Consider the following 57,671-nt stretch of genomic DNA (forward strand, 5'->3'; position numbering starts at 1 on the left):
GCGCTTCCTTCAGGTCGCTCTCGACCATTTCCTTGACGAGCTGCGCGAACGAGGTGCGGGGCGTCCAGCCGAGCTTCTCGCGGGCCTTGGTGGGATCGCCCAGCAGGGTTTCGACCTCGGTCGGACGGAAGTAGCGCGGATCGACGCGCACGATCACCTGGCCCGCCTTGACGTCGTGCACCGGCGAGAACAGCACGGTCGCCGTCTCTTCCAGGCCTTCGCCTTCCCACGCCAGCAGGATGCCCAGCTCGCGCGCCGCGGTGTTGATGAACTCGCGCACGCTGTATTGCATGCCGGTCGCGATGACGTAGTCCTCGGGCGTGTCCTGCTGCAGCATCAGCCACTGCATTTCGACGTAGTCGCGGGCGTGGCCCCAGTCGCGCAGCGCGGACAGGTTGCCCAGGTACAGGCATTCCTGCAGCCCCAGCACGATGCGCGCCAGGCCGCGGGTGATCTTGCGGGTCACAAACGTTTCGCCGCGCTTGGGCGATTCGTGGTTGAACAGGATGCCGTTGCAGGCGTACATGCCATACGCTTCCCGGTAGTTGACGCTGATCCAGTAGGCGTACAGCTTGGCGGCGGCGTAGGGGCTGCGCGGATAGAAGGGGGTGGTTTCCTTCTGCGGCGTTTCCTGCACCAGGCCGTAGAGCTCGGACGTGGACGCCTGGTAGAAGCGCGTCTTGTTTTCCAGCTTCAGGATGCGGATCGCTTCCAGGAGGCGCAGGGTGCCCAGGCCGTCGGCGTTGGCCGTGTATTCCGGTTCCTCGAACGAGACGCCCACGTGGCTTTGCGCGGCCAGGTTGTAGATCTCGTCGGGCTGCACCGACTGGACGATGCGGATGAGGCTGCACGAATCCGTCATGTCGCCGTGGTGCAGCACGAAATTACGGGGCTGGTCGTGCGGATCCTGGTACAGGTGGTCGATCCGCGCGGTATTGAACAGCGAAGCGCGCCGCTTTATGCCGTGGACCTCATAGCCCTTGGCCAGCAGAAGCTCCGCCAGATAGGCCCCGTCTTGGCCAGTTACGCCGGTAATCAGTGCCCGTTTTGGCATGGTTGTGTCCTTAAGACTTAGTGACTGCACGAAAGGAGCCGATGGCTGCGTTACCAATGTGCAAAGAGATTACTGTTGCACCAGCCGCTGAGATATCGGCCAAAAGGTCTAAGAGATCCGCCTGCCGGTAGGGAAAAAAGGATTGGATTGATTCATCCAGCGCGCCCAACGCGGTAACCGCCAGCATCGCCACGAGCGCGGGACGCCGGTTCACCGACAGGTAGATCAGCGCGGTCAGGCAGGCGTAGGCGGCCAGGTGCAGCCGCTTGTCGCCAAAGGCATCGGACATGTCCGCCGCCAGCCCAGGCAGGTTGCCCACCGTGACCAGCACGATGAAAAAGAGGGCCGCCGCGGGCAGGCAAATCCTTGCCACGCCCGGGCGCCAGAAGGGAACTGAAACCTGCTCAGACACGACCGTACATATCCTGGAATCGCACGATGTCGTCTTCGCCCAGGTAAGCGCCCGATTGCACCTCGATGATCTCCAGCGGAATCTTCCCGGGGTTCTCCAGGCTGTGGATCTCGCCCAGCGGGATGTAGGTCGACTGGTTCTCGGTCAGCAGGTACTGCTTGTCGCCGTTGTAGATGCGGGCGGTTCCGGACACCACGATCCAGTGCTCGGCACGGTGATGGTGCATCTGCGACGACAGGCGCGCGCCGGGTTTCACGGTGATGCGCTTGACCTGGTAGCGCGGCCCCTGGCCAACGGAGTCGTACGACCCCCAGGGCCGCTGGACCTCGCGGTGGTGGTTGAGCTCGCTGCGGTGCTGCGCCTTGAACACCTCGACCAGGCGCTTGACGTCCTGCGAGCGCGACTTGTGCGCGACCAGGACCGCGTCGGCCGTCTCGATGACGACGATGTCGTCCAGGCCCACCGAGGCGACCAGCCGGCTGGTCGAATGGATGAGGCAGTTGCGCGAATCCTCCACCATGACGTCGCCCGTGGTGGAGTTGCCTTCCACCGACTTCTGGGCGATGCCCCAGACGGCGTCCCACGCGCCCACGTCGCTCCACGAGGCCGCCAGCGGGATGACCACCGCGCTGTCGGTGCGCTCCATGATGGCGTAGTCCATCGAATCGCTGGGGCAGGCCTCGAACGCCGGGCCGTCCAGGTGAAAGAGCCCGTTGTCGCCATGTCCGGTGAGCACGGCGGCCTCGGCCTGCTCCAGGATCTTGGGCGCCAGCCGCCCCAGTTCGGCCAGGAAGACCGAAGCCTGGAAGGCGAACATGCCGCTGTTCCAGTAATAGCCGCCGTCGTCGATGAACCGCTGGGCGACCTCGGGCGACGGTTTCTCCACGAACCGGCGCACGCGGCGCGCGGGCGCCATGGCGCCGGGCTCGTCGGCCTGGATGTAGCCGTATCCGCTGAGCGGCGCGGTGGGCTTGATGCCGAATGTCACCAACGCGCCCTGACGGGCGGCGTCGTACGCCTGGGCGAAGGCCGCGCTCAGCACTTCGCCATCCTCCAGCACGTGGTCCGACGGCATGATGAGCATGATCGGGTCCTCGCCATCCTGCATCGCCCTCAGCGTGGCGGCGGCGATGGCCGGCGCGGTGTTGCGCGCGAACGGCTCCAGGATGACCTCGGCGTCCTTGATGCCCAGCTCCTCGGCCTGTTCCGCCGCAATGTAGCGGTGCGCCTCGTTGCAGACCAGGATGGGACGGGCCTGCGCGCCGGCCGAGTCCAGCCGCCGCAGGGTGTTCTGCAACAGGCTGCGGTCATCGGTCAAACGGATGAACTGCTTCGGCAGCAGCTCGCGCGACAGCGGCCACAGGCGCGAGCCTGAACCGCCGCAAAGAATCACAGCCCGGTACGGGGGACGGGGGTTGGTCATGGCTCTCACTCCTTGAAGTAGGCCTGGGTGTACGGATGCACGCCGGGATCGGCGGCGATCACTTCCCCGGGCAGCCAGCGGTAGCCGCTGTGCTGCGCCAAGGGAAGGCTTGCGGTATCCAGAGAAAGCTCGGCCTCGTAGGCGAGGACGACGTAGTGGGTGGAGCGTCCCGCCTCACCCGCGAAATTCGTGCCATAGAAGTGCTCGTACACGCCGCGCGGCGTCCAGGCGAGATCGGGCAGCGAGAGGCCCAGCTCGTCCTGGACGATGCGGCGCAGCGCGCGCTGCAGGGATTCGTTCTTGCGGATCCGGCCGCCGGGCACGAACCACGCGCCCTGCGCGGGCGGATTGGCGCGCAGCCCGGTCAGGTAGTTGCCGGCGCCGTCGCGCAGCAGCAGGTCGATCGACACCAGCGGCAGCATCTCCACCGCCTGGCGGAAGTCCGCGCGGGCCAGCACTCCACCCCGCGGCGCAGGCGCTTCGCGCACAGGCCATCCCAACGGTTTAGTAGACATTGCGGCCCGTCCAACCCGATACCGCCGTGCGCGCGATGATCAGCAGATCCATCCGGAACGTCCAATGCTGGATGTAGTAGATGTCGTGTTCGACGCGGTCGCTCATCTTGCGCAGCGTGTCGGTCTGCCCGCGAAAGCCGTTGACCTGCGCCCAGCCGGTGATGCCCGGCTTGACGCGATGGCGCATCATGTAGCGCTGCACCAGGTCCTTGTACATTTCGTTGTGCTCCAGCGCATGCGGGCGCGGGCCCACCACCGACATGTCGCCCATCAGCACGTTCAGGAACTGCGGCAGCTCGTCCAGGCTGGTGCGGCGCAGGAAACCGCCGATGCGCGTGACGCGGCTGTCGTTGCGCGTGGCTTGCGTGACCACGCCCTGTTCCTGGTGCACGGTCATGGTGCGGAACTTGTAGACGTGGAACACCTTGCCGTCCACGCCCAGACGCGGCTGCGTGAAAAAGACCGGGCCGCGCGAGGTCAGCTTGATCAGCAAGGCCACGGTCAGCATTACGGGCGCCAGGCCAATCAGCGCGCACAGCGCAAAGCTGCGGTCGAAGGCTTCCTTGGCCCAGCCGCGCACGCCTGCGGCCGGCAGACTGTTCAACTGGATGGCGGGCAGCCCCAGGAATTCGCCGATGCGATGGCCCAGCAGCTGAATGGACATGACATCGGGAATCCAGCGGATGTCCACCAGGTCGTTGCGCAGGTGATAGAGCACCTCGCGCAGCTCCTGGCCGGCTTCCATCGGCAGCACGATCCAGATTTCGCGCACGTTGTTTTCGCGCACGAAGGTGGTCAGGTTGTCCAGATCATGCAGACGGCGGACCTGCGGCGGCAGGATCTCATGCGGTTCGGCGTAGATCCCCGATATCTGGTAGCCGGCCTCGCGGTACTTTTCCACGCGGCGCCACATGTCGTGCCCCAGCGCGCCAAAGCCCACCAGCAGCACGCGCTTCTTGTCCATGCCGCGATCGCGCGCCGCGCCCAGCGCCGCATACACGGCGATGCGCACGCCGGCCAGCGCCAGCGCCGTCATGCCGAACCAGGTTGCAGCCCATAAGCGGGATATCGCGCCGGTCTGGTGCATGAGAAAACTGACGAAGATGCCCAACGCGAACACGGTGGCCCACGCAGCCAGGCTGCGCACCACCAGATCGGTCAGGAGGCGTCCGCGCCACGACACATACAGGCGGAAGGCCGGGAAGATCGCGATCGCACCCAGGCCGCAAAGGTAGATCAGGAACAGATGAATCTGCGGAGGATCCGTCAAGGCCTCTTCCGAGAATTTCAAACCGGTGGCAGTCAGGCCGCAGGTGATGACGATCGCGGCGTCGAGCAAGCGATACAGATAGCTTGCTCCGCTGAACCTTGCCGACGTGTCCGTTTGGGACGGGTCCATCGCGCACTCCTGTTCGGGGGGAAGCACCCTGCGGCAAGCAACGACTGTGCAGTGCCGCAAAGCATGTGGCTACCGACAAAATCTTATTGAGAGCGCAACTCACCCGAAACCTCCAAACGATGTAGGAGAAGGCTTAGGGCATCCGTCGAATGTGCGGGACTAGGAAAAGCGTGTGGAATGTCGCAACCCGTTACGCATCGGGCTCCTTTCCAAGCAACGAAGTCATTCACAGTGGATTCGCCATGACTACAATTTTCGGAACGTTGAGCCGAGCCATAGCCGCTATCGCGCTCGTGTCCTCGCTGAGCGCTTGCGCCTTGTCTCCCGGCATGACGTTCAGCGCCAATCAACTCGCGGATCCGCTGGACCCGAACTCCAAGGCTGTCATCAAGGAAATCACGCCGTCGCTGGTGCTCGATGAGCAGCGCGCGCGTGAAGCGCTGCTCGACAACGAAGGCATTGGCCACCTGGTCGGCAAGCCTGGTCCCTACCTCATCGGGCCTGGAGACATCCTGTCGATCGTCGTGTGGGATCACCCCGAGCTCGTGCTTCCGACGCAAACCTACGCCATCGGATCGGGGGCAACGGAATTAGCCATCGGGGATACCGCCTCGGGCATTCCGGGCTATACGGTCTCATCCACTGGATATATCCAGTTTCCGTATACGGGACTGCTGAAAGTGGCGGGGTTGACTGAACTTCAGGCGCGCAATCTCATAGTCAACAGTTCTAGCAAGTACATACAGGACCCGCAGATCACCGTACGCGTTCTGGGATTTCGCAGCAAGCGCATCTTCGTCGATGGCGAGGTAACGACGCCGGGTACGGTTGCGATCAACGATGTTCCCATGACCCTGTTGGAAGCGCTCAACAGGGCCGGAGGCATTCTGCCTACCGGCGATCGCAGTGCGGTCTATGTGATCCGCGATGGCCGTCGTACTCGCGTGAACCTTCCCGCGCTGATCGAGCGCGGCCAGGATCTGAACCAGGTCATGCTCAAGGCAGGGGACATCGTGAGAGTCACGCCGCGCGACGACAGCAAGGTGTTCGTGATGGGCGAAGTCTTCCTGCCCGGCGCCTCGGTCATGCGCGATGGCCGCATGTCGCTGACCGAAGCACTGGGCCTGGCGGGCGGGCCGAACCAGCTCACGGCCGACCCTTCGCAAATTTTCGTCGTGCGCGCCACGGAGGAGGCAAAGCCTTTGGTCTACCACTTGAACGCCGCATCGCCGCAAGCCCTTGCGGTAGGCGCGAAGTTTGAATTGCAACCCAAAGACGTCGTGTTCGTGGATACGGCCAGCCTGGTGCGGTGGAACCGCTTCATCAGCAACCTGTTCCCGAGCGCGCAAACCGTACAGACCGTCAAGTCCATCGATTAGTCCGCCTGAAAAACCCGCCTTTGGGGGCGCCGCAACCGCGGCGGCGCCCTCTCCTGGAGAGCTGCATGTCGTTGCCCATCGAATCGTTCGAGCCGTCAGTACCGGCCCGTCAGCAGGAAACCCCCTTGTCGTCCCACGTGGACGCCATTTTTTCCAACCGCTGGATGATCGTTGCGATCACCCTGTTTGCGTTTCTCGGCGCGCTGGCCTACGTGATGGTGACGCCGTCGGTCTATTCGGCTGACATCATCGTGCAGGTCGAGGAGGAGCTTCCGAACGGGCAGGCGAGAAGCCTGCTGGGCGATGTGTCGTCGATGTTCGACACCAAGGCGGAAACGTCCGGCGAAATGGAAGTGCTGCGTTCGCGCATGGTCGTCGGTCCCGCGGTCGACAAGTTCCTGCTCTACATCCACGCCAAGCCTCGCTATTTCCCCGTGGTGGGCGAGTGGCTTGCGCAGCGCTATGAAAGCCTGCCGTATCCGTCCGGCTTGCCGCGCGGCGGCTATGCGTGGGGCGGCGAGACCATCGCGATCTCGCAGCTGGACGTGCCCAACGAATGGCTGGGCAAGCCGTTTCGCCTGACCACGCTGGGCGAAGGCCGCTACACGCTCAGCGACAAGCTGACCGGCGCAACGTTTACCGGCACGGTGGGCAAGCCCGAACGCTTCCTGCTGCCGGGCGGCGGCGCCATGGACGTGCATGTCGACGCGTTGTCGGGCCGTCCGGGCACCGAGTTCACGGTGTCGCGCAGCTCGCGCCTGGCGGCCATCGAGAACGTGCAGTCGCACATGGGCATCTTTGAACGCGGCCGCGCCTCGGGCGTGATCGGCGTCACGCTGGAGGGCAACGATCCGGCGCTAACGACCGCGGTGCTGAACCAGATCGGCCAGGAATACGTGCAGCAGAACGTGAACCGCAAGTCGGCCCAGGCCGAGAAGTCGCTGGTGTTCCTGGAGCAACAACTGCCGCAACTGAAGGCCGAGCTCGACGCCGCGGAAACCAAGTACAACCAGTTGCGCAACAAGCGCGGCACGATCGACCTGAGCGAGGAAGCCAAGCTGATCCTCGCGCAGTCGGTGGACGCGCAGACCCGCGTGATGGAACTGCGCCAGAAGCGTCAGGAACTGATCACGCGCTTTGCGCCGACGCACCCGAGCATCGTGGGCATCGACCGTCAGATCGCATCGCTGACCGGCGACGTCAACCGCCTGGGCAACAACATCAAGCAGCTGCCGGATCTGGAACAGGACGTGGTGCGCCTGGTGCGTGACGTGCGCGTCAACACCGAGCTGTACACGGCGCTGCTCAACAACACGCAACAGCTCAAGCTGATCCGCGCCGGCAAGGTGGGCAACGTGCGCATCCTGGATGCGGCCGTGCAGCCCGACAAGCCGGTGCGTCCGAAGGCCGCGATCATCATTGGCGTGGCCACCGCGGCCGGCCTGATCTTCGCCATCCTGTGCGCGTTCGTGCGCAACGCCCTGTTCGGCGGCCTGTCCGAGCCGGAAGACGTCGAGCGCCATACCGGCTTGCCGGTGCTGGCGGCCATTCCGTACAGCGACGTGCAGGACAAGCTGTGGCGCCGCAGCCGGCGCAAGAACGCCACCGTGCCCGCGCTGCTGGCCCAGAGTCAGGGCAACTCGCCACCCATCGAAAGCCTGCGGTCCTTCCGCAACGTGCTGCAGGCCTCGCTGCGCCAGTCGGCCAACAACATGGTCATGTTCACGGGGCCGGTGGCGGGCGTGGGTAAATCCTTCCTGTCTGCAAATTTTGCCTTCATCCAGGGCGGCGTCGGCAAGCGCGTGCTGCTGATCGATGCCGACTTCCGCAAGGGCCAGCTCAACCGCTACTTCGGCGTGCCCAAGGAAGATGGCCTGTTCGAAGTGCTGACCGGCACGATCCCGCTCAGCCGCGTCAGAAAGCACAGCGTGTCCGAGGGCGTGGACTTCATCGCCACGGGCGCCGTCACCTTCGATCCGTCCGAACTGCTGGCCTCGCCCGTCTTCGGCGAAACCCTGCGGGAACTGGCCACGCAGTACGACATGGTGATCCTGGACACGGCACCCGTGCTGTCCTCGCCCGATGCGGCCGTGGTCGGCACGCATGCCGCGGCGGTGATGGTGGTGGTGCGGTCCGGCATGAACACGGTGGGCGAGATCCGCGAGACGGCCAAGCGCCTGATCCAGGCGGGCGCCCCGGTGGACGGCGTGCTCTTCAATGGCTTGAAGCTGATGCCGGAACGCTTTGGCTTCCGGTCCAAGTACGGTGGTTATCGCTACTCCCGTGCGGCGTACTACGGTGATTTCAAACACAACGGTCCCAAGTGAACGCCACCCGGAGAAACTGGCATGCACGGAACTTTTGGCTGGGACACGCCGCAGATTCTGGATGCGGTTTTCAAGGCCTACGACATACGGGGAACAGTACCGGACGAATTGGATGCAAGGTTTGCCCACAGCCTGGGGATGGCGGTGGGCGCCAAGGCCCACGAGCAGGGGGTGCGGTCGATCGTGGTGGGCCGCGATGGCAGGCTGAGCAGCGTCGAACTGTCCGCGGCGCTGCAGGCAGGCCTGCGTTCGGCGGGCATGCACGTCATCGATATCGGCATGGCGACCACGCCGATGGTGTATTTCACGACCCGGCTGATGGACACCGGCACCGGCATTGCGGTGACGGGCAGCCATAACCCGCCCACGCACAACGGCTTCAAGATCGTGATGGATGGCGGTTCGTTGTACGGCGACGGCCTGACGGCGCTGCGCGATGCGATGCGCCAGCCGATCGATTCGGCGCCGGTGCCGGGCGGGCGCACGCAGATGCAGATCACCCCTTGCTACGCGGCGCGCCTGGTGGGCGACATCCGCATGGCGCGGCCCATGAAGATCGCCATCGATTGCGGCAGCGGCGTGGCGGGCGCGGTGGCCCCCGGGCTCTTTCGGGCGCTAGGGTGCGAGGTCACCGAACTGTTCTGCGAAGTGGACGGCTCTTTTCCGGGGCATCACCCGGATCCGGCTGATCCCCACAACCTGCAGGACCTGATCTATTGCCTGCGCTATTCGGATTGCGAGGTGGGCCTGGCGTTCGACGGCGACGGCGACCGGCTGGGCGTGGTGACAAAATCGGGACAGATCATCTGGCCGGATCGCCAGCTGATCCTGTTCGCCCGCGACGTGCTGGCGCGCAACCCGGGCGCCGAGGTGATCTACGACGTGAAATGCAGCCGCCATGTGGCCCGCGCCATCACCGAGGCGGGCGGTAAGGCGACCATGTGGAAGACAGGGCATTCCCTGATAAAGGCCAAGATGCGGGAGTCGGGAGCGCTACTTGCTGGAGAGATGAGCGGCCACATTTTCTTCAAGGAGCGCTGGTATGGCTTTGACGACGGTATCTACGCCGCCGCCCGCCTGCTGGAAATCCTCTCGTCGGCGCCGGACCCGTCGGCTTTGCTGGAAAGCTTGCCGCAGTCCTGCGCCACCCCCGAATTGAAACTGGAGACCACGGAAGGCGTCGAGCTTGTGCAGGCGCTGCGCGACCAAGGGGAATTCCCCGGCGCAGTGTCGATCAACGAGCTCGACGGGATCCGTGTGGATTACGCGGATGGCTTCGGCCTTGCGCGACCGTCCAACACCACGCCAACGGTGGTACTCCGGTTCGAAGGAGACAACGTGGCCGCGCTGGCTCGTATCGAGGAGGACTTTCGCAAGGCGTTCAAGCGCATTGCACCTCACATTCGTTTACCGTTCTAAGGAGCATCACGCGATGGGAAAGGCTCAACAGGCGATTGAGGCGTTAAGGGCAGACTCCGGACTGGCAAACAGCCCCGAGTGGATGGCTTTCGCGCAGGCTGCGCAGAACGCCGAACTGGACGCCAGTGCGCTCAAGGTGATCGAGGCGGCAGGGTTGTGCGTGGACCTGACCATGCAACGCCAGTCGCCGTCGCTGGACGGCGCCGGCATGGCGCTGCTGCAGGCGCGCGGACTGGAAGAGGCGCGCCGCGCGCTGTTTGCCGGGGAACCGGTCAACTGGACTGAAAACCGCGCGGCATGGCATACCGCGCTGCGCGCGGGACGCACGCGCGAACAGCCCGAAGGGCAGGACGCGGATTCCGTCTGCGAGTATTCGCGCATGACCGACTTTGTGCGGCGCGTGGACCAGACGGCGGACTTCTCCACCGTTCTGCACATCGGCATCGGCGGCAGCGACTGGGGCCCGCGCCTGGCGGTGCAGGCCTTCGGCGGACCGCTGCAGCGCCGGCAGATCCGCTTTGTCTCCAACATCTGCGGCCATGCGTTCCATGACGCCGTGGCCGGGCTGGACCCGCGCCGCACGCTGGTGGTGGTGTCGTCCAAATCCTTCACCACGACGGAAACGCTCCACAACGCCCGCGCCGCCATTGCATGGCTCAAGCAGGGCGGGGTGGCCGACGTGTCCGACCATCTGGCGGCCGTCACCGCCAATGCGCCGGCCGCGCGTGCGCTGGGCGTGCCGTCCAGCCAGGTCTTCAAGATGTGCGACTGGGTGGGCGGGCGCTATTCCGTCTGGTCGGTGGCCGGCTTGTCCATCGCGCTGACGGTGGGCGTGGACGTGCTGATCGGCATGCGCGCGGGCGCCGAGGCGATGGACCAGCATTTCCTGCAGACGCCGTTCGCGGCCAACGCGCCGGTGCAACTGGCGCTGGCCGGGCTGGTCAATTGCAGCGTGCTGGGATTCAACTCGCTGAACGTCGCGGCCTATAGCGGGCGCCTCTTGCACCTGGTGACCTATCTGCAGCAGCTGGAGATGGAATCGCTGGGCAAGCGGGTCGCGGGCGATGGCTCGGCAGTCGGCGTGCCCACGGCCCCCATCATCTGGGGCATGCCGGGCACCGACGGCCAGCACACGTTCTTCCAGTGGCTGCATCAAAGCGAGGAAGGCGCGCCGGTCGACTTCATCGCCAGCCTGCAAGGGCATGCCGACAGCCCCGATGCGCATCGCATGCTGCTGGCCAACTGCCTCGCGCAGCGCCAGGCGCTGTTGCGCGGCAAGAGCCTGGAGCAGGCGATGCTGGACGTGGCGCACATCGACAACCAGGAGCGTGCGCTGACGTTGGCGCAGCACATGGTGCATCCGGGCGGCCGGCCGTCGACGCTGATCGTCCTGCGCCAGCTCGATCCGCGCAGCCTGGGCGCGCTGCTGGCCCTGTACGAGCACAAGGTGTTCGTGCAGAGCGTGGTCTGGGGCATCAACCCGTTCGACCAATACGGCGTGGAACTGGGCAAGCGGCTGGCCAGCGGCATCGAGCGCGAGCTGGCGGTGCCGGTGTCGGCGGGCGTGGTCGACTGGGGCCATGATGCCTCCACGTCGTACTGGATCGACCGCTACCGCAGCCATGCGCAGGCCCCGCGTCCCCGCCATGCGTGGGTGCCGGGCATGGCGGCCCATCTCTGACGGAGCATCGACATGCCGGACACGCACGTGCTGGTGACGGGCGGCGCAGGGTATATCGGCACCCACACGCTGGTGGCGATGATCGCCGCCGGCCTGCGGCCGCTGGTGCTGGACAACTTCAGCAACGGCAGCCGCGAGGCCGTGCGCCGCGTGGAGCAGCTTTGCGGCACGCCGATCCCGCTGGTCGAAGGCGACATCCGTTCGCCCGGGCTGGTGGCCGGCGTGCTGGCGCAGGCGGCGGCACGCGGCATGCCCGTGCAGTCGGTGCTGCACCTGGCCGGGTGCAAGGCGGTGGGCGAATCGGTGGCGAACCCGCTCAAGTATTACGACAACAACGTGCAGGGTTCGCTCGTCCTCTTGCGCACCATGCGTGAGGCGGGCGTGTCGCGGCTGGTGTTCAGCTCGTCGGCCACGGTGTATGGCGAACCGCAATACCTGCCGTTCACCGAGGCCCATCCGCTGGCGCCGGCCAATCCCTATGGCCGCACCAAGCTGATGGTCGAGGAAATGCTGAAGGACGTCTGCGTGGCCGATCCCGCGTTCAGCGCCGTCACGCTGCGTTACTTCAATCCCATCGGCGCGCATCCCAGCGGATTGATCGGCGAGAGCCCGCGCGACCTGCCCAACAATCTCTTTCCGTTCATCACGCAGGTGGCGGTTGGGCGCCAGCCGTTTTTGCGCGTGTTCGGCGACGACTACGACACGCCCGACGGCACCGGCGTGCGCGATTACCTGCACGTCATGGATCTGGCGCGCGGCCATGTGCAGGCGCTGACCTATGCGGAAACCCACCCGGGGTTCGTGGCGGTCAACCTGGGAACGGGGCAGGGCACCAGCGTGATGGAACTGGTGCACGCGTTCGAGCGCGTCAATGGCTGCAAGATTCCGCTGCGCGTCCTGCCGCGGCGGCCGGGCGATGTCGAGCGCATGTGGGCCGATCCGGCGCTGGCGGCGTCGCTGTTGGGCTGGTCCAGCACGCACGGCGTGGACGCCATGTGCGCGGACGGGTGGCGCTGGCAGCAGGGCAATCCGCAGGGCTACGAGGTCGAGCCGGCCACGGCATAACCCCAACGCCATATCGGATGACTTTCGGCCTGTGCGCCGGAGCGGTTACAGTTGACGGAGTTATTGCGAAGCAGCATTGCCCGGAGCTTTATGCCGGGGGCTTCGCACCGTCAGCGAGGTAAACCCATGTTCGTTATCCATCCGACTGCCGGAACCGCCGGCTCCCTGTCCGGAGCCCGGCAATGAGCGGCCCCACCCATTTCCCCACCGCGCACTGGAACCTGGACGGCATCGTGTCCGGCCTGCGCGAGGCCCGCGTCGCCTGGCGCGGCCCGCGCGGCCGCCTGCGCGACGATGCCGGCCTGCGCGAGTTCCCGTCTCAAGAGAGCCTGCGCCAGATCGTCAAGGATCTCTGTGGCGCCTTGTTCCCGATGCGTCTGGGTCCCATTGACCTGCGCGAGGAAGTCGAGGACTTCTACGTCGGCCACACCATTGGCGCCGCGCTCGATGCGCTGCTGCATCAGGTCTGTCTGGAACTGCAATACGAAGGCCGGCATGACCCGGCCCTGCAGGCGGACACGCAACAGCGTGCCACGGAGATCGTGCGCCAGTTCGGCGCCCAGCTGCCGGCCGTGCGCGCCGCGCTCGACCTGGATGTGATGGCCGCCTATCAGGGCGACCCGGCCGCGCACAATGTGGACGAAGTGCTGCTGTGCTATCCCGGCGTGGCGGCAATGATCCATCACCGTCTTGCCAACGTGCTGTATCGCCTGGGCGTGCCGATGCTGGCGCGCATCGTGGCCGAGATCGCTCACGCCGACACCGGCATCGACATCCATCCTGGCGCGACCATCGGCCGCAGCTTTTTCATCGACCACGGCACGGGCGTCGTGATTGGCGAAACCGCCATCATCGGCGACCGCGTGCGGCTCTATCAGATGGTCACGCTGGGCGCCAAACGCTTCCCGCCCGGCGAAAACGGCGAACTCAAGAAGGGCCTGGCGCGCCACCCGCTGATCGAGGACGATGTCGTGATCTACGCGGGCGCCACGATCCTGGGCCGCGTGACGATCGGCAAGGGGTCGACCATTGGCGGCAATGTCTGGCTCACGCGCAGCGTGCCGCCGGGCAGCAATGTGACGCAGGCCAGCCTGGTCAGCGACATGCCCGATTGCGGCCTGGGGGGCTGAAGGGGCGCGGCCCGCGCGGCGCCATCTGCGGAGCGCGGGTGTGGCAATCGCGGGTGTGGCAATTCGAGGAGCGAGGATTGGATACAGCAGTTCCGGAGCTGGCCGCGCTGCGCGGCTTCATCGACCGCCATCCGCGGCTCTTCGTCCTGACCGGGGCCGGCGTCAGCACCGACTCGGGCATCCCTGACTATCGCGACACCGAAGGCGAATGGAAGCGCCAGCCGCCCATGACACTGCAAATGTTCATGGGCGGCGAACTGGCCCGCGCGCGCTATTGGGCGCGCAGCATGGTGGGCTGGCGCCGCTTCGGGCACGTTCGGCCCAACGCGTCGCATCTGGCGCTGGCGCGTCTGCAGGCGCGCGGCAACGTCGACATCCTGGTGACCCAGAACGTGGACGGCCTGCACGAGGCCGCGGGCAGCCGCGATGTCGTGGACCTGCACGGCCGCCTGGACGCCGTGCGCTGCATGAACTGCGACTGGCGGGGCGGCCGCCACGACTGGCAGGAAAAGCTGCACGCGCTGAATCCGGACTGGGTGCAGCTGGAGGCCAGCGATGCGCCCGACGGCGACGCCGACCTGGACGGCTACGACTTCTCGCGGTTCGCGGTGCCGCCCTGTCCGCGCTGCGGCGGCATCGTCAAGCCCGACGTGGTGTTCTTCGGCGAGACGGTCCCGCGCGAGCGCGTGGAGCGCGCCAATGCGGGCCTGGAAAGCGCCGACGCGGTGCTGGTGGTGGGGTCGTCCCTGATGGTGTATTCGGGCTACCGCTTTGTCACCGCCGCGTCGCGTGGCGGCTTGCCCATCGCCGCCATCAATCTGGGACGCACCCGCGCCGACAGCCTGCTGACCCTGAAAGTGGAACTGCCCTGCGCGGTGGCGCTGGAAGCGCTTTAAGAAGAAGCGGGTCGGCCGGTTTTTGAGCGGTCTAAGCAAGTGCTTGCCCGGCAACGCTTTTTTCGGCCGGTTACAGACCTTTCCATAGGGTTGTCCACAGGAACTGGGGATAACTCCTAGGGATAACCCCAGTTTTTTGGGGTGGTTTCAAGCGCGCTGTCAAGTCTCGATGGACTCCAATGCGTCCCCCAGCAGCGCCTTGCGCGCCGCATGCCAGCTTCCGGCGTCAGGGGCGTACAGCAATCCGCCCGTGCGGTGGGTGGGCTTGTAGGGCGAGCCGTCGAAATGCGCCGCATAGCCGCCCGCTTCCCGATGCAGCAGCCAGCCGGCAGCGTGATCCCAGGCGGTCAGCTGGTTGTACAGCGCCACATGGCAATGGCCCGCGGCAAGCATGCGATATTCGTGCGCGGCGCAGCGCAGCGAGGCTGTGCTGCCCAGCTGCGAGAGGTTGCCATTGACGGTGGTGCGCAGCGGCTCGGGCAGGGCGCCGGTGGAGATCATGCCGTCCATGTCATGTGGGGGCGCGGGGCTGGCAACCGCCAGCGGCGCCCGCTTGCCGTTTTCGAATTCCAGCCAGGCGCCTTCGCCGCGCACCGCCAGCGCGCTGTCGCGGCTGACCGGGTCGTAGATCACGCCCGCGATCACGTCGCCGCGATGGCAGGCCGCGATCATCATGCCGAACAGCGGCAGGCCCGCGACGTAGTTGCGCGTGCCGTCGATGGGGTCGATGAGGAATGCGAGGTCGGCGTCGACCAGCATGTTCAAGAGGGCGGGGTTGCGCGCCGAGGCTTCTTCGCCGATCAGCACTGCGCCGGGATGCAGCTTGGCCAGGCGCGCGGCGATCAGGCGTTCGGCGGCCTCGTCGGCGTCGGTGACCAGATCGCGCGGGGAGGTCTTGCCGCGCACGGCGCCTTCGGGCAGGTTGCGAAACCGCGGCATGACTTCCGCCTGCGCGGTTTCCGCCAGGATGGCCGCCAGCCTGCGGGTGTCCTCAAGGGTGAAGGTTCTGCTCATACGGACTCTTCCAGGGAACGCGCAAATCTAACACGCCTGGATGGTATCGGAATGAACAAGGCGCGCACATCGGCCACGCGGTCGACAGGCGCGGCGGGCCGCCGCGCGCGCCTGGTTTCATGCGCCGAGGTCGACGCAGAGGTACTTGATCTCCAGGTACTCTTCGATGCCGTACTTGGAACCTTCGCGGCCAAGGCCCGACTGCTTGACGCCGCCGAACGGGCCGACCTCGTTGGAGATGAGACCGGTGTTGATGCCGACGATGCCGTATTCCAGCGCTTCGGACACGCGCCAGATGCGGGCGTAGTCGCGCGTGAAGAAGTAGGCGGCCAGGCCGAAGATGGTGTCGTTGGCCATGCCGATGACTTCGTCCTCGGACTCGAAGCGGAACAGCGGCGCGACCGGGCCGAAGGTTTCCTCGCTGGCAAAGCGCATCGATTGCGTCACGTCTCGCACCACGGTGGGTTCGAAGAACGTGCCGCCCTTCGCGTGCGGCTTGCCGCCCGCGATGACCTTGGCGCCGTGCGCGGTGGCGTCGGCGATGTGCTCCTGCACCTTCTCGACCGCATTGCGGTCGATCAGCGGCCCCTGCGTGACGCCGTCTTCAAAGCCGTCGCCCACCTTCATGGCGTTGACCTTGTCGACCAGGCGCTTGGCGACTTCCTCGTACACGCCGGCCTGCACGTAGATGCGGTTGGCGCACACGCAGGTCTGGCCGGCATTGCGGTACTTCGAGGCCAGAATGCCGTCGACCGCGCGGTCCAGGTCGGCGTCGTCGAACACGATGAAGGGCGCGTTGCCGCCCAGTTCGAGCGACAGCTTCTTGATGGTGGGCGCGCATTGCTCCATCAGCGTGCGGCCCACTTCAGTCGAGCCGGTGAAGCTCAGCTTGCGCACCACGTCGCTTTCGCACAGGGCCGCGCCGATGTCGCGCGAGCTGCCGGTGATGACGTGAAAGACGCCGGCCGGCACGCCAGCCTCTTCGGCCAGCACGGCCAGCGCCAGCGCGGTCAGCGGCGTCTGCTGGGCGGGCTTGACGATCATGGTGCAGCCGGCGGCCAGGGCCGGGCCGGCCTTTCGGGTGATCATCGCGGCCGGGAAGTTCCAGGGCGTGATCGCGGCGGTGACGCCGATGGGCTGCTTGAGCGCCATCAGGCGTTGGCCGGCCTTGGGACTTTGCAGGATGTCGCCGTCGACGCGCTTGGCTTCCTCGGCAAACCACTCCAGGAACGAGGCCGCGTAGGCGATTTCGCCGGCCGCCTCGGTGACGGGCTTGCCCTGTTCGGACGTCATGATGGCAGCCAGGTCCTTCTGGTTCTGCATCATCAGTTGCGCCCACTTCAGGAGGATCGCGGCGCGTTCCTTGCCGGTCTTGGCGGCCCAGGCGGGCAGGGCGGCCTGGGCGCTGGCGATGGCCTGTTCGGTTTCCTTGCGGCCCAGCTTGGGCACCGACACGATGGTCTTGCCGGTGGACGGATTGTCGACGGGGATCGATGCGCCTTCGCCGGCGCCAACCCACTTGCCGTTGATGTAGCAGGCGTCGCGCAGCAGGTCGGGACGGGCGAGGGGATGGGACAGTGCTGTCATTTGGGAGTCTCCTTGATGGGTGCGGCGGGCCAAGCGACGACGGGCGCGGCAGGGTTCAGGCTTGAGATCCAAGCCGGGAACCTGCTACGCCCGCAATCGTTATGCCCGCCGGCCGAATAACCGGTTAGTCAGGCCTCGCGCCTCAAGCGGCAAGCGCCTCGGACAGGATGTCCAGCGCGCGTGCGAACTGGGCGTCGGGAATGGTCAAGGGATACAGGAAGCGCAGGACGTTTCCGTATACACCGCAGCTTAGCAAAATCAGGCCGGCGTCGAGGGCGCGCTTCTGCACGCGCTTGACCGCTTCGGCGTCGGGCTTGCCCGCCGCGTCGTTCAGTTCCAGCGCGACCATCGAACCCAGGCCGCGCACGTCGGCGATGCCGGGCACCTTGCCGCGCAGGCCTTCCAGGTGGGCGCGCAGCTTGTCGCCCAATTGGGTGGCGCGTTCGCACAGCTTTTCCTCGGCGATGACGTCCAGCACGGCGTGCGCCGCGGCCACGGCCAGCGGATTGCCGGCGTACGTGCCGCCCAGGCCGCCCGCGGCGGGGCCGTCCATGATCTCGGCGCGGCCGACGATGCCGGAAATGGGGAAGCCGCCGCCCAGGCTCTTGGCCATCGTGATGATGTCGGCCTGCACGGTGTGGTGTTCCATCGCGAAGAGCTTGCCGGTGCGGCCAAAGCCCGTCTGGACTTCGTCGGCGATCAGCAGGATGCCGTGTTCGTCGCAGACCTTGCGCAGCGCCGTCATCAGTTCGGGCGGCGTGATGTTGAAGCCGCCTTCGCCCTGCACGGGCTCGATGATGATGGCCGCGACGCGCTTCGGATCGATGTCGACCTTGAACAGCAGGTCCAGCGCCTTGAGCGAATCGGCCACGCTGATCGATTGCGTGGCGTTGGGGAACGGCACGTGATAGATGTCGCCGGGCATGGGGCCGAACGACAGCTTGTAGGGGGCGACCTTGCCGGTCAGCGCCATGCCCAGCATCGTGCGGCCATGGAACGAACCGGAGAAGGCGATGACGCCCGAGCGGCCGGTGGCCGAGCGCGCGATCTTCACGGCGTTCTCGACGGCTTCGACGCCGGTCGTGAAGAAGGCGGTCTTCTTCAGGCCATCGATGGGGGCCACGCGGTTGATGCGCTCGGCGAGCGAGATGTAGCCTTCGTACGGAACGATCTGATAGGCCGTGTGCGTGAAGTTGTCCAGCTGCGCGGTGACCGCGGCCTTGACCTTCGGGTGCAGGTGGCCCGTGTTCAGCACGGCGATGCCGCCTGCGAAATCGATGTATTCCTTGCCTTCGGCATCCCACAGCGTGGCGTTTTCCGCGCGCACGGCATAGAAGTCGCACATGACGCCGACGCCGCGCGGCGTGGCCAGGGAACGGCGGGTATTCAGATCCTGATTCTTCATCTCGGTCTCGATGAGAGTGATGGGCGGTAAAGCAGTTATTTAATGCTACGATGGCCCCACTTTTGGGAACCACTTTGATAAATCAGGTAGAACCAATTGCGGTCCATCGTCGGTGACTTGCTGCTGCTGCGCCTGGCCGATGGCGCCAGCGAGCCCATGAACAAGCGGCTCTACCGCGGCATCCGTGAAGCCATCCTGGATGGATCCATTGCCGCGGACTCGCGCCTGCCCGCCACGCGGGACCTGGCGGCCGAGCTGGGCATTGCCCGAAACACGGTCGTGCATGTCTACAGCCAGCTGCTCGCCGAGGGCTATACCCGCAGCCGGCAGGGCAATGGCACTTTCGTCAATGCGTCGGTGCCGGACTCCTACCTGGCCAGCGGCCGCCGCGCGCGCCAGGCGAACGAGGCGGCTTCGCGTCCCTCGCTGTCGCCACGCGGCGCGGCCATCGTCGATGGCGTGTCGGCCTCGCCCTATCAATGGGGGGCGTTCATGCCGGGCGTGCCCGACCTGACCGAGTTTCCGCACAAGAAGTTTGGCCGCATCTTCAGCGCGCTATGGCGCAACCCCGCGCCGGACCTGCTGACGTATTCCTACGGCGGCGGGCTGCCGGCGCTGCGCGAGGCGCTGGCGCAGCATCTGGCGCTGACCCGGTCGATCGACTGCGATCCCGAACAGATCATCATCACCGAAGGCTCGCACCAGGCCATCGACCTGACCACGCGCATCCTGGGCGAGGCGGGCGAAACGGCGTGGGTCGAGGATCCCGGCTACTGGGGCGCGCGCACCATTCTGCAGGCCAACGGCTTGCGCACGGTGCACCTGCCCGTGGACGAAGAAGGCATGCGGCTGCCGGACACCGTGGGCACGCCGCCGCGGTTCATCTTCGTCACGCCTTCGCACCAGTATCCGCTGGGGCCGGTCATGTCGCTGGCCCGCCGGCGGCAACTGCTGGCGGTGGCGCGGCAGTGCGGCAGCTGGATCATCGAGGACGACTACGACAGCGAATTCCGCTTCTCGGGCAGGCCGATCGCGTCGCTGCTGGGCCTGGAGTCCGACGCGCCGGTGATCTACATGGGCACGTTCAGCAAGACGCTGTACCCCGGCTTGCGCGTGGGCTATCTGGTGCTGCCCAAGTCGCTGACCGCGGCGTTCCAGGCCGCGCACGCCGAGCTGTACCGCGAGGGTCACCTTATGACGCACGCGGCGCTGGCGACGTTCATTTCCGAAGGCCATTACGCGGCGCACATCCGCCGCATGCGCATGCTGTACGGCCGCCGCCGCGCCATGCTCGTCAACCTGATCGAGCGGCGGCTGGGACCGGACTGGCTGCATCGCGACGCCAGCATGGCCGGCCTGCATCTGGTGCTGACCCTGCCGCCCGACATGGACGACCTGCGCGTGGTCGAGGTGGCCCGCAGCAAGGGCGTGCTGACGCGGGCGCTCTCGCGTTATTACGTCAACGACGAGGGACGCCGGCCGGGGCTGCTGCTGGGGTACGCCTGCGTGCCGGAGCACGACATCGCGCGCAAGTTCGAGGTGCTGCTGGAGAGTCTGGCCGAAGTGGCACGGCCCGTGGCGCGGCCTGCCGCCAAGGCGGGCGCCTGATACCCGTTCACACGCCCGGCAGCGTCAGCGCCGAGGCAAAGGCGGCGGCGTTGTTCATGCCCTGGTCTTCGAAGTTGGTGTTGAACACCGCGTGGGCCTGTCCCGATTGCGAGGCCAGCCGGGTGAAGCGGGCGACCAGTTCGGCCAGTTCCGCTTCCGAGTACTCGTACTGGAACCTTCCCGACGAAGCGGCCCCCGAGGCGTTCCAGGTGGCCGCGTTGCGCCCGTGCAGACGCAGCAGCGTCAGGTCCGGATGGGTGCTTTCCCAGACCGCCGGCACGGTGTTGTCGAAGCCTTGCGGCGCGTCCACGACGGTGTGCACCACGCCCAGATCGCGCTCGAAGGCCAGTGTGCTTGCCGTCGCGCCAGCGGTCTCGAACCAGCTGCGGTGGCGGAATTCCACGGACACCAGGTGTTCCTCCATGCGCCGCGCGCAGTCGGCCACGCGCGCCATGCCCCGGGCGTCCCGCCGTATCCAGGGCGGAAACTGGAAATGCACCGCACCCAGCTTGCCCGGCATCCGCAAGGGCTCGATGGCAAGCTGGTAGCGCCGCCAGAGTTCGTCGCGCAGGTCGGCGGGCATTCGGTCGTGGTAGATGACCGGATCCGGCCAGTCGGCCAATTCGCGCTGGATGTCGCCGGGCAGGGCCGAGAGCGGCGTCTGGTGGCCGGTGAACAGCCGGAAGGCCTTGATGTTGAAGACGAAGTCGTCCGGCGTACGCGTGGCCCACCGGTGTGCGTTTTCGGGGGTGGGCATCGCGTAGAAGCTGGAGTCGACCTCGGCCAGCGAAAAGCGCGACGCGTAAAAGCGCAGCCGGGATTCGGCGCTGCGGGCGTCGGGCGGATAAAAGCGGCCGCAGGCCAGCAGGGTAGGGTCGGTCCAGGAGGCGGTGCCGGTCAGGATGCGGGGGAAATCGGGCATGGCGCCAGGGCGGTTCAGACGGATTCGCAAAAATTCTGTATAAATATACAGTGTTCATCCGGAGCCAGCCTTGGCTCCTTCCTTTTTTGCGGCCGCAGCGCTGCGGCTCCGCGACATGCCAGACCAAGATCCTCTTTCGCATACTCCCGACAACGACAACGCCGCCGCGCGAGCTGCCGAGCGGCCCGATCCGTTGGCCGACCTGAATCCCGCCCAACGCGAAGCGGCCGAATTCGGCGTGGCAGGCGCGCCCGGCACCGATGGCCCGCTGCTGGTCATCGCGGGGGCGGGGTCGGGCAAGACCAACACGCTTGCGCATCGCGTGGCCCACCTGATCCTGAACGGGGCGGACCCGCAGCGCATGCTGCTGCTGACGTTTTCGCGCCGCGCGGCGCTGGAAATGGAGCGGCGCGTGGGATCGGTGCTGCAGCGGGTGATGAACCTGCGCGCGTCGCAGCAGGCGCCGTCGCTGCCGTGGGCGGGCACCTTCCATGCGATCGGCGCGCGGCTCTTGCGCGACTGCGCCCAGCGCATCGGTCTGTCCGAGGCCTTCACCATCCACGACCGCGGCGATGCCGAGGACCTGATGGGCATGGTGCGCCATGAACTTGGCCTGTCCTCCACCAAATCGCGCTTTCCGCTCAAAGGGACGTGCCTGGCGATCTATTCGCGCGTGGTCAACAGCCAGACGCCCGTGGGCGACGTGCTCAAGACCTCGTTTCCGTGGTGCGCCCAATGGGAGGACGAGCTCAAGAACCTGTTCCGCGCGTACGTCGCGGCCAAACAGGATCAGCAGGTGCTGGACTATGACGATCTGCTGCTGTACTGGTCCGAGATGATGTCGGACGAGGAAATCGCGGCCGACGTGGGCGCGCGCTTCGACCACGTGCTGGTTGACGAATACCAGGACACGAACCGGCTGCAATCGGCCATTCTTTTGGCCATGAAACCGGACGGCCGGGGCTTGACGGTGGTGGGCGACGACGCACAGTCCATCTATTCGTTCCGCGCGGCCACGGTGCGCAACATCCTGGACTTTCCCAATCTCTTTCCCGCGCCGGCGCGCGTCATCACGCTGGACCGCAACTACCGGTCCTCGCAACCCATCCTGAACGCCTCGAACGCGGTGATCGCGCAGGCGACCGAACGCTATGCCAAGGACCTGTGGACCGATCGCAAGTCCTCGCAGATGCCCGAACTGGTGACGGTGAGCGACGAGGCCGGCCAGGCGCGCTGGGTGGCCGACCAGGTGCTTGCGCAGCGCGAGGGGGGCGCGACGCTCAAGTCGCAGGCGGCGCTGTTTCGCACGGCCAGCCACAGCGCCGCGCTGGAACTGGAACTGACCCGCCGCAACATCCCATTCGTCAAATTTGGCGGGCTGCGCTTTCTGGAAGCGGCGCACGTCAAGGATCTGCTGTCGATCCTGCGCTGGGCCGAGAATCCGCGCGGACGCATGGCGGGTTTCCGGGTTGCGCAGCTGATGCCGGGCATCGGGCCGGCGACGGCGGGCAAGCTGATGGACGCCATGTCCGCCTCGGCCGAGCCACTGCGCACGCTGCGCGAATTCAAGCCGGGCGCGGCGGCCCAGGAAGAGTGGGGCGCTTTTGCCGACACCTACGCCGCTTTGTGCGACCCCGCCCTGAAGTGGCCCGCTGACGTGGACCTGGCGCTGCGCTGGTACAACGGCCAGCTCGAGCGCCTGTATGACGATGCGCGCGTGCGCAAGACCGATCTGGACCAGCTGGTGCGCATCGCGTCGGGCTACCCGTCGCGCGAGCGCTTCCTGACCGAGCTGACGCTGGACCCGCCCGACGCCACCAGTGACGAATCCGGCGCGCCGCTGCGCGACGAGGACTACATGATCCTGTCCACCATCCATTCGGCCAAGGGCCAGGAATGGAAGGCGGTGTATGTGCTGAACGTCGTGGATGGCTGCATTCCGTCGGACATGAGCACGGGCACCGCCGAAGAAATCGAGGAAGAGCGCCGGCTGCTTTACGTGGCCATGACGCGGGCCAAGGAACGGCTTCAGCTCGTCGTGCCGCAGCGCTTTTATGTGCATCAGCAGACAGGCATGGGCGACCGCCACGTTTATGGATCGCGCACGCGGTTCATCACCAACGCGATGCTGCCGCTCTTTGACCATCTTCCCAAGCTGCCCGACCTGCCGCCCGGACGGGCCGAGCCGCGCGAGCCGCAGGCCCCGCGCATCGACGTGGCCAAGCGGGTGCGCAGCCTTTTCTGAGCCAGCGGCCCGTCAGCGGGCTGGGCTATCATCGGCCGATAACCACACGCTGCGCGGCAGGGATCGATTTGTCCGAGGAAGTCTATGTCTACTGAAGCACAAGCCGCCGACGCGCCCAAGGGCGAGGTCGTGGCATCGATCGCCTACGTGAACGGACGGCGGGACCGCGAGGTCCCCCTTGCAGAAGCCGGCCAGTACGTCGCCCAGCGCCAGGGCCAGAGCATGTTGTGGATCGGCCTGCGCAATCCCAGCCCCGAAACGCTTGCCAAGGTGTCGCGCGAACTGGGCGCCTGCGACAAGAACCAGGAAGAGATGCTGGAAACCCACCGGCGTCCCAAGATCATCGACTACGGCAACATGATCCTGATCGTCGCCATCACGGTCGAGGTCGAGGCTGAACGCCCCATCTTCGGCGAGACGCAGTTCCTCATCGGCGACGGCTTTCTGGTCACGGTGCGGCGCGGCGCCACGGCGGCCCACAGCCCGCTGCGCGAGCGCCTGGAGGCCTCGCCCGACCTGCTCAAGCGCGGCAGCGATTATGTGGCGTCCGAACTGCTGGATTGGCTGGTGGACCGTTATGTCTCGGCGGCCGTCAAGATCGAGAGCGTCGTCGAGGGCGCGGAGCAAAAGCTCCTGATCCGCGGCGCCAAGGACTCGGATATCCGCAGGCTGTACCGTCAGCGCCGCGACCTGCTGCGCATCCATACGGTGGTCTCGCCGCTGGCCGAGATCTGCCGCCGGCTGGCGCGGGTCGAAATGTCCGCCGTCGACGAGCACGCGCGGCCCTACTTCGGCGAAGTGGCCGACCGTGTGCTGCGCGTGGATGAACTATTCAATTCACTGCGCGAGTCGCTGGCGTTCGCCTTCGAAGCCAGCCTGATGATCGGGCAGGCGGCGCAGAACGACACCACGCGCAAACTGGCCTCCTGGGCCGCCATCCTGGCCGTCCCCACCGCCATCGCCGGCATCTACGGCATGAATTTCGAATTCATGCCCGAACTGAAGTCTCCGTGGGGGTATCCGATCACTCTGGGCGTCATCGCGTCCATCTGCTCGGTGCTCTACTGGCGGTTCCGCAAATCCGGCTGGTTGTGATGCGCCGCAAATCTCCCTTTCGTGGCGGCAGCAAGCTGACCGCCCTTGTCGTTGCCCTGGTTCTGGCGGTGGCGGGTGCCATCGTGAACTGGCTTGAACCGCAGGATTCGGCGCCGCAGCGCCCGGGGCCGACGGCAAGCGGCAAGCCCTCGGCGCCGGCCGCAGGCAAACCGTCGGCCGTGGCGCCTGCGGGTGGTGTGCCGCCGGGGAGCTTCACCCTGACCGGCACGATCGTGAACGTGGCGGACGGCGATACCGTGACGTTGCGGGCGCCTGACGGCCAGCGGCGTATCCGGATGGACAGCATCGACGCGCCGGAGGAGGGCCACGGCACGGACCAGCCCGGCCAGCCCGACGCCGAGGCGTCGCGCAAGCACCTGGCAGATCTGGTGGCCGGCAAGACGCTCACGGCGCAGTGCTACGAGCAGGACCAGTATGGCCGCGATGTCTGCGCGCTGATCCTGGCCGACGGCCGCTCGGCCAACCGCGTGCAGGTCGAAGCCGGCTACGCCTGGGCCTACACGGCCCGCAAGGGCGATTACCTGCGCGACAAGGCCATGCCGGACCTGCAGCGCCAGGCCAAGGCGGCTGGCCGCGGGCTGTGGGCGCGTCCGGACCCCGTGCAGCCCTGGAAGTGGCGCTACGACTGCTGGCGCCAGCGCCAGTGCGGCTGAAGGCCGCCACCCCCGCATTTCGTCCCTAGGGGGATGCCGGGGTACTTCCCCGGCCCCCCATTTGCTATCCTCTGTCGCTACGAAACGACGGGAAGGTTTCCATGGGTGTACTGAAGCGGCTCTGGGCGTCGGCCATGCTGCTGTCGCTGGCGTTGGCGGGCTGCTCGCAGGAAAGCCCCATCAACAGCCCCTATCCATCCGGCGCCGAAAGCCAGAACACGCTGTATTCCGCTTTCGTCAAACGCTCGCCCAAATACCTGGACCCGGCCAGCTCCTATTCCGGCGACGAGACGCCCTACACCTACAACATCTATGAGCCGCTTTACGGGTATCACTACCTGAAGCGGCCCTACGAGCTGGTGCCGCGCGCGGCGGCGTCGATCGATCCGCCGGTCTACCTGGACAAGGCGGGCAACCCGCTGCCCGAGGACGCGCCCGGCGAGCAGATCGCGCAAAGCGTCTACGACATCAAGATCCGTCCCGGCATACGCTTTGCGCCGCACCCGGCCTTTGCCCGCAAGCAGGACGGCAGCTACGCCTACTATCCGCTCGCCCCGGGCGAACTGGACGACAAGTTCTACATCCCCGATTTCCCCCTGACGGGCACCCGCGAGCTCACGGCCCACGACTACGCCTATGCCTTCCGGCGCCTGGCCAGCCCGCGGGTCGTGTCGCCCATCTATTCGCTCATGGCCGAGCACGTGCAGGGCCTGAAGGACTACGGCGACCGGCTGCGCCAGCGCGACCAGGATCTGCGGCGCGACGTGCCGGGCGGCAGCGGCACGCTGCCCTGGCTGGATCTGCGCGAGGACGACGGCTTTACGGGCGTCGAGGCGCTGGATGACCACACGCTGCGCATCCGCGTCGACGGCAAGTATCCGCAGTTCAAGTACTGGCTGGCCATGACCTTCACCGCGCCCATTCCCTGGGAGGCGGACCGTTTCTACAGCCAGCCCGGCATGGCCGCGCACGACCTGTCGCTGAACACCTGGCCGGTCGGCACCGGCCCGTACATGCTGGTCGAGTCGCTTCAGAACCGCCGCCACGTGCTGGGCCGCAACCCCAATTACCACGGCGAGCCCTATCCCTGCGAAGGCGAACCCGGCGACAAGGCCGCAGGCCTGCTGGCCGACTGCGGCAAGCCCACGCCCTTCATCGACCGCGCCGAGTTCAGCGTCGAAAAAGAAGCCATTCCGCTGACCGGCAAGTTCATGCAGGGCTATTACGACGTGCCGCAGATCGAGCGCGGCGAATACGGCGTGGCGATGCTGGTGGCGGCCGGCGACAGCCAGGACAAGGCGCGCAAATACCAGGAACACGGCATCAAGCTGCCCACCACGGTCGAGACCGCCAACTGGTACATGGGGTTTAACTGGCTGGATCCGGTGGTGGGCAAGGGCGACACGCCCGAACAACAGGAGCGCAACCGCAAGCTGCGCCAGGCGATCAGCATTGCCTTCGACTGGGAAGAATACGTGGCCGTGTTCGAGAACAGCCAGGCGTCCGTCGCATACGGCCCGGTGCCGCCCGGCGTGCTGGGCTATCGCGACCCGCCCGAAGGCATCAATCCGGTGGTGTATGACCTGGTCGATGGCAAGCCCGTGCGCAAGTCCATCGACGTGGCCAAGCGGCTGCTGGCCGAGGCCGGCTACCCCGATGGCCGCAACGCGCAGACGGGCGCGCCGCTGGTGCTGTATTTCGACTCGATGAGCGGAGGCGGGTCCAACCCGCAGTTCGACTGGATGCGGCGCCAATTGGCCAAGATCGGCGTGCAGCTCGACGTGCGCGCCACCGACTACAACCGCTTCCAGGACAAGATGCTTCGCGGCGCCGCGCAGATCTTCCTGTGGGGCTGGAACGCCGACTACCCCGACGCCGAAAACTTCCTCTTCCTGCTCTACGGCCCGAACGCCAAGGCCAAGGGCGGCGGCGAAAACGCGGCCAACTACGCCAGCCCCGAATTCGACAAACTGTTCGAGCAAATGAAATTCCTGGACGACGGCCCCGAAAAGGCCGAACTGATCGCCCAGATGATCGCCGTCGTCCAGCGCGATGCGCCGTGGATGTTCGGCTACTTCCCGATGTCGGGCGGGGCCTACCAGCAGTGGGTCGGCAACGCCAAGCCCACGCAGATGGTGCGCAACACGCTGCAGTACATGAAGATCGATCCGGCCTTGCGCCAGCAGAAGATCGACGAATGGAATTCGCCCATCTGGTGGCCCATCGGCGTTTTCATTCTGCTGCTGGCGCTGGCGATCTGGCCTTCGTACGTGGCGCTCAAGCGGCGTGAACGCCAGACGGCATTCGTGCCGCCCGAACGCAAGGAGCATCAATCATGATCGGCTATGTGATCCGCCGGCTGCTGTATGGCGTGCTGATTCTGATCGGCGTCAATCTCTTCACCTTCATCCTGTTCTTCGCCGTGAACACGCCGGACGACATGGCGCGGCTGGCCATCGGCGGACAGCGCGTCAGCCAGGACGCCGTCGAAAAATGGAAGGCCGAGCGCGGCTACGACAAGCCGCTTTTCTTCAACGCCCAGGCCCAGGGCACGGCGCAGTTGACGGACACGGTGTTCTACCGCCGCTCGGTGCCGCTGCTGGTCATGGACTTTGGCGCCTCCGACGGCGGCCGCGACATCGGCCGCGAGATCAAGACGCGCATGGGGCCCAGCCTGGCGCTGGCGGTGCCCACCTTCTTTCTGGGCCTGTTCGCCAGCATCGTGTTTTCGTTGACGCTGGTGTACTTCCGGGCGACGCGCCTGGATTTCTGGGGCGTCGTGCTGTGCGTGATGCTGCTGTCGATATCCAGCCTGTTCTACATCATTGCGGGCCAATGGCTGTTCGCCAAGCTCTTGCGGCTGGTGCCGTTCTCGGGCTATTCGGGCGGCCTGGACGTGATCAAGTTCCTTGCGCTACCGGTGCTGGTGGCAATCGTGTCTCGGTTGGGACCCGAGGCGCGCTTTTACCGCACGCTGTTTCTTGAAGAAATCGGCAAGGATTACGTGCGCACCGCGCGTTCCAAGGGGCTGGCCGAACGCGTCGTGCTGTTCCGCCATGTGCTGCGCAACGCGATGCTGCCCATCCTGACCAGTACCGTGGCCGCGCTGCCGCTGCTGTTCATGGGCAGCCTGATCGCCGAGTCGTTCTTCGGCATTCCCGGCCTGGGCAGCTACACCATCGACGCCATCAATGCGCAGGATTTCTCGATCGTGCGCGCCATGGTGTTCCTGGGCGCGGCCCTGTACATCGTGGGGCTGATCCTGGCCGACATTTCCTACACGCTGGCCGATCCCCGCGTGCGTTTCGAGTAGCCGCCATGCCCAAGTTCGTCTTTCTCTGGACCGATATCGCGCTGTGGCTGATGGTGGCCGGCGCGCTGGCCTATGTGTGGCATGTGCGCCGCAGTCCCAACCTGCGCGCCACCTGGGCACGCGTGGCGCGCGATACCCCCGCCATGTGCTCGGCCGTCATCCTGGTCGCGTTTTCGGTGATCGGCCTGCTGGATTCCGTGCACTACCGTCCGCTGCTGCCGCCCGCGCCGGGCGCGGCCGCCGATGCCCCGCCGGTGTATGCGCCGGCGGTGCGGTCGGCGCTGGACGGCCTGTTGGCCGGCACCGTGCTGACCCGCCCCGAAAAAACCTATTCCGAGCCGCTGGCCGCCCATCAGTTCACCAAAGAGACCATGCTGGTCGATGACAAGCCGGTGCGCGACTTCCCGCGGTTGCGCGGCGCCGCGCTGCACCTGACCGATCCGGAGAAGGAGCGCGCGGGCGACATCGCCATGCGGCTGGGTTGGGGCCTGGCGGCCGGGCTGGGCGTGGCGCTGGCGGGCGCGGTGCTGCTGTTCGCGTGCCTGGCGCGCGCCACCGGGTCGGCGTCCCACGCCGCCGAGGAACTGCTGGCCGGCCGGGCCGACATTCCGTGGCGCGCCATGACGATCACCTTTGCGCTGCTGTGCCTGGCCGTGGGCGCGTTGGCCGGCCTGTCCAGCGGCTACCACGCGCTGGGCACCGACCGCATCGGCAACGACGTGCTGTGGCAGGCGCTGAAAAGCATCCGCACGGCGCTCGTCATCGGCAGCCTCACCACGCTGGCGATGCTGCCGCCCGCCATCGTCTTCGGCATCGCGGCCGGGTATTTCAAGGGCAAGGTCGACGACGCCATCCAATACCTCTACACCACCATCACGTCGATTCCCGGCGTGCTGCTGGTGGCCGCCTGCGCGCTGATGATGCAGGTCTACATCGACAACCATTCCGACCTCTTCGACACGTCCGCCGCGCGCGCCGACCTGCGGCTGTTCCTCTTGTGCATGATTCTCGGACTGACTGGCTGGGCGGGGCTGTGCCGCCTGCTGCGCGCCGAGACCCTCAAGCTGCGCGAGCTGGAATACGTGCAGGCCGCGCGCGCGTTCGGTGTTTCGCATTGGCGCATCATGACGCGCCACCTGCTGCCCAACGTCGCGCATCTGGTCCTGATCACCGTGGTGCTGGAATTCTCGGGGCTCGTTCTGTATGAAGCCGTGCTGTCCTACCTGGGCATCGGCGTGGATCCCAGCATGAATTCCTTCGGCTCGATGATCGACGGCGCGCGGCTGGAAATGTCGCGCGATCCCATGATCTGGTGGAACCTGATGACCGCTTTCATCTTCATGCTGGCGCTGGTGCTGGCCGCCAACCTGTTTGCGGACGCGGTGCGCGACGCCTTCGATCCGCGCACACGCCGCTACAAGCCCAGCCGCCTCGCGCGCCTGGGCTTTATGGGCCGCCGGCCGGAAGCCATGCTGGCGGCCGACGGCCGCGCCTCCAAGACCGGGGAGGCGCCATGAGCGACGGCACCCCTTTGCTGACCGTGCAGGGCCTGGATGTCGACGTCGCGGGCGAAACCGGCATCACCCACGCGGTCAAGCGCCTGGCGCTGGCCATCTCCCAACGCGAGACCTTCGCGCTGGTGGGCGAATCGGGTTGCGGCAAGAGCATGACCGCGCTGGCGCTGTTGCGGCTGCTGCCGGATGCCGGCCGCATTGTGGGCGGGCAGATCGACCTGGACGGCGAAGACCTCAACCGCCTGCCCGAGAGCGCCATGCGCGGCGTGCGCGGCGGACGTATCGGCATCATCTTCCAGGAACCGTCCACCAGCCTGAATCCGGTCATGCGGGTGGGCGACCAGATCATCGAGACGCTGACCGCGCACACGCCCCTGCGCGGGGCGGCTGCGCGCGCGCGGGCCATCGACTGGCTGCGCCGGGTCGGCATCCCCGAGCCCGAGCGCCGCATCGACGACTATCCCTTCCAGTTTTCCGGCGGCCAGAAGCAGCGCGTCATGATCGCCATCGCGCTGGCGGCCGAGCCGCTGCTGCTGATCGCGGACGAGCCCACCACTGCGCTGGACGTGACGGTGCAGGCGCAGGTGCTGGACCTGCTGGCCACCATCCAGCAGGAAATGGGCATGGCCGTGCTGCTGATCACGCATGACCTGGCCGTGGTCAAGAACGTGGCGCACCACGTCGCCTTGATGCGCGGCGGCGAGATCGTCGAGAGCGCCAGCGCCGAGGAATTCTTCCGCGCGCCGCGTCATCCCTACGCCAAGCAGCTCTTCGAAGCCATCCCCACGTTCGACAAGCGCGGCGTGCCGCTGACCGAACACGGTCGCGCCGCGGCCGCGCAGGAGCGCGCGCGGGGCGAACCGGCCAAGGCGGGCGGCGTGGTGCTGGACGTGCAGGACCTGAAAGTTCATTACCCGGTGCGCAAGGGGCCGCTGCGCCGCATCGTGTCGTGGGTCAAGGCCGTGGACGGCGTGACCTTCACCTTGCGCGCGGGCGAAACCCTGGCCCTGCTGGGCGAGTCCGGCTGCGGCAAGACCACCACCGGCAAGGCGCTGCTGCGGCTGATCGACGGCGCGCGCGTGTCGGGCCGCGCCATGCTGCAAGGCCAGGACCTGCTGACCGCCGACCGGCGCCAGTTGCAGCGCCTGCGCCAGGACATCCAGATCGTGTTCCAGGACCCGTATGCGTCGCTGGACCCGCGCATGCGCATCGGCGAGATCCTGGACGAGGGGCTGGCGTCGCTCAAGCGCGGCATGAGCCGGCCGGACCGCGAGAAGCACGCCGCGCAGCTCATCGAGCGGGTCGGGTTGCCGGCCAACACGCTGACGCGTTATCCGCACGAGTTCTCGGGCGGACAGCGCCAGCGCATCGCGATCGCCCGCGCGCTGGCGGTCGAACCCAAGGTGCTGATCTGCGACGAGCCCACATCGGCGCTGGACGTGTCGGTGCAGGCACAGATCCTGGACCTGCTGCGCGAACTGCAGGCCGAACTGGGCATCGCCTATCTGTTCATCACCCACAATTTCGGGGTGGTCGAATACCTGGCGGATCGTATCGCGGTCATGGACAAGGGCCGCATCGTCGAACTGGGACAGGCCGAGTCGGTGTTGCTGGCGCCCCGCCAGGAAGTCACCCGCCGCCTGCTGGCCGCGGTGCCGCGCTTGCACTTCGGGCCGCCCGAAGCGGCCTGATCCGGTTATCGAGGCGTCCCGACAGAAGTGGGGACGTCTTGCAGCGCCGGCCAATCAAATCTTGTATTCTGCGTGCGGAACTCCATATACCCGCCATGGCACTGAAAGTTTTTGACCTCGAGTGCGACCACAGCCACATTTTTGAAGGCTGGTTCGGGTCGCACGAAGACTACGATGCGCAGCAGGCGCGTGGCCTCGTCACGTGTCCGGTCTGCGGGTCGGCCACCATCACCAAGCGCCTGTCCGCGCCCCGCCTGAACGTCGCGCACCTGCATGCGCCTGCCGCTCAGCCCCTGGTGCCGCCCGGCGCGTCCGACGCCGAAAAGATGGCCGCCCTGCAGGCCGCCGTCATGCGCCAGGTCCGGGCGCTGGTGCGCAGCACTGAAAACGTCGGCCCGCGGTTTGCCGAAGAAGCGCGCCGCATCCACGAAGGCGATGCCGACGACCGCCCGATCCGCGGCACCGCCACTGTGGAAGAGCGCGAAGCCCTCGCCGAAGACGGCATTGAAGTCATGGCCGTGCCCGACTTCCTGGACGACGAACGGCTGCAGTAATAAAAAAAGCCAGACCGCGAGGTCTGGCTTTTTTGACGCTGGGCCGGATCAGTTGTTGACGCGGCTGCGGTATTCGTTCGTGCGGGTGTCGATTTCGATCTTGTCGCCGATGGCGCAGAACAGCGGCACGTTCAGTTCGTAGCCGGTGTTGATCTTGGCCGGCTTGGTCACCTTGCCCGACGTATCGCCACGGACGGCGGGTTCGGTGTAGGTGATTTCGCGCACGAGCGTGGTGGGCAGTTCAACCGAGATGGCGCGGCCGTCGTAGAAGACCACTTCCACGGGCATCGCTTCTTCCAGGTAGTTCAGGGCGTCGCCCATGCTTTCGGCTTCGATTTCGTACTGGTTGTACTCTTCGTCCATGAAGACGTACATCGGGTCGCCGAAGTAGGAATACGTGCATTCCTTGCGATCCAGTTGAACGACTTCGAACTTTTCGTCGGCCTTGTAGACCGATTCGCTGGCCGAGGCGGTCAGCAGGTTCTTGAACTTCAGCTTGACGACGGCGGCGTTACGGCCCGACTTGTTGTATTCGGCCTTCTGGACCACGAGGGGATCCTTGCCGACCATGACCACGTTGCCGACTCGCAATTCCTGAGCGGTTTTCATCGATAAAACTCCGGGGGTGATGGGTGCACTCGCCGTGCTTGCATAAGCCGCATCAGGCTTTTGCACACCCCGGGAGGCGTCATAGTTGAGGCCCGACACATTCAGGGCGACTCAGAAAACTCTCTATTCTAGCGTTTCTTGGCCAACTCTGCGCAGAATGCGGCCAGATTTTCCGCCAGACCGGGTAGCGCGGACTGGCTGGCGTTCCAGGCGTGCGCCGCGTCCACCCATGCCTGCCAGGCGTCGGGCGCCAGCGCGGCCGTGATGGCCGGGGCCGTGCTGCCCGGTTCGGACTGGTTCCAGGCGCGGATCAGCGCGTGGGCGGATTCGGGGGCCGGATAGCGCGCCAGCCAGGCCTCCAGTTTTTCCAGATGGACGTTTTCGTCCTGCGGATAGATCTGCCAGATCAGCGGGCGCGCGGCCCACGCGGCGCGCACGAAGGAATCTTCGCCGCGCACGAAATTGAGGTCGGCGCACCACAGCAGGCGGTCGTAATCGGGCTGGGCAAGAAAGGGCAGGCGGACGACGCGTGGCGATCCTGCCGTCTGGCAGGCGGCTTCCAGCGCCGGCGCGACGCCTTGCGGAACCAGCAGCAGGGTGGAGCGCGCCTCGGCCGCCAGCGCCTGCGCCAGTTCACCCGCCGGTGCGGACGGGTAGCAAAACAGGGACACGGTACGGGCGCCATCGCGCCGCAGGGCCAGCGCATCGTCCGGCACCCCGGCCGATCGCAGGAAGGCCTCCTGCAAGCCGGCCGACCCTTGCAGCGCTTCGCGTTCCGCGGCCAGGGCCGGCTCGCGCAGCAGGCCGCCGGTGGCCGGTGTGAAGCCGGGGAAGAAAAAGTGCTTCACCAGACCGTCCGGCCGCTGCGACGGCAGGCCGTGGCAGCTTTCGACCCAGGCCTCGGCGCTCAGGTATTCCAGGTTGATCCAGACGGGATGGGTGCGGCGCATGGACGCAATGAATGCCTCGGGCGGGTCGCACGCGAACGCTTCGATCACGACGTCGCGCGCCTGCAGCGCGGCGTCGGGCGTTTCCGGCCAATGCACGATATCGACGCCTGCCAGTTGCTGGCGCGCGGCGCCTGGCACGATGCCGGGCTGGATGTGCGCGAAACTGGCCAGGTCATCGACCCACAGGCGGACATCCCAGTGGAAATCGCGCGCAAGCTGGCGCGCCAGGCGCCAGCACACGCCGATGTCGCCGTAGTTGTCGACGACCCGGCAGAAGATGTCCGCTTGCATGGCAGGCCTAGTGGAACTGGGCGGGCGCGGCCTCGGCGTCCTCGGGCAGCTCGGCGTGCACCAGTTCGCCCAGGGGATTGGGGAAGTAGGGCGCGCCGCAGTCCTCGCAGTATTCGGGCGGGAGCACGCCGGGGATGCGGCGCACGTCGGTCACGCCGTATTCCTTCAGCAGCGCCGCGATCTCGTCGACCACGTCCGGCTGGCCTTCGTCCATGACCAGGTCTTCCTCGCGGCCGTACAGCGGCCAGACGCAGCCGTAGTACACGTCGTTGCTGTTGCGCGCGGTAAAGCCGATGCGGTATTCGTCGATGCGGCCTTCGCCGCAGCCGGCCACGACCGCACGCAATTGCGCGGCTTCGAGGTTGACGGCGCCTTCCAGCCAGCTGACCGCCGCGCGCAGCGACAGCGGACGAACCTGACGATCGGCTTCGCGGTTGCTGACGTAGTAGGCATCGGGTAGCAGGGCTTCAAAACCGCAGCCGGGCAGCAGCGCGGCCAGGGTGGGCTGCGCTTGCGCCGCCCATTGCGCCAGGCACGCATCGCGGCTGGCGTCGGCATCGCCCACGTGTTCCTGCCAGCGGAAGATCGGCTCGCCCTCGGGGACGGCCACCGTGCCGACGATGTAGCGCGTGTCGGCCAGCATGTTGGCCGTTTCGGTGTCGGTATTAAGCGCCGGCTTGGTGGTTTCGGCGCCCAGTGCTTGTGCGCCCAGGCGTTGCAGCCACTGCCAGGTCTCGGAGAACGTGCGCGGCATCTGGTCCACGCTGACCAGCATGGGCATCAGCGCGGTGCGCGCGTTGCTGGAAAGGACGTGCCCATGCAACTGCGCCAGCAGGGCCTGCTGCGCGTTGGCGGAAATCGGGCCGGTCGGAATGGCATAGCGGGTCCACGCGACGATGGGCGCGACGATCAGCAGTACGTCGTACCGGACGCCGTTTTTCTCGATCTTCATCGATTCGGACAGGGTTTCGGCCTGTTCGATCAGGACCTCGTAGGCGCCTACGTCGCTTTGGGCAAGGTGGTCCAGCGCCGCTTCAAGCGGCGCATCCTGACCGGCCTTGAGCAGCTTCGGGATCGCTTCGCCAAGCTGGGTCTCCCAAAAGACGTCTTCGACGCGGCTGCCCGAGCGATTCAGCGACTGGGCAAGCGCGACCAGCCGGGTGGCGTCACGGGTCATGCGGGGAGCGGATTGGCTGCGGGATCGGGCCATAACTTCGGGGGACGTCCATTCAGTGTGTAACGACGTAGTTTAACGCCCGCCACTCGCGGCGGGGGCGCGAGGTTCGCCCTGCGCCGGCCGCCGTCGCCGGGGCGGCCGGCAGTATCTGCAAGATGACGGATTGATGCTGATCGGGCAACAGACAATCCCCACGAAGGGGATTTATTGCGCATTTGAATCGGCTGACAATGTGAGCATCGTTAATTGCTTCTGGAGGCATCGCCATGCGTTGGCCTACGCTTTTCGTTTCCCACGGTTCTCCCATGCTGGCCGTCGAGCCCGGCCGGACCGGCCCCGCGCTGGCCGATTGGAGCGCCGCGCAGGGCCGCAAGCCGCGCGGCATTCTGGTGGTTTCGCCGCACTGGATGGGCGAAGGCCTGGCGCTGTCGACCCGTGACCAGCAGGTTGCCTGGCACGATTTTGGCGGATTCCCGGCCGAGCTCTATGCGCTGCAATACGCCGCGCCCGGATCGCCTGAACTGGCCGCGCGCGTGCAGGCGCTGCTGGCGGAATCGGGCATCACCGCCGACCGCGATCCGCGGCGTCCGCTGGACCACGGCGCCTGGGTGCCGCTGCGCTACCTGTATCCCGATGTGGACGTGCCCGTCGTGCAACTGTCGCTGGACATGGGCCGCGACGCGGCCGGCCAGATGGAACTGGGCCGCGCGCTGACGCGCCTGCGCGACGAAGACATCCTGATCATTGGCTCAGGGTCGCTGACGCACAACCTGCGCCACGTCCGCATGCCGCAGAACGCGCCCGCGGCGGACTACGTGCCGGGATTTCAAGCGTGGTACGCAGACAAGCTGGCGCGCCACGACGTGCCCGCGCTGCTGGACTGGCAGGCGCAGGCGCCCGGCGCGATGCAGGCGCACCCGCACGACGACCACCTGATGCCGCTGTACGTGGCGCTGGGCGCGGGCGGAGAAAAGGCAAAGCGCCTGAACGACGAGGTGTCGTACGGGGCGCTGGCGATGGACGCCTATCAGTTCGATTAAAGATGACCAGGGGTCAGACACCTGCCGAATCATGACGCAGGGCCAATGAAAAACGCCCCGGAACCGCAAGGTCCCGGGGCGTGTTTGTTGACGCGAACCCGCTGTCGGTCAGGCCGCCAGCAGCTGGCGCAACACGAACGGCAGGATGCCGCCGTGCTGGTAGTAATCCACCTCGATCGGCGTATCGATGCGCAGCAGCACGGTCACGTCCTGCTTGGAACCGTCCTTGCGCGTGATCGTCAGCGTCACGTCCTGCATCGGCTTGATGCCGTTTTCCAGGCCGGAGATGTCGTACGTTTCTTCACCCGTGATGCCCAGCGATTGCACGCTGTCGTTGCCCTTGAACTGCAGGGGCAGCACGCCCATGCCCACCAGGTTGCTGCGGTGGATGCGTTCGAAGCTGCGGGTGATGACCGCCTTGACGCCCAGCAGCTGGGTGCCCTTGGCGGCCCAGTCGCGCGACGAGCCGGTGCCGTACTCTTCGCCGCCGAACACCACGGTGGGTGTGCCGGCTGCGACGTACTTCATGGCGGCGTCATAGATCGACATCTGTTCGCCGGTGGGCTGGAACAGCGTTTCGCCGCCTTCGAAGCGGCTGCCGTCGGGCAGCGCCGGGATCATGAGGTTCTTGATCCGCACGTTGGCGAACGTGCCGCGCATCATGATTTCGTGGTTGCCGCGGCGCGAGCCGTAGCTGTTGAAGTCGGCCTTCATGACGCCGTGTTCTTTCAGCCACTTGCCCGCGGGCGAGCTTTCCTTGATGGAACCGGCAGGCGAGATGTGGTCGGTGGTGACCGAATCGCCAAACACCCCCAGCGCGCGCGCACCCTTGACCGTGGGCATCGCGCCCGGGGTCATGCCGAAGCCCTCGAAGAAGGGCGGTTCGGCGATGTAGGTGGAATCGGGCCAGTTGTAGGTGTCGCCGGTGACGCCCTTGATGTTTTCCCAGAGCTTGCCGGGATTGCTCTTGACCTGGCCGTAGTTGGCTTCGAAGGCTTCCGGGTCCAGCGCGTACTTGAGCAGCGCGTCGATTTCCTCGGTGGTCGGCCAGATGTTGCCCAGCCACACGTCGCCGTTCTTGCCGCGGCCCACGGGCTCGGTCATCAGATCGCGCGTCACGGTGCCGGCCAGCGCATAGGCCACGACCAGGGGGGGCGAGGCCAGGAAGTTGGCCTTGATGTTCGGGTGAATGCGCGCCTCGAAGTTGCGGTTGCCCGAGAGCACGGCCGAACACACCAGGTCGTTGCTGATGATGGCTTCGTTCAGGTCCGGGGTCAGGTCGCCGGCGTTGCCGATGCAGGTCGTGCAGCCGTAGGCGGCCACGTCGAACCCGAGCTTTTCCAGGTAGGGCAGCAGGCCCGTCTTGGTCAGGTATTCGGTGACGACGCGGGATCCGGGGGCGAGCGAGGTCTTGATGTGCTTGGGCACGGTCAGGCCGGCTTCCACGGCCTTTTTGGCCAACAGACCCGCCGCCAGCAGCACGCTGGGGTTGGACGTGTTGGTGCAGGACGTGATGGCCGCGATCAGGATGTCGCCGTTCTTGATCTTGGTGCCGGCGCTGGTCGTGAAGGTCTGGTCGAGCTTTTCGGCGGGCTGGTTGAAGCCGTTTTCGGCCACCGGCTTGGAGAACAGGTCGATGAACGTGTTCTTGACGTTGCCGATCTCGATGCGGTCTTGCGGCCGCTTCGGGCCCGCCAGCGACGGCGCGACGGTGGACAGGTCCAGCGTCAGCAGCTTGGTGAAATTGATGTCCTTGGACGCGGGCACGCCGAACATCTTCTGCGCCTTGAAATAGGCCTCGAAGGCGGCGATTTCCTCTTCGGTGCGGCCGGTGCCGCGGAAGTAGTCGATGGTGCGTTCGTCGACCGGGAAAAAGCCCATGGTGGCGCCGTATTCCGGTGCCATGTTGCCGATGGTGGCGCGTTCGGCCACGGTTAGGCTGGCGGTGCCTTCGCCGCAGAATTCGACGAACTTGCCCACCACCTTTTCACGGCGGAGCATTTCAGTGATGGTCAGCACCAAGTCGGTGGCGGTGACGCCGCCGCGCAGCTGGCCCTTGAGCTCGACGCCCACCACGTCCGGGGTCAGGAAGTACACGGGCTGGCCCAGCATGCCGGCTTCGGCCTCGATGCCGCCCACGCCCCAGCCGACCACGCCGATGCCGTTGATCATCGTGGTGTGGCTGTCGGTGCCCACCAGCGAGTCGGGGTAATAGACGTTGTTTTTCTTGTCCTGGTGCACGCCGCGCGCCAGGTATTCCAGGTTGACCTGGTGGACGATGCCAAAGCCCGGGGGCACGACGCCAAAGGTGTCGAATGCCTGCATGCCCCACTTCATGAACTGGTAGCGCTCTTGATTGCGCTTGAACTCCAGCTTCATGTTCAGGTCCAGCGCGTTCTTGGTGCCGAAGTAGTCGATCATGACCGAGTGGTCCACCACCAGGTCCACGGGCACCAGGGGCTCGATGCTCTTGGGGCTCTTGCCCATCTTGTCGGCAACCGAACGCATGGCGGCGATATCGGCCAGCAGCGGCACGCCGGTGAAGTCCTGCAGCACGACGCGGGCGACCACAAACGGAATTTCATCTTCGCGCTTGGCGTTGGCTTGCCAGTTGGCCAGCTGACGGACGTGTTCTTCGGTGACCTTCTTGCCGTCGCAGTTGCGCAGCACGGATTCCAGCACGATGCGGATGGAGACCGGCAGCCGCTGCACATCGATGCCAAGCGACTTGCCCAGCGCCGGCAGCGAATAGAACTGACAGGACTTGTTGCCGATCTTGAAATTCTTGAGTGTGTCTAGGGTGTTGTGCGGCATGATGGACTCCGTGGTTTTGCCCAGGCTGAAGGCGGCATTTTCAGGCGTTTCGGCGAGTTTGTCATTGTCTCTTGGACAAGTTTGCCGAGGGTCTATATCTTGGTTTGTGTCTTATATCTTATATAAGACTTGAGCGGCACGTCAAAGTTCCGGCACCGTATCGCGCCAGACCGGTTCGGATTCGGCGAAACCCTTACTTTGGCGGACGCGCGCCAAGCCTGCAAGGCCCTGTGCTCCGGAAGCCGCGCTTCAGGTCAGGTGCGCGGGCAATTCAGCCGCCGTGAATTCAAGAAAGCGCTTCAAGGCCAGCGGCTCGCCGCAGCGCGCCGGCATGACGGCATAGATCCGGGCGGGCGCGGGCGTCCAGTCGGGCAGGATGCGCGCCAGCCGGCCTTGATCGAGATCGTCGCCGCACAGATAGCGCGGCACCAGCGCCAGACCCAGGCCCGCCGCCGCCATGGCGCGCAGCGTGTCCATATTGCTGCTCAGGCTGCGGGGCTGGAATTCCACCGCTTCCATTTCGCCGCCCGGGCCGGTCAAGCGCCAGGTGTGCAGGCCGTCCTGCGTGCCGTGGGCAAGCAGGGGCAGGGTGGCCAGGTCGCGCGGGTGACGCGGCGGGGATTTGGCCATCGCCGGGCTGCACACCAACGCCATCGGCACGGCGGAGATTTCGATCGCATTCAACCGGGCGTCGGTCAGCGACGATGACTGGGCGCGAAAGCCCAGGTCGTACCCTTCGCCGACCAGGTCGATGATCTGGTCTCGCGTCTCCAGCAGCACGCGCACGCGGGGGTGCTCAGCGCAGAAGCGGGCGACCAGGCCGCCCAGAATCCGGGTCGCAAGCGGCGAGGGCGCGGTGATGCGCAGCATCCCGGCGGGCGCATCGCCCATGGACGCGGCCAGGTCGAAGACACTGCGCGCTTCGCGGGCCAGCGCTTTGGCGTGGGCATGAATCTGTTCGCCCATCGGGGTGAGCGACACGCGCCGCGTATTGCGCTGAAGCAGGCGCACCCCCAGGCGCGCTTCCAGCTCGGCGACTCGGCGGCTCAGCTTGGAACGTTGCATATTCAACACACGTGCGGCCGCCGAGAAGCCGCCTTTTTCAACGACTTCGCTGAAAAGCAGCAGGTCTTCAAGGCGGTGAACGTAGTTAGGCATACAGCGTTTTAATAGGGGAATTCGGAATATTTGCTGGCATTGTCCTGACGGACGGGACAATTATTCCTGAAATTGGCCCCTACTGTCCGGCAGTCCGAACTCATAAGCTGTCGCGGCAATACATGTTCAGCAACCAGCAAGGCAGCATTTTTGACTCTTCACCTTAGCGCCGTCGTTCCGGGCTCCAGCCGCTACATGGGCGACGCCTGCACCATCCGCCAGTTTCGCCATACCGATTTCTCGCGGTGCATCTCGCCCGTGGTGCTGGTGGATCACTTCGTCATGACGGGGCCGACCTTCGAACCGCACACGCACGCGGGCATCAGCGCCGCGACCCTGATGCTGGAAGACAGCACCGGCGTCATGCAAAGCCTGGACGGCATCGACAACAACCAGGACATTCACGCGGGCGACCTGCACTGGACGCAGGCCGGGCGCGGCATCGTGCACGCGCAGCGGCCGGTGGGCGAGGCCCGGCTGCACGGCCTGCAGATCTTCATCGATCATCCGGCGCACCTGAAATCCTTGCCGCCCATGACCTCGATGCTGCGCGCCGCGGACATGCCTGCCATCCAGGCGCCATCGGGCAAGGTCCGGGTCGTGTCCGGCAGCTTCGGGGGGCTGAAGTCGCCTTTGCGCACGCCCGAACCGTTGCTGATCCTGGACGGCTGGCTACGGCCCGGCGCAACCACCCTGGTGCCCATGCCGCCCGGCTGGAACGCCTGGTTTTACGCCATCCAGGGCGACCTGGGCGTGCGCGCCAGGCATTGCAGCAAGGGGGCGGGGCCGCTGCCCAAGGTGGCGGGCGGCGATCCGGATTTTGCGATCGTGCCCGCCGGCAGCGCCGCGGTGGCGGGCGCCACGCGGGATGGTGAAGAAGGGGTCCTGCTGCTGATGGCCGGCAAGAAGCCCGTGCACTTCGTGCTGGTGGCGGGATCGGCGGTGGGGGAAGTGCCGCAGCAGGGGGACGCAGCGTTGCCCGACGCGGACGGGGCGCTTGCCGAGGCGTTGGCGGCGTATGGGGAAACCGAACCGGCCGATGCGCTGACGACCTGCTGAATCGTCGCGGGATATGTTGCTTGGCCGCAACGCCGAGCCTCAATTCTGTTTGAGAGAATCAATGAGAACGATTCTCTTTTGGTAACATCGTCGCGGTCAGACCTCAAGACCCCAACCGCGAATGAGCTTGGATGGCGCCGGTCACCCCGGATAGCCACGCGATTCGAATCGGGTTTTTGCGGATCTCCCCACCGCAACGCGGACCCGCTTCCGCTTTACCAGCGCCCCGATATGAAAATCAGAACTCTCGCTTGCATGGCCGCCGCCTTGCCGTGCTTTGGCGCCGTCCACGCCCAGACCGCTCCCCAGACTCAGCCCGCCACGACCAGCGGCTCCGTGACCTCGATGGACGCCATCCGGGTCGAGGCCAGCGCGGACGCATCGGCAGGCGGTCTGTCTGCGCCGTTCGCGGGCGGGCAGGTGGCCCGCGGCGGCCGTGTCGGCATCCTCGGCACCGAGGACTTCATGAACACGCCGTTCAGCGTGACCAGCTACACCAACGAGCTGATCCAGGACCGCCAGGCCAAGAGCGTGGGCGACGTGCTGCAGAACGACTCGGGCGTGCGCGTGGCGCGGGGGTTTGGCAATTTCCAGGAGTCTTACTTCATTCGCGGCTTCATTCTGAGTTCGGATGATGTGGCGTACAACGGCCTGTACAGCCTGCTGCCCCGGCAATACATCGCCACGGAGCTCTTCGAGCGCGTGGAAGTGCTGCGCGGCGCGACGGCCTTCCTGACCGGTGCCACGCCCGGTGGCGGCGGCATTGGCGGCGTCATCAACCTGGTGCCCAAGCGCGCGCCGAACGAGCCGTTGACGCGGGTCACGACGGGGGTTTCCAGCGGCGGCCAGTTCCAGTTGTCCACCGATATCGCCCGCCGCTTTGGCCCGGACGACAGCACCGGCATCCGTTTGAACGCCGCGCAGCGCAGTGGCGACACGGCCATCGACGACGAACATAGCCGCACCAGCGTGGTCTCCTTGGGCCTGGACTGGCGGTCCGCCGACACGCGCCTGTCCGCCGACATCGGCTGGCAGGAAAACAAGCTCAAGCGCCCGCGCCCGAACGTGACGCTGGGCGCCGGCGTCACGACCGTGCCCGATGCGCCGGACGCCAGCTCCAACTACGCGCAGCCGTGGACGTATTCCAACGAGCGCGACGTCTTCGGCACGCTCCGCGCGGAACATGACTTCAGCGACAAGCTGACGGCGTACGGCGCGTTCGGCATGCGCCGCAGCGACGAAGCCAACTCCCTGGGCAACATCACGCTGACCAACGGCAGCACCGGCGCCGGCAACTTCTACCGCTTCGACAACACGCGTGAAGACAGCGTCAACACGGGTGAAATCGGGCTGCGCGGCAAGTTGCGCACGGGTCCCGTGGGGCACGAGTTCGTCGTGTCGGCGTCCTGGTTCGATCTGAAGAAGAAGAACGCGTACGTGATGGACTTCCGCAACACGTTTCCCACGAACATTTACGATCCCATCTCGTACGACAAGCCTGCCTTCAGCGCCGGCGCGCTGCGCGGCAATGATCTGGACAACCCCGCGCTGCAGGGCCGTACCCGCCTGAGCAGTTACGCCATCGGCGACACGATGTCCTTCCTGGACGACAAGGTGCTGTTCACGGCCGGCATCCGCCATCAGCGCATGTCGCAGCGCGATTACGCGTACAACACCGGCAACGAAAGCGGCGCCTACGACGCCAGCCACAATTCGCCCGCCTTCGGTCTGGTGGTCAAGGTTGCGCCCAGCGTATCGCTGTATGCCAACTACATCGAAGCCCTGGTTGCCGGCCCGACCGCGCCCGCAACCGCAGGCGGCCGCCCGGTGCCGAACGTGGGCCAGAGCTTGCCGCCCTTCGTGTCCAAGCAGAAGGAAGTAGGCGTGAAGTACGAAGGCGACAGCCTGGGTGGCGGCCTGGCGTTCTTCTCGACGGAAAAGCCGCGCGCGGCCTACAACGCCGCCAACGAGCTGACCAATTCAGGCAAGGACCGCCACCAAGGCGTCGAGCTGACCGTATTCGGCGAACCCGTGCGCAGCGTGCGCCTGCTGGGCGGCCTGACCTGGCTCGATGCCAAGCAGGTGTCGACGGGCACCGCCTCGCTGAATGGCAACCGCGTGATCGGCGTGCCGCGCTTCCAGGCCAACATGGGCGTGGAATGGGACATCCCGGGCGTCGAAGGCATGGCCATCGACGGCCGCGTGGTCTACACCGGCTCGTCGTATGCCGATGACGCCAACACGCTCAAGGTTCCGGGCTGGACGCGCTTTGACGCCGGCCTGCGCTACATGATGGACGTGGACGGCCACGTCCTGACGCTGCGCGCCCGCGTGGACAACATCGCCAACCGCAACTACTGGTCGTCGGTGGGCGGCTATCCGGGCAATGGCTACCTCGTCCTGGGCGGCCCGCGCACGTTCTCGCTGTCGGCCAGCATGGACTTCTGATCGCGGCGGGCGACCGTCCACGCAGAAAAAATCCCGGCCCGCCGGGATTTTTTTTCGTTCATGCAGCGCGAGGCGCGGTGGACGGTGTCAGACACCCGGGCGATTCAGCCCTTCACCAGAACCATCCGCCCCGCGACAGGCTCGATTCGCAGCTCTTGTACTGCGCCGTGAACTTCTCGGCGCGCGCCTGCACCTTCTGCGAGACGGTTTTCAACCATGCCTTGCGGTCGTAACTGCGGTTGCGGTAGCCGGTCCAGCCCTCGTGGTAGTTCAGATACTGCCCATACGCATCCCACTTCGAGATGCCGTTGATACGCTGCGTCTTGTTCATGTACCAGCCCATGAAGTCCAGCGCGTCGGCGAAGTTGTCGCGGCTGGATGTCCAGCCGCCCGCTTCGCGCTTGTAGTCGGCCCAGGTTTCGTCCTTGGCCTGCGCATAACCGTACGCCGAGCTCACGCGGCCCCACGGGATGAAGCCCAGGAAGTAGTAGCGCGGCGGCAGCGCGTCGTGCTTGAAGGAAGACTCCTGGTACATCATCGCGATCGGCACCGGCACCGGGGCGCCCCATTTCTTCTGCACCTCCAGCGCCGCGTCGTGCCATTCCGGCTTCTCGCGGAAGATGGCGCAGATGTTGTCGGGATTCGAGGGCGGCGCAGTGGCGCAGCCGGCTAGCGTCAGCAACAGCGTCGGCGGCAATAGCCGGATCATTGGCAGGCTTCCTCCAGGAAAAATGCGCCGGGGCTTTCCCGGCGATGGCGGCCGACGTCTCACCGGCATGCCTGGATTGTATTGAAACGTTTCGTTATACAGGCTGCCTGCTGATCCCAATCGCTCGGACAGAGGCAAAAAAAACGGCCCCGGGCGATTGCACGGGGCCGTTGTTCAGGCCGCGAGGCCTGGCTGGGGGATCAGGATCAGACCTCGATCACGTCCGCCACGTCCTTGTAGTCGGGGATCTTGTCGAAGTTCAGGTACTGGTAGATCTGGTCGCCGCTCTTGTTGATGACGCCCATGTCGGCCATGTACTCGTCCTTGGTCGGGATGCGGCCAAGCTTCGAGCAGATCGCGGCCAGTTCGGCCGAACCCAGGTACACGTTGGTGTTCTTGCCCAGGCGGTTCGGGAAGTTGCGGGTGCTGGTCGACATGACCGTCGCGCCTTCGCGGACCTGCGCCTGGTTGCCCATGCACAGCGAGCAGCCCGGCATTTCGGTACGGGCGCCGGCCGTGCCGAACACGCCGTAGTGGCCTTCCTCGGTCAGTTGCGTGGCGTCCATCTTGGTCGGAGGAGCGACCCACAGCTTGACCGGGATGTCGCGCTTGCCTTCCAGCAGCTTGGACGCCGCGCGGAAGTGACCGATGTTGGTCATGCAGCTGCCGATGAACACTTCGTCGATCTTGGCGCCGGCGACTTCGGACAGCGTCTTCACGTCGTCGGGGTCGTTCGGGCAGGCGACGATGGGTTCATGCACGTCGGCCAGGTCGATCTCGATGACCGCGGCGTATTCGGCGTCGGCGTCCGGCTCCAGCAGCTTGGGGTCGGCCAGCCAGGCTTCCATCGCCTTGATGCGGCGGCCCAGCGTGCGCTCGTCTTCGTAGCCGTTGGCGATCATCCACTTGAGCATCACGATGTTGCTGTTGATGTACTCGATGATCGGTTCCTTGTTCAGGCGCACCGAGCAGCCGGCGGCCGAACGTTCGGCGGAAGCGTCCGACAGTTCAAAGGCTTGTTCGACCTTCAGGTCGGGCAGGCCTTCGATTTCCAGGATGCGGCCGGAGAAGATGTTCTTCTTGCCTTGCTTGGCAACCGTCAGCAGACCTTGCTTGATGGCGTACAGCGGAATGGCGTTGACCAGGTCGCGCAGGGTGACGCCGGGCTGCAGCTTGCCCTTGAAGCGCACCAGCACCGATTCCGGCATGTCCAGCGGCATGACGCCCGTGGCGGCGGCAAAGGCCACCAGGCCCGAGCCGGCCGGGAACGAGATGCCGATGGGAAAGCGCGTGTGCGAATCGCCGCCGGTGCCGACGGTGTCGGGCAGCAGCATGCGGTTCAGCCACGAGTGGATGACGCCGTCGCCCGGACGCAGCGACACGCCGCCACGGGTGCTGATGAATTCCGGCAGCGTGTGGTGCGTCTTGACGTCCACGGGCTTGGGGTAGGCGGCGGTGTGGCAGAACGACTGCATCACCAGGTCGGACGAGAAGCCCAGGCAGGCCAGGTCCTTCAGTTCGTCGCGGGTCATGGGGCCGGTGGTGTCCTGGCTGCCGACCGAGGTCATCTTCGGTTCGCAGTAGGTGCCCGGGCGAATGCCGCGGCCTTCCGGCAGACCGCAGGCGCGGCCGACCATCTTCTGGGCCAGCGTGAAGCCGCGGCCGGAGTCGACCGGATCCTTGGGCAGGCGGAACAGCGTCGAGGGCGGCAGACCCAGGGCTTCACGGGCCTTGGCGGTCAGGCCGCGGCCGATGATCAGCGGAATGCGGCCGCCGGCGCGCACTTCGTCGAACAGCACGTCGGACTTGACTTCGAATTCGGCGATGACCTCACCGTTCTTGATCGCCTTGCCTTCGTAGGGGCGCAGCTCGACCACGTCGCCCATTTCCATCTTGGACACGTCCAGCTCGATCGGCAGGGCGCCGGCGTCTTCCATCGTGTTGTAGAAGATCGGGGCGATCTTGTTGCCCAGGCACACGCCGCCAAAGCGCTTGTTCGGCACGAAGGGGATGTCTTCGCCCGTGAACCACAGCACCGAGTTGGTGGCCGACTTGCGCGACGAACCCGTGCCGACCACGTCGCCCACGTAGGCGACCAGATGGCCCTTTTCCTTCAGGGATTCGATGAACTTGACCGGGCCGCGCTTGCCGTCTTCTTCCGGCTCGAACGCGGCGCCGTCGCGCTTGTTCTTGAGCATCGCCAGGGCGTGCATCGGGATGTCGGGACGGGTGGTGGCGTCGGGAGCGGGCGACAGGTCGTCGGTGTTGGTTTCGCCCGGGACCTTGAAGACCGTGATGGTCAGGCTTTCCGGCAGTTCCGGACGGCTGGTGAACCATTCGGCGTCGGCCCAGCTTTGCATCACGGACTTGGCGTTGGCGTTGCCCTTGTCGGCCTTTTCCTTCACGTCGTGGAAGGCGTCGAACATCAACAGGGTCTTCTTGAGCGCATCGGCGGCGATGGTGCCGATTTCCGCATCATCCAGCAGGTCGACCAGCGGGCCAATGTTGTAGCCGCCGAGCATCGTGCCCAGCAGTTGCGTCGCCTTGGCACGGCTGATCAGCGCACAAGCTTCCTTGCCCAGGGCCACGGCGGCCAGGTAGGAGGCCTTGACCTTGGCGGCGTCGTCCACGCCGGCCGGCACGCGGTGCGTCAGCAGCTCGACCAGATTCTGCTCCTCGCCAGCGGGCGGATTCTTCAGCAGTTCGATCAGTTCAGCGGTTTGTTTGGCCGTAAGGGGCAGCGGGGGAATCCCCAGAGCCGCGCGTTCGGCAACGTGTTGGCGGTAAGTATCCAGCATGTGAGGCCTGCTCAAAGTCGGGTTGGAAGAAGGGTTGTCGGCCGGAATTGTAGAAGCAAGTGGGGGCAGGTAGCAAATGTCTTATATCTTATATAAGACTTGACCCGATAGCCTGTTGCTCGGCGGCGACGTCCGGGAGGGCGGGGCGGCGCTGACCGGCGGATCTCAGGCCGGGCGTCATGAAAAAGGGCGGCCGCATGGCCGCCCCGGGGAAACGCCTTTCAGTCGGGTGATCAGGGCGCGGTGGCGTCGTAGACCACGCCAACGCGGGCGAAATTGCCGCCGTACTGCTTGACCTCGACCTCGAAGGGCGCGCTGTCGCCAGGCGGCAGGCGCGGCACGCGCAATTCCTTGAAGGTGGCGCCGGTGAGCTGGTCCTGGGCGTCGTACAGGCTGACCCACACGCGCACCTTCTCGACCTCGCGCTCGCTGTCGTTGCGCACCCGGCCATGCACCGTCACGTACTTGTAACGGAAGCGGTAGGTGAAGTTCAGCGTGCCGGTGCCAATGGCGGCTTCGGTGTTTTCCACGGTCACGGCAAGCTGCGGCCGCGGGCCGGGCAGGGCGGCGCGCTTGGCGGGCAGCCAGTTCGTCTTGACCTCGGAAAAGCGTTCTACGCGCCCGGTCAGCGCCACGGGCACGCGCTCGCCGGGATACAGATACGTCGGCAGGCTCCAGGACTGGCGCAGATCCAGCGGGCGCGAACCGTCGAACACCGCGATCTCGGCCCGCGGCGACAGCGCCACGTATTCCTTGCTGGTGTTGACCAGTTCCGCATACAGCACGGGCCGTTCGATCTCGTCGAGCAGGCGGCGCGGCGCCGACAGCTTAAGCGCCCCGGCGTCGAACAGCGCGAAGTCCGGGTCCAGCAATTCCTCGGTGGTCAGACGGACATGGTCGATGACCCGCGTGTTGGCCGGGCTGACGCGCACAATGCGGCTGGCGGGCGGTTCGGCCGCAGCCGGCGCGGCCTTGGCGGCGGTTTGCGCGGGGGGCTGGCTGCGCGGCCCGAGGGCGGTGAACTTCCAGGCGGCGTAGGCGCCCGCGGCAAACAGGATAAGCGCCAGCGCGGCCAGGGCCGGCCGCGACAGGCGCCGGGAGGGGGAGCGATCAGCTTTCACTTTGCACCATGTAATCGTAGGCGGCGACCTCGCCGTCGCGCAGCATCTCGCAGCGCACGTCAAACGACGTCAGCGCATCCGGGGCCAGCGGGCTGGCGGTGGCGTAGCCGTTGCCGGTGCCGATCAGCCTGCCGTCGGCGCCGTACAACATGACCGTGATCTGCGTGCTGCTGGCCGGCTGGACGCCCTGGTTGCGGATCAGGCCAACCAGTCGGTAGGTGCCGTCGTTGCGGACGAGCTGCACCTTGCTGGCGGCCACGTCGTTGTTCTTGCCACGCGCCGGCGACGGCGTGGCAACCTGCAGGTCATAGCGGCTGAACGCCTTGTCCGGCGCAGAGATCTTCAGGGGCGTGTATTCCCCCGGTTGCAGCGAGCGCGCGGGCGCCGAGCCCGACACGGTGGCCAGCGACAGGTCGCCCTGGAAGAACGATGCCGATACACGCGGCACGTCGATCTTGCGGCCCGTTTCGTTGCGCACGATCATGACGAGTTCGGTGCGCCCGCGGGTCTTGATTTCCTGCACGTCGGTCAGCTTGACCAGCGAGGCGTCGATGGGCGGTTCGGCAATGCGGGTGGGCGCGGATGACGGGCGCGAACCCAGCGTGGAGACGACCAGGGGGACGATCACCGCGGCCAGGATCGCCACCGAGATCGCCACGATCGCCACGGGCTTGATGGGCGCCGGCTGAGGCTTCTGGATGTTGCGCAGGATTTTTTCCAGGCGCTGCGCCACGTTGTCCTCGACCAGCGTGACCGCGTGGCAGTGGCTGCACTGGTATTCGTTGGTGTCCAGCTTGGTGAACTGGGCGCTGCCGCAGGTGGAGCAGGTCAGCGTCACCGTATTGATGGTGGTCTGTTTGGGCGTCATTCTCGGTACGCAGGCGGGCCGCCAGCGCTGCGCGAACGAGGTTTGCGCGGCGGACGGCAGGGGATAGCCGGGCGGCAAGGATAGCGGCCGAGCGGCATGGCCGGGGTGCATGAGCGCATCAGATTGTGACCAACTGTGTGCATTCGGCGCGAAGGGGGCCGGATCACCGCATTTCCCCGGTGCTATCATTCCCGCCGAAAAGCATTAGCCCGTTAACTCGTTAACCTGTTACCACGCCGTTTCCCGTCGATCCGCTCACTGCCGCCCCGGCGCGCAGCCGGGCAGAGCCGAGGTCTGGCTCCACCCGTCGCATGAGCATCGATCAACACCTGCTGTTTTTGGCCTGCGTGGCGCTTGCCACCTATGCCCAGACGATGACGGGCTTTGCGTTTGGCCTGGTGCTGCTGGGTCTGTCGGGCGTATTTCAGCTGGCTTCGGTCGCCGAGGTCGCCAACGTAGTCAGCGTGCTGTCGCTGGTCAACGCGGGTGTCACGCTGCTGCGCGCCAGACCGCAGGTGAACTGGTCGCTGCTGACGCCCGCCGCGGTCAGCAGCCTGGCTGGCGTGGGGGTGGGCGTGGCCGCGCTGACGTGGATCAGCGGGTCCATGGCGGTGCTGTTGCAACTGCTGCTTGGCGTCACCATCCTGGCGTGCGCCATCTTGCTGGTGACGCGTACCCAGCCGCTGGCGCAGTTGTCTTCACGCACGTCCAGCGTGTTTTTCGGCGGCGTGTCGGGCGTGCTGGGCGGCCTGTTTTCCAGCGCTGGTCCGCCCATGGTCTATCACCTGTACCGCCAGCCGCTGCCGCTGGCCACCATCCGCAACAGCCTCTTGATCCTCTTTTCGCTCAACGCCACGGTGCGGCTTGCGCTCGTGACCGGGCAGGGCGCCTTCATGGCGTCGTCTTTCTGGATGAGCGTGCAGGCGCTGCCGGTCGTGATTGGCGTGACGTGGTTCGCGCGCCGCTACAGCACCGAGAATTCGATGAAGACGGTCAAGCGCATGGTGTTCGTGCTGCTGCTGGCCGCGGGCCTGGGCCTGATCGTCCCCGCGTCGAGAATGTTGGCGGCCGGCTAGGCGCGGCCGGCTAGGCGCGGCCGGCTAGGTGCAGCCGGCCAGCCCTCTCCTTTAACCCCGTTCGCCCGTGATGTAGCGTTCCAGTTCGTGGATGATGAACTTCTGCTCGCTCATCACGTCCTTGACCAGGTCGCCGATGGACAGCAGGCCGATGAGCTTGTCGTTGTCGATGACGGGCAGGTGGCGGAAATGCCGTTCGGTCATCATCGCCATGCAGTGTTCCCGCGTGTCGGCGGGACCGACGTAGTAGACCGAGTCCGTCATGATGTCGCGCACCTTGGTCGTGCGCGATGAGCGGTCCTGCAGGACGATCTTGCGCGCGTAGTCGCGTTCGGTCAGCATGCCCAGCACCACGTCGCCTTCCACCACCACCACCGCGCCGATGCCGCGGTCGGCCATCGTCTTGATCGCGTCAAAGACCGACGAATCCGGAGAAACCGTCACGACGGCGTGATTGGCCTTTTCCCTGAGAAGCTCAGCAACTGTCTTCACGATGTGCTCCCGAAACGAACCATGCTCCATCCTAAGCCTGCCTGCGGGATTGCCGCAAGCGCGACGCGTTGTTTCGCGTTGTTGTCGCGAAACGCGTGGCGTGGCTAGGCGGCTGGCCGGGCGTACAACGCCGTGCGCAGGTAGGTCAGCGCATCGGCCCCGCTGGCGATCGCGTCCGCCCCGATGCGCTCGTGCCAGTGGGCTTCCGATCCCGCCGCCAGCCGCCAATCGCGCAGCCGGCGGGTGTAAAGCTGCAAGTCATATTCCTCGGTGACGCCGATGGCGCCGTGCACCGCGTGCGCGATGTCGGCCACCTGCGCCACGGCCTGGCTTGCGCGGGCCTTGCCCAACGCGGCAAGCAAGGGGCGGGGCAGGCCATCGTCGCCTTGAAAGGCCAGTTCTGCCGCCATGCGGGCGGCCCACACTTGTTCGGCCATCACGCTGATCTGCTGTTGCACCGCCTGAAAGCGGCCGATGGGCTTGCCGAACTGCGCGCGCTGGTTCGCGTACGCAAGCGTCATCGCCAGCACCCGGTCCATCGCGCCGGCGATCAGGCCGGCATAGGCGGCGGCTGCAAGCGTGTCCAGCGGCGCGGGACCCTCGATACGTTCGGCGTCGCCAAGCGCCCACGACGCGCCGCCGTCCAGGCTGCCGTGCACGCCGTTCGGTTCGACGCGCGCCGCCTGCATGGGCAGCAGCCAGGTCTGGCCGCCGATGCCCGCCAGCACGTAGTCGGCGCTGCGCGCCCAGGCCACGCTGACGCCGGCGATGCGTCCGCCATCGATGGCAAGGCCGTGCGGCGCAAGCGCGATCGACCCGGCCGCTTGCGGACGCTGCGCGCGGCTCAGCCAGGCGCGCGCGAGCAGGGTGTGGGCAATGGGGTAGGGGCACAGGTGCCGGCCCGCCGCCAGCACGACCGGCAGCGCGTCTGCGAGGCCCAGGCCCGCGCCGCCATGCGCTTCCAGAACCAGCGCGTCCGCAAAGCCCGCGTCCTCGCAGGCCTGCCACGCGGCGGCGGGCGGCTGGCCCTGTTCGGTCCGGCGGATCACCTCGGGCGTGCAGGTCTGGGAAAAAAGGCGTTCGGCGGCATCGCCAAAAATGTTGTCCATGGCGGTCGTCCTTATCGAAGGCCAAGTCCGCGGGCGATGATCCCGCGCAGGATTTCACGGGTGCCGCCGCGCAGCGAAAACGTGGGGGCAACCTGTTCCAGATACGCCAGCGTGCGCAGCAGCGGCAGGGGCACGGGCCGGTCAGGATGCCGGCCCAGCGTATCGCCGATGAGGCGCGGGATGGCCTGTTCAAGCTCGGTGCCCAGGTCTTTGACCAGCGACGCCTCCGTGGCGGAACTCAGGCCGGCGGCCAGCTTGCCGGCAACCGCCAGCGACATGGCGCGCAGCACCGCCATCTGCGACAGGATGGCGCCCAACGTGGCGCGGCTTGCGGCGTCGGCGTCGCGCTCGCGGCAGTGCGCCAGCCAGCATTCCAGCAGCGCGATGCTGGAGTACAGACGCTCGGGGCCGCTGCGCTCGAAGGCCAGTTCGGCGTTGACCTGCGCCCAGCCCGCGCCTTCCTCGCCGATCAGCGCATCGGCCGGCAAGGCCACGTTGTCGAAGAACACTTCCGAAAAATGCGCGTCGCCCGCCAGGTCTTCGATGGGCCGCACCGACACGCCGGGCAGAGACAGGTCCACGATGACCTGCGACAGCCCCTGATGCCGATCGTCCACGGTGCCCGAGGTGCGCACCAGCGCGATCATGTAGTGCGAGCGGTGCGCGTTGGTCGTCCAGATCTTGCTGCCGTTCAGGCGCCACCCCCCGCCATCGGGCTCGGCCCGCGTGCGGATGCTGGCCAGGTCCGAACCGGAGCCCGGTTCGCTCATGCCGATGCAAAAAAAGGCCTGCGCGGCGCAGATGCGGGGCAGGTAGAAGTCCCGTTGCGCCGGCGTGCCGTACTTCAGGACGAGGGGTGCGCTCTGGCGGTCCGCGATCCAGTGCGCCGACACGGGCGCGCCCGCGCCCAGCAATTCTTCGGACAGCACGAACCGCGCGAAATGGCCGCGCGCCGCACCGCCGTATTCGCGCGGCAACGTCAGACCCAGCCAGCCGCGTTCGGCAAGCTGGCGGCTGAATCCGGCGTCAAACCCCATCCACGAGCGCGCGCGCTCATCGGGCTCCAGCCCGTCCAGCGCATCGGCCAGGAAGGCGCGCACCTCGGTGCGCAAGGCTTCGTCCTCGGGGGGAATGGCAGTCAGTTCCAGCGTATCGATCATCAGGCGCTCCGGGTCGGACAACGGCGCCGCAAGGGGCGCCGGTGGCCACTATCGGGGAACGCGTCGAACGCTGTCCAATAGTATTTTTTGCCTTTCTGATATGGCTTCGGTATCGGCGGCCGAAACGCGGGCGCGGCGGCCCGGCAGTATGATGGACCGCACTTCAAGCAACGCATCGCGCGACTCAAAACGCACCACAAGGAGGAAACACCATGAATGAAGTCATCGTCGCTTCGGCCGTCCGCACCGCCATCGGAGATTTCGGCGGCGCGCTCAAGGATGTGCCGCCCTGCGATCTGGGCGCCACCGTCATCCGCGCCGCGCTGGAACGCGCGGGCGTCTCGGGCGACGAAGTGGGCCATGTGGCCGTCGGCCACGTCATCAACACCGAGCCGCGCGACATGTACCTGTCGCGCGTGGCCGCTATGAATGCCGGCATCTCCAAGGAAACGCCCGCCTTCAACGTCAACCGGCTGTGCGGCTCGGGCCTGCAGGCCATCGTGTCGGCCGCGCAGTCGATCATGCTGGGTGACGCCGACATCGCCGTGGGCGCCGGCGCCGAGAGCATGAGCCGCGCGCCGTACATCGCCCCGGCTCAGCGCTGGGGCGCGCGCATGGGCGACAGCGTCATGCTGGACATGATGACCGGCGCGCTGTCCGACCCGTTCGGCAAGATGCACATGGGCGTCACGGCGGAAAACGTGGCCGCAAAGTTCGGCATCAACCGTCAGGACCAGGACGCCCTGGCCGCGGAATCGCACCGCCGCGCCGCGGCCGCGATCGATGCAGGCCACTTCCGCGACCAGATCGTGCCCGTGAAGATCAAGTCGCGCAAAGGCGAGATCGTGTTCGACACCGACGAACACGTGCGCCGCGACGTCACGGCCGACAGCCTGGCCGGCTTGAAGCCGGTGTTCCAGAAGGAAAACGGCACGGTCACCGCGGGCAACGCGTCCGGCCTGAACGACGGCGCGGGCGCGCTGGTGCTGATGAACGCCTCGGTCGCGGCCAAGCGCGGCATCAAGCCGCTGGCGCGGCTGGTCGCCTACGCTCACGCCGGCGTGGACCCCGACATCATGGGCATCGGCCCGGTGCCCGCCACCCAGGCGGCGCTCAAGCGCGCGGGCCTGACGGTCGACCAGCTGGACGTCATCGAGGCCAACGAGGCATTTGCCGCCCAGGCGTGCGCGGTGTCGCGCCAGCTGAAGCTGGACGCGGCCAAGGTGAACCCGAACGGCAGCGGCATCGGCCTGGGCCACCCCATCGGCGCAACCGGCGCCATCATTGCCACCAAGGCCTTGCATGAGCTGCAGCGCGTGCAAGGCCGCTATGCGCTGGTCACCATGTGCATCGGCGGCGGCCAGGGGATCGCCGCGATCTTCGAACGGATCTGATTCTTTTCGCGCCGCAAGCCCGCAACGTCCCGGTAGCGCCGGGGCGTTGCGGGCTTTTTACTTGGCGTCCTGACCCAGGTAGTCCTTGGCCCACGCCTGGCACTCGGCGTGCAGCAAGGCGCCCATCTGCGCGCGCCGGGGCGCGTCGAGCCGGCTGCTGATGGCGCCAAAGCTGAACGCCACCCACGTCAGCTCGGACACTGGAAACGCCACGCCCACGCCCGATACGCCCGGCGTGATGGTGTCCACAATCTCGGCGTAACCCGCGGCGCGGGTCTGCCGGACCGCCTTCATCAGCGCGGTGCTGGACACGCGGATGTGCGCGTAGCTGGCGGCGTGCCGGGCATACAGCGCGGCGATCTCCTCGTCGGGCAGTGCCGCCATCAGCGCCAGGCCGCCCGCGCCCACGCCAAGAAGGCGGCGCTCGCCCTGGTCGATGGTGAAGACCTTGACCGGGAACGAGCCGGCCTCGCGCAGCAGGCATAGCGCGTAGTCGCCCTGGCGGATCACCAGGAAGACCGTGTCGCCCGACAGGCGGGCGAGCTTCTGCGCAAAGGGTCGCAGCGCGTCCAGCAGCGGCGTGCGGCGCAAGGCGGCAATCCCCAGTTGCATCGAATCCACGCCCAGCCGATAACGGCGGGTGGCGCGGTCGCGTTCGGCGAATTGTTCTTCCAGCAGGCAACTGAGCAGGCGGTGGGCGGTGGAGCGCTCCAGGCCGGTCGCGGTCATCACACCCTGCAGATCGATGCCGTCCTCCTGATGCTGCGCCAGCACGCGCAGCAGGCCGAGCGCGCGGCGCATGCTCTGGGTTCCCCCGGTTGATCCTGTCGTGTTCATATTGTGGGAATAATTGATTGAATATTTTGTATTTTAGGATTCGTGGTGCGTTAATTCAATCCAGCCGATCGCGCCGCATTCGATGGCGCGCCATTACAAGGACGAGGAGACCATGGAATACGCCACCCTGGCCGTCGAACGGTTTGACGCGGTATGCCGCATCAGCCTGGCCCGCGAATCCGCGCGCAACGCGCAAAGCCAGCAGATGCTGGACGAGCTGGACCACGCGCTGGCGCGTGCTGAAGAGGACGACGACATCCGGGTGGTGATCCTGGCCGGCCGCGGCGCGCATTTCTCGGCCGGGCACGACCTGAAGGAAGCGCAGGCCAAGCGCGCAGACTTCACCGTCGAGGAACGCTGGGCGTACGAGTCGCGCCGCTACTACGGCTATTGCCTGCGCATCTGGGACTTTCCCAAGCCCGTCGTGGCGCAGGTGCAGGGCGCGTGCGTGGCCGGCGGCTTCATGATCGCCAACATGTGCGACCTGGTGGTGTGCGCCGACACTGCGTACTTTTCTGACCCGGTGGGGCATACCCTGGCCGCGGCCGCCACCGAGGTGCTGATCCATCCCTGGGTGATGGGGCTGCGCAAGGCCAAGGAAATGCTCTACACCGGCGAAAAGGTCGGCGCCGAGGAAGCGCTGCGCATCGGCATGGTCAACCGGGTGGTGCCCGAGGCGGATCTGGAGGCTGCGACGCTTGGCCTGGCGCAGCGCATTGCGCAGGCGCCGCCCTTCGGGCTGCGTCTCCTGAAGCGTTCGCTCAATCGCACGGCCGACGCGCAGGGCTTTCGCACGGCCTTGTCGGCGCATTTCGACACGCACCAGCTCTCTCACCTTACCGAGGAATTCCAGGCGGTGCGCCAGCGAGGCCTGGCCCAGGCCATCCAGCGCAACAAGGACCTGCCTGCCCGCGATGCAAACAAGGCGGCCGAACAGTCCGGCGCGGTCTCGGGAAAGACGGGTGAAACCGCATGACGTCCCGCCTTGAACCGTTGCTTAATCCCCATTCGATCGCCATGATCGGCGCCAGCGGCAATCCGGGCAGGATCGGCGGCATGCCGCTCGAATTGCTGACCCGCTTCGGCTTTGAGGGCGGCATCTATCCCGTCAACCCGAAGTACCAGGAAGTCTTTGGCCTGCGTTGCTGGCCTGACATCGAAGCCGTGCCCGAGCCGGTCGACCTGGCGGTGCTGGCCATCGCGGCGGCGGAGGTGACGCCTATGCTGCGCCGCTGTCACGCCAAGGGCATTCCCGCTGCCATCGTCTATGCCGCGGGCTTTGCCGAGGCGGGCGGCGAGGGCGCGCGCCTGCAGGCCGAGCTGGAAGCCTTTGCGGCGGAAAGCGGCATGGCGGTTGCCGGCCCGAACTGCATGGGCTTCGCGAATCTGAATACGCAGGCGCACACCGCCTTTGCCTCGGTGTTCAAGACTGCGCCCGCGCAGGACGGGCCGGGGTCGGTCAGCCTACTGACGCAGAGCGGCAACGTGTGCGCCGCGGTGTACGCCATCGCGCGCCGTGTGGGGCTGCCGTTCTCGCACTTCATCAACACGGGCAACGAGGCCTGCCTGGATTTTTCGCAGTATCTGGAATATCTGGCGGCCGATCCGCAGACCGAGATCGTGCTGGGCTACATCGAACAGCTGCGCGATGGCGGCCGCTTCGTGCAGGCGTGCCGCGAACTCGAGCGGCGCGGCAAGCTGCTGATTGCGCTGAAGGCGGGCGCCACCGACAAAGGCGCGCAGGCGGTGCAGTCGCACACGTCTGCGCTGGCCGGCGATCGCCGCGTGTATGCGGCGGCGTTCCGGCAACTGAACGTCATCGAGGCCACGGACTTCGCGCAGATGGCGCATCTGGCCAGCCTGGCAACGCTGCGGCACCGCGCGGCAGGCAAGCGCGTGGCTGTGTTGACGATGTCGGGTGCGCTGGGCGCCATCTTGGCTGACAAGTTCATCGGTGCGGGGCTGTCGCTGCCCGATTTGCCGCCGGACCTGCAGGAGGTGCTGCGCGGGGGAATTCCCGACTACGGCATGGTGGGCAATCCGGTGGACGTCACCGGCAATGTGGTCAACGATCCGGCGTTCGTGCGCACCGTGCTCCAGGCGCTGGGAACGTCGGACGCCATCGACGTGGTGGTCGTGTATGCGCCCGGCTACATGCTTGACCGCATGGCCGACGCGTTGGCCGAGGCATCGCGCCAGCACCGGCGTTTGTTCGTGGCCATCGACACGGGCCTGGCGC

At 66.4% G+C, this 57,671-nt stretch carries 45 protein-coding genes (2 of these 45 only partly in view); 23 read left to right on the plus strand and 22 right to left on the minus strand.

The window, feature by feature from the left end:
- The 5 genes in view from gmd to ASD87_RS16475 are tightly spaced (at most 46 nt apart) and all read right to left on the minus strand, a layout consistent with a single transcriptional unit that may run on beyond the window.
- Nucleotides 1-1,054: the 5' portion of a GDP-mannose 4,6-dehydratase gene (gene gmd / locus ASD87_RS16455; RefSeq protein ID WP_056323703.1), read on the minus strand. Its footprint begins 56 nt before the window's first position; 1,054 of the gene's 1,110 nt are visible here — the first part of the coding sequence; the start codon lies at nucleotides 1,052-1,054; its stop codon lies beyond the left edge, outside the window.
- A 10-nt stretch (nucleotides 1,055-1,064) separates the two neighbouring features.
- Entirely contained in the window at nucleotides 1,065-1,427 is a 363-nt protein-coding gene (locus ASD87_RS16460; RefSeq protein ID WP_056324604.1) for a VanZ family protein, read from the minus strand.
- Nucleotides 1,428-1,458: 31 nt separating this feature from the next.
- Nucleotides 1,459-2,889: a mannose-1-phosphate guanylyltransferase/mannose-6-phosphate isomerase gene (locus ASD87_RS16465; RefSeq protein WP_056323706.1), complete on the minus strand. Its 1,431-nt coding sequence runs from the start codon at nucleotides 2,887-2,889 to the stop codon at nucleotides 1,459-1,461.
- Nucleotides 2,890-2,894: 5 nt separating this feature from the next.
- Nucleotides 2,895-3,347 carry a GDP-mannose mannosyl hydrolase gene (locus ASD87_RS16470; protein WP_056323709.1) on the minus strand — a complete coding sequence of 151 codons (453 nt, stop codon included), beginning with the start codon at nucleotides 3,345-3,347 and terminating at the stop codon, nucleotides 2,895-2,897.
- Nucleotides 3,348-3,393: 46 nt separating this feature from the next.
- Complete coding sequence (locus ASD87_RS16475) at nucleotides 3,394-4,803, minus strand: undecaprenyl-phosphate glucose phosphotransferase (protein ID WP_056323712.1); 1,410 nt, start codon at nucleotides 4,801-4,803, stop codon at nucleotides 3,394-3,396.
- Nucleotides 4,804-5,045: 242 nt separating this feature from the next.
- On the opposite strand from ASD87_RS16475, the gene ASD87_RS16480 reads away from it, so the two are divergent.
- The 7 genes from ASD87_RS16480 to ASD87_RS16510 all read left to right on the plus strand — a co-directional run bounded on the left by ASD87_RS16480 (nucleotide 5,046) and on the right by ASD87_RS16510 (nucleotide 14,700).
- Nucleotides 5,046-6,182, plus strand: coding sequence for a polysaccharide biosynthesis/export family protein (locus ASD87_RS16480; protein ID WP_056323715.1), 1,137 nt, complete (start codon nucleotides 5,046-5,048; stop codon nucleotides 6,180-6,182).
- A gap of 65 nt (nucleotides 6,183-6,247) precedes the next feature.
- Nucleotides 6,248-8,509, plus strand: a complete 2,262-nt coding sequence (locus ASD87_RS16485) for a GNVR domain-containing protein (RefSeq protein WP_056323719.1) — start codon at nucleotides 6,248-6,250, stop codon at nucleotides 8,507-8,509.
- Between the two features lie 21 nt (nucleotides 8,510-8,530).
- A complete protein-coding gene (locus ASD87_RS16490; RefSeq protein WP_056323722.1) occupies nucleotides 8,531-9,928 on the plus strand; it encodes a phosphomannomutase/phosphoglucomutase in 1,398 nt (465 codons plus the stop codon).
- A 13-nt stretch (nucleotides 9,929-9,941) separates the two neighbouring features.
- Nucleotides 9,942-11,609 carry a glucose-6-phosphate isomerase gene (gene pgi / locus ASD87_RS16495; RefSeq protein ID WP_056323725.1) on the plus strand — a complete coding sequence of 556 codons (1,668 nt, stop codon included), beginning with the start codon at nucleotides 9,942-9,944 and terminating at the stop codon, nucleotides 11,607-11,609.
- A gap of 12 nt (nucleotides 11,610-11,621) precedes the next feature.
- Nucleotides 11,622-12,674 (plus strand): UDP-glucose 4-epimerase GalE, encoded by a 1,053-nt coding sequence (gene galE / locus ASD87_RS16500; protein WP_056323728.1) that lies wholly within the window; start codon nucleotides 11,622-11,624, stop codon nucleotides 12,672-12,674.
- Between the two features lie 182 nt (nucleotides 12,675-12,856).
- Nucleotides 12,857-13,804: a serine O-acetyltransferase EpsC gene (gene epsC / locus ASD87_RS16505; protein WP_056323730.1), complete on the plus strand. Its 948-nt coding sequence runs from the start codon at nucleotides 12,857-12,859 to the stop codon at nucleotides 13,802-13,804.
- Nucleotides 13,805-13,881: 77 nt separating this feature from the next.
- A complete protein-coding gene (locus ASD87_RS16510) occupies nucleotides 13,882-14,700 on the plus strand; it encodes an NAD-dependent protein deacetylase (RefSeq protein WP_056323735.1) in 819 nt (272 codons plus the stop codon).
- 159 nt (nucleotides 14,701-14,859) lie between these two features.
- On the opposite strand, the gene ASD87_RS16515 is transcribed toward ASD87_RS16510, so the two are convergent.
- The 3 genes from ASD87_RS16515 to ASD87_RS16525 all read right to left on the minus strand — a co-directional run bounded on the left by ASD87_RS16515 (nucleotide 14,860) and on the right by ASD87_RS16525 (nucleotide 18,706).
- Complete coding sequence (locus ASD87_RS16515) at nucleotides 14,860-15,714, minus strand: inositol monophosphatase family protein (RefSeq protein ID WP_056323738.1); 855 nt, start codon at nucleotides 15,712-15,714, stop codon at nucleotides 14,860-14,862.
- Nucleotides 15,715-15,831: 117 nt separating this feature from the next.
- A complete protein-coding gene (locus ASD87_RS16520; RefSeq protein ID WP_056323741.1) occupies nucleotides 15,832-17,301 on the minus strand; it encodes an NAD-dependent succinate-semialdehyde dehydrogenase in 1,470 nt (489 codons plus the stop codon).
- A 142-nt stretch (nucleotides 17,302-17,443) separates the two neighbouring features.
- Nucleotides 17,444-18,706, minus strand: a complete 1,263-nt coding sequence (locus ASD87_RS16525; RefSeq protein WP_056323744.1) for a 4-aminobutyrate--2-oxoglutarate transaminase — start codon at nucleotides 18,704-18,706, stop codon at nucleotides 17,444-17,446.
- A 96-nt stretch (nucleotides 18,707-18,802) separates the two neighbouring features.
- On the opposite strand from ASD87_RS16525, the gene ASD87_RS16530 reads away from it, so the two are divergent.
- Complete coding sequence (locus ASD87_RS16530; RefSeq protein ID WP_369818548.1) at nucleotides 18,803-20,314, plus strand: PLP-dependent aminotransferase family protein; 1,512 nt, start codon at nucleotides 18,803-18,805, stop codon at nucleotides 20,312-20,314.
- Between the two features lie 7 nt (nucleotides 20,315-20,321).
- On the opposite strand, the gene ASD87_RS16535 is transcribed toward ASD87_RS16530, so the two are convergent.
- Nucleotides 20,322-21,236, minus strand: coding sequence for a DUF72 domain-containing protein (locus tag ASD87_RS16535; protein ID WP_056323747.1), 915 nt, complete (start codon nucleotides 21,234-21,236; stop codon nucleotides 20,322-20,324).
- Between the two features lie 115 nt (nucleotides 21,237-21,351).
- On the opposite strand from ASD87_RS16535, the gene ASD87_RS16540 reads away from it, so the two are divergent.
- From ASD87_RS16540 to ASD87_RS16575, 8 genes are all read left to right on the plus strand, one after another.
- On the plus strand, nucleotides 21,352-23,481 hold the full coding sequence (locus ASD87_RS16540; protein WP_082586337.1) for an ATP-dependent helicase: 2,130 nt from the start codon (nucleotides 21,352-21,354) through the stop codon (nucleotides 23,479-23,481).
- Between the two features lie 84 nt (nucleotides 23,482-23,565).
- The gene (locus ASD87_RS16545; RefSeq protein WP_056323750.1) at nucleotides 23,566-24,576 is read left to right on the plus strand and encodes a magnesium and cobalt transport protein CorA; all 1,011 of its coding nucleotides are present in this window, start codon (nucleotides 23,566-23,568) and stop codon (nucleotides 24,574-24,576) included.
- On the plus strand, nucleotides 24,573-25,250 hold the full coding sequence (locus ASD87_RS16550; RefSeq protein WP_200952202.1) for a thermonuclease family protein: 678 nt from the start codon (nucleotides 24,573-24,575) through the stop codon (nucleotides 25,248-25,250). Before ASD87_RS16545 ends, ASD87_RS16550 begins: the two co-directional genes overlap by 4 nt.
- Before the next feature lie 101 nt (nucleotides 25,251-25,351).
- Nucleotides 25,352-27,589, plus strand: coding sequence for an ABC transporter substrate-binding protein (locus tag ASD87_RS16555; RefSeq protein ID WP_056323755.1), 2,238 nt, complete (start codon nucleotides 25,352-25,354; stop codon nucleotides 27,587-27,589).
- Entirely contained in the window at nucleotides 27,586-28,563 is a 978-nt protein-coding gene (locus ASD87_RS16560; protein ID WP_056323758.1) for an ABC transporter permease, read from the plus strand. The genes ASD87_RS16555 and ASD87_RS16560 overlap by 4 nt, the downstream gene beginning before the upstream one ends.
- A 5-nt stretch (nucleotides 28,564-28,568) precedes the next feature.
- A complete protein-coding gene (locus ASD87_RS16565) occupies nucleotides 28,569-30,080 on the plus strand; it encodes an ABC transporter permease (protein WP_056323760.1) in 1,512 nt (503 codons plus the stop codon).
- Entirely contained in the window at nucleotides 30,077-31,768 is a 1,692-nt protein-coding gene (locus tag ASD87_RS16570; protein ID WP_056323763.1) for an ABC transporter ATP-binding protein, read from the plus strand. Before ASD87_RS16565 ends, ASD87_RS16570 begins: the two co-directional genes overlap by 4 nt.
- 95 nt (nucleotides 31,769-31,863) lie before the next feature.
- Nucleotides 31,864-32,322, plus strand: a complete 459-nt coding sequence (locus tag ASD87_RS16575) for a DUF1178 family protein (protein ID WP_056323766.1) — start codon at nucleotides 31,864-31,866, stop codon at nucleotides 32,320-32,322.
- 48 nt (nucleotides 32,323-32,370) lie between these two features.
- Here the strand turns inward: ASD87_RS16575 and efp are convergent, their stop codons facing one another.
- The 3 genes from efp to ASD87_RS16590 all read right to left on the minus strand — a co-directional run bounded on the left by efp (nucleotide 32,371) and on the right by ASD87_RS16590 (nucleotide 35,382).
- Entirely contained in the window at nucleotides 32,371-32,931 is a 561-nt protein-coding gene (gene efp / locus ASD87_RS16580) for an elongation factor P (RefSeq protein WP_006225610.1), read from the minus strand.
- 128 nt (nucleotides 32,932-33,059) lie between these two features.
- A complete protein-coding gene (gene earP / locus ASD87_RS16585; protein WP_056323769.1) occupies nucleotides 33,060-34,172 on the minus strand; it encodes an elongation factor P maturation arginine rhamnosyltransferase EarP in 1,113 nt (370 codons plus the stop codon).
- A 7-nt stretch (nucleotides 34,173-34,179) separates the two neighbouring features.
- The gene (locus ASD87_RS16590; protein WP_056323772.1) at nucleotides 34,180-35,382 is read right to left on the minus strand and encodes a DUF2863 family protein; all 1,203 of its coding nucleotides are present in this window, start codon (nucleotides 35,380-35,382) and stop codon (nucleotides 34,180-34,182) included.
- Between the two features lie 233 nt (nucleotides 35,383-35,615).
- Here ASD87_RS16590 and ASD87_RS16595 point away from each other — a divergent pair, with 233 nt between their 5' ends.
- Nucleotides 35,616-36,389, plus strand: coding sequence for a class III extradiol ring-cleavage dioxygenase (locus ASD87_RS16595; RefSeq protein WP_082586320.1), 774 nt, complete (start codon nucleotides 35,616-35,618; stop codon nucleotides 36,387-36,389).
- A 108-nt stretch (nucleotides 36,390-36,497) separates the two neighbouring features.
- Here the strand turns inward: ASD87_RS16595 and acnA are convergent, their stop codons facing one another.
- Both acnA and ASD87_RS16605 read right to left on the minus strand, forming a co-directional pair.
- Nucleotides 36,498-39,203: an aconitate hydratase AcnA gene (acnA, locus tag ASD87_RS16600; protein ID WP_056323778.1), complete on the minus strand. Its 2,706-nt coding sequence runs from the start codon at nucleotides 39,201-39,203 to the stop codon at nucleotides 36,498-36,500.
- 249 nt (nucleotides 39,204-39,452) lie between these two features.
- Nucleotides 39,453-40,361 carry a LysR substrate-binding domain-containing protein gene (locus tag ASD87_RS16605; protein ID WP_056323780.1) on the minus strand — a complete coding sequence of 303 codons (909 nt, stop codon included), beginning with the start codon at nucleotides 40,359-40,361 and terminating at the stop codon, nucleotides 39,453-39,455.
- A gap of 150 nt (nucleotides 40,362-40,511) precedes the next feature.
- Here ASD87_RS16605 and ASD87_RS16610 point away from each other — a divergent pair, with 150 nt between their 5' ends.
- Nucleotides 40,512-41,420 (plus strand): pirin family protein, encoded by a 909-nt coding sequence (locus ASD87_RS16610; RefSeq protein WP_056323784.1) that lies wholly within the window; start codon nucleotides 40,512-40,514, stop codon nucleotides 41,418-41,420.
- Nucleotides 41,421-41,651: 231 nt separating this feature from the next.
- Nucleotides 41,652-43,868 (plus strand): TonB-dependent siderophore receptor, encoded by a 2,217-nt coding sequence (locus ASD87_RS16615; protein WP_056323787.1) that lies wholly within the window; start codon nucleotides 41,652-41,654, stop codon nucleotides 43,866-43,868.
- A gap of 112 nt (nucleotides 43,869-43,980) precedes the next feature.
- Here ASD87_RS16615 and ASD87_RS16620 read toward each other — a convergent pair whose 3' ends face one another.
- From ASD87_RS16620 to ASD87_RS16635, 4 genes are all read right to left on the minus strand, one after another.
- Entirely contained in the window at nucleotides 43,981-44,577 is a 597-nt protein-coding gene (locus ASD87_RS16620; protein ID WP_056323789.1) for a hypothetical protein, read from the minus strand.
- Nucleotides 44,578-44,783: 206 nt separating this feature from the next.
- Entirely contained in the window at nucleotides 44,784-47,375 is a 2,592-nt protein-coding gene (acnB, locus tag ASD87_RS16625) for a bifunctional aconitate hydratase 2/2-methylisocitrate dehydratase (RefSeq protein WP_056323792.1), read from the minus strand.
- 233 nt (nucleotides 47,376-47,608) lie between these two features.
- Nucleotides 47,609-48,496: an FxLYD domain-containing protein gene (locus ASD87_RS16630; protein ID WP_056323795.1), complete on the minus strand. Its 888-nt coding sequence runs from the start codon at nucleotides 48,494-48,496 to the stop codon at nucleotides 47,609-47,611.
- Nucleotides 48,486-49,364 (minus strand): FxLYD domain-containing protein, encoded by an 879-nt coding sequence (locus ASD87_RS16635; protein WP_056323798.1) that lies wholly within the window; start codon nucleotides 49,362-49,364, stop codon nucleotides 48,486-48,488. Before ASD87_RS16635 ends, ASD87_RS16630 begins: the two co-directional genes overlap by 11 nt.
- Nucleotides 49,365-49,675: 311 nt before the next feature.
- On the opposite strand from ASD87_RS16635, the gene ASD87_RS16640 reads away from it, so the two are divergent.
- Nucleotides 49,676-50,440, plus strand: coding sequence for a TSUP family transporter (locus ASD87_RS16640; RefSeq protein ID WP_056323801.1), 765 nt, complete (start codon nucleotides 49,676-49,678; stop codon nucleotides 50,438-50,440).
- Between the two features lie 51 nt (nucleotides 50,441-50,491).
- On the opposite strand, the gene ASD87_RS16645 is transcribed toward ASD87_RS16640, so the two are convergent.
- From ASD87_RS16645 to ASD87_RS16655, 3 genes are all read right to left on the minus strand, one after another.
- The gene (locus ASD87_RS16645; RefSeq protein WP_056324612.1) at nucleotides 50,492-50,932 is read right to left on the minus strand and encodes a CBS domain-containing protein; all 441 of its coding nucleotides are present in this window, start codon (nucleotides 50,930-50,932) and stop codon (nucleotides 50,492-50,494) included.
- Between the two features lie 104 nt (nucleotides 50,933-51,036).
- Nucleotides 51,037-52,041 (minus strand): acyl-CoA dehydrogenase, encoded by a 1,005-nt coding sequence (locus tag ASD87_RS16650; RefSeq protein ID WP_056323804.1) that lies wholly within the window; start codon nucleotides 52,039-52,041, stop codon nucleotides 51,037-51,039.
- Nucleotides 52,042-52,052: 11 nt separating this feature from the next.
- Nucleotides 52,053-53,201, minus strand: a complete 1,149-nt coding sequence (locus ASD87_RS16655; protein ID WP_056323806.1) for an acyl-CoA dehydrogenase family protein — start codon at nucleotides 53,199-53,201, stop codon at nucleotides 52,053-52,055.
- Between the two features lie 212 nt (nucleotides 53,202-53,413).
- Between ASD87_RS16655 and ASD87_RS16660 the strand changes: the two genes are divergently transcribed.
- Nucleotides 53,414-54,595: an acetyl-CoA C-acyltransferase family protein gene (locus ASD87_RS16660; RefSeq protein WP_056323808.1), complete on the plus strand. Its 1,182-nt coding sequence runs from the start codon at nucleotides 53,414-53,416 to the stop codon at nucleotides 54,593-54,595.
- A gap of 57 nt (nucleotides 54,596-54,652) precedes the next feature.
- On the opposite strand, the gene ASD87_RS16665 is transcribed toward ASD87_RS16660, so the two are convergent.
- Nucleotides 54,653-55,432 (minus strand): IclR family transcriptional regulator, encoded by a 780-nt coding sequence (locus ASD87_RS16665; RefSeq protein WP_056323811.1) that lies wholly within the window; start codon nucleotides 55,430-55,432, stop codon nucleotides 54,653-54,655.
- A 112-nt stretch (nucleotides 55,433-55,544) separates the two neighbouring features.
- Between ASD87_RS16665 and ASD87_RS16670 the strand changes: the two genes are divergently transcribed.
- Nucleotides 55,545-56,408 (plus strand): enoyl-CoA hydratase, encoded by an 864-nt coding sequence (locus tag ASD87_RS16670; RefSeq protein ID WP_056324614.1) that lies wholly within the window; start codon nucleotides 55,545-55,547, stop codon nucleotides 56,406-56,408.
- Nucleotides 56,405-57,671, plus strand: partial view of an acetate--CoA ligase family protein gene (locus ASD87_RS16675; RefSeq protein ID WP_056323814.1) — the 5' portion only. Its footprint extends 818 nt past the window's final position; 1,267 of the gene's 2,085 nt are visible here — the first part of the coding sequence; the start codon lies at nucleotides 56,405-56,407; its stop codon lies off the right edge, out of view. The genes ASD87_RS16670 and ASD87_RS16675 overlap by 4 nt, the downstream gene beginning before the upstream one ends.

Origin of the sequence: Achromobacter sp. Root170 (assembly GCF_001428165.1) — a bacterium.
GTDB lineage: Bacteria > Pseudomonadota > Gammaproteobacteria > Burkholderiales > Burkholderiaceae_B > Achromobacter > Achromobacter mucicolens.

What these genes read in the sequence shown, in the direction of transcription:
- ASD87_RS16535 (WP_056323747.1), bottom strand. Translation starts at nt 21,236, where the DNA reads ATGCCCGATTTCCCCCGCATCCTGACCGGCACCGCCTCCTGGACCGAC.
- ASD87_RS16520 (WP_056323741.1), bottom strand. Translation starts at nt 17,301, where the DNA reads ATGACAGCACTGTCCCATCCCCTCGCCCGTCCCGACCTGCTGCGCGAC.
- ASD87_RS16465 (WP_056323706.1), bottom strand. Translation starts at nt 2,889, where the DNA reads ATGACCAACCCCCGTCCCCCGTACCGGGCTGTGATTCTTTGCGGCGGT.
- ASD87_RS16655 (WP_056323806.1), bottom strand. Translation starts at nt 53,201, where the DNA reads ATGATCGATACGCTGGAACTGACTGCCATTCCCCCCGAGGACGAAGCC.
- ASD87_RS16490 (WP_056323722.1), top strand. Translation starts at nt 8,531, where the DNA reads ATGCACGGAACTTTTGGCTGGGACACGCCGCAGATTCTGGATGCGGTT.
- efp (WP_006225610.1), bottom strand. Translation starts at nt 32,931, where the DNA reads ATGAAAACCGCTCAGGAATTGCGAGTCGGCAACGTGGTCATGGTCGGC.
- acnA (WP_056323778.1), bottom strand. Translation starts at nt 39,203, where the DNA reads ATGCCGCACAACACCCTAGACACACTCAAGAATTTCAAGATCGGCAAC.
- ASD87_RS16540 (WP_082586337.1), top strand. Translation starts at nt 21,352, where the DNA reads ATGCCAGACCAAGATCCTCTTTCGCATACTCCCGACAACGACAACGCC.
- ASD87_RS16640 (WP_056323801.1), top strand. Translation starts at nt 49,676, where the DNA reads ATGAGCATCGATCAACACCTGCTGTTTTTGGCCTGCGTGGCGCTTGCC.
- ASD87_RS16650 (WP_056323804.1), bottom strand. Translation starts at nt 52,041, where the DNA reads ATGGACAACATTTTTGGCGATGCCGCCGAACGCCTTTTTTCCCAGACC.
- pgi (WP_056323725.1), top strand. Translation starts at nt 9,942, where the DNA reads ATGGGAAAGGCTCAACAGGCGATTGAGGCGTTAAGGGCAGACTCCGGA.
- earP (WP_056323769.1), bottom strand. Translation starts at nt 34,172, where the DNA reads ATGCAAGCGGACATCTTCTGCCGGGTCGTCGACAACTACGGCGACATC.
- ASD87_RS16670 (WP_056324614.1), top strand. Translation starts at nt 55,545, where the DNA reads ATGGAATACGCCACCCTGGCCGTCGAACGGTTTGACGCGGTATGCCGC.
- ASD87_RS16620 (WP_056323789.1), bottom strand. Translation starts at nt 44,577, where the DNA reads ATGATCCGGCTATTGCCGCCGACGCTGTTGCTGACGCTAGCCGGCTGC.
- ASD87_RS16595 (WP_082586320.1), top strand. Translation starts at nt 35,616, where the DNA reads ATGCGTTGGCCTACGCTTTTCGTTTCCCACGGTTCTCCCATGCTGGCC.
- ASD87_RS16570 (WP_056323763.1), top strand. Translation starts at nt 30,077, where the DNA reads ATGAGCGACGGCACCCCTTTGCTGACCGTGCAGGGCCTGGATGTCGAC.
- ASD87_RS16665 (WP_056323811.1), bottom strand. Translation starts at nt 55,432, where the DNA reads ATGAACACGACAGGATCAACCGGGGGAACCCAGAGCATGCGCCGCGCG.
- acnB (WP_056323792.1), bottom strand. Translation starts at nt 47,375, where the DNA reads ATGCTGGATACTTACCGCCAACACGTTGCCGAACGCGCGGCTCTGGGG.
- ASD87_RS16555 (WP_056323755.1), top strand. Translation starts at nt 25,352, where the DNA reads ATGGGTGTACTGAAGCGGCTCTGGGCGTCGGCCATGCTGCTGTCGCTG.
- ASD87_RS16615 (WP_056323787.1), top strand. Translation starts at nt 41,652, where the DNA reads ATGAAAATCAGAACTCTCGCTTGCATGGCCGCCGCCTTGCCGTGCTTT.
- galE (WP_056323728.1), top strand. Translation starts at nt 11,622, where the DNA reads ATGCCGGACACGCACGTGCTGGTGACGGGCGGCGCAGGGTATATCGGC.
- ASD87_RS16475 (WP_056323712.1), bottom strand. Translation starts at nt 4,803, where the DNA reads ATGGACCCGTCCCAAACGGACACGTCGGCAAGGTTCAGCGGAGCAAGC.
- ASD87_RS16660 (WP_056323808.1), top strand. Translation starts at nt 53,414, where the DNA reads ATGAATGAAGTCATCGTCGCTTCGGCCGTCCGCACCGCCATCGGAGAT.
- ASD87_RS16515 (WP_056323738.1), bottom strand. Translation starts at nt 15,714, where the DNA reads ATGAGCAGAACCTTCACCCTTGAGGACACCCGCAGGCTGGCGGCCATC.
- ASD87_RS16565 (WP_056323760.1), top strand. Translation starts at nt 28,569, where the DNA reads ATGCCCAAGTTCGTCTTTCTCTGGACCGATATCGCGCTGTGGCTGATG.
- ASD87_RS16560 (WP_056323758.1), top strand. Translation starts at nt 27,586, where the DNA reads ATGATCGGCTATGTGATCCGCCGGCTGCTGTATGGCGTGCTGATTCTG.
- ASD87_RS16480 (WP_056323715.1), top strand. Translation starts at nt 5,046, where the DNA reads ATGACTACAATTTTCGGAACGTTGAGCCGAGCCATAGCCGCTATCGCG.
- ASD87_RS16605 (WP_056323780.1), bottom strand. Translation starts at nt 40,361, where the DNA reads ATGCCTAACTACGTTCACCGCCTTGAAGACCTGCTGCTTTTCAGCGAA.
- ASD87_RS16485 (WP_056323719.1), top strand. Translation starts at nt 6,248, where the DNA reads ATGTCGTTGCCCATCGAATCGTTCGAGCCGTCAGTACCGGCCCGTCAG.
- ASD87_RS16575 (WP_056323766.1), top strand. Translation starts at nt 31,864, where the DNA reads ATGGCACTGAAAGTTTTTGACCTCGAGTGCGACCACAGCCACATTTTT.
- ASD87_RS16525 (WP_056323744.1), bottom strand. Translation starts at nt 18,706, where the DNA reads ATGAAGAATCAGGATCTGAATACCCGCCGTTCCCTGGCCACGCCGCGC.
- ASD87_RS16545 (WP_056323750.1), top strand. Translation starts at nt 23,566, where the DNA reads ATGTCTACTGAAGCACAAGCCGCCGACGCGCCCAAGGGCGAGGTCGTG.
- ASD87_RS16635 (WP_056323798.1), bottom strand. Translation starts at nt 49,364, where the DNA reads ATGACGCCCAAACAGACCACCATCAATACGGTGACGCTGACCTGCTCC.
- ASD87_RS16590 (WP_056323772.1), bottom strand. Translation starts at nt 35,382, where the DNA reads ATGGCCCGATCCCGCAGCCAATCCGCTCCCCGCATGACCCGTGACGCC.
- epsC (WP_056323730.1), top strand. Translation starts at nt 12,857, where the DNA reads ATGAGCGGCCCCACCCATTTCCCCACCGCGCACTGGAACCTGGACGGC.